The organism is bacterium, assembly GCA_016703265.1.
Classification (GTDB): domain Bacteria; phylum Krumholzibacteriota; class Krumholzibacteriia; order LZORAL124-64-63; family LZORAL124-64-63; genus CAINDZ01.
The window spans coordinates 57,672-115,342 of record JADJCK010000003.1 but is presented as its reverse complement, the minus strand read 5'-3'; the positions used below and the strand labels follow the sequence as shown (position 1 = coordinate 115,342).

At 69.6% G+C, this 57,671-nt stretch carries 36 protein-coding genes and 2 pseudogenes (2 of these 38 cut by a window edge); 15 read left to right on the top strand and 23 right to left on the bottom strand.

Features of this window, described 5'->3' with window-relative positions; genetic code table 11:
* Window positions 1-1,218, bottom strand: partial view of a hypothetical protein gene (locus tag IPG61_04820; protein MBK6733398.1) — the 5' portion only. 354 nt of this gene lie to the left of the window's left edge; the window shows 1,218 of its 1,572 coding nt (coding positions 1-1,218); its start codon is at window positions 1,216-1,218; its stop codon lies off the left edge, out of view.
* Window positions 1,219-1,585: 367 nt separating this feature from the next.
* On the opposite strand from IPG61_04820, the gene IPG61_04815 reads away from it, so the two are divergent.
* From IPG61_04815 to IPG61_04790, 6 genes are all read left to right on the top strand, one after another.
* On the top strand, window positions 1,586-3,694 hold the full coding sequence (locus IPG61_04815) for an alkaline phosphatase family protein (GenBank protein MBK6733397.1): 2,109 nt from the start codon (window positions 1,586-1,588) through the stop codon (window positions 3,692-3,694).
* Window positions 3,691-5,679, top strand: a complete 1,989-nt coding sequence (locus tag IPG61_04810) for an alkaline phosphatase family protein (GenBank protein ID MBK6733396.1) — start codon at window positions 3,691-3,693, stop codon at window positions 5,677-5,679. The genes IPG61_04815 and IPG61_04810 overlap by 4 nt, the downstream gene beginning before the upstream one ends.
* A 37-nt stretch (window positions 5,680-5,716) precedes the next feature.
* Entirely contained in the window at window positions 5,717-5,914 is a 198-nt protein-coding gene (locus IPG61_04805) for a hypothetical protein (protein ID MBK6733395.1), read from the top strand.
* Window positions 5,915-5,928: 14 nt separating this feature from the next.
* Window positions 5,929-6,750 (top strand): hypothetical protein, encoded by an 822-nt coding sequence (locus IPG61_04800; protein MBK6733394.1) that lies wholly within the window; start codon window positions 5,929-5,931, stop codon window positions 6,748-6,750.
* Between the two features lies 1 nt (window position 6,751).
* Complete coding sequence (locus IPG61_04795) at window positions 6,752-8,101, top strand: alkaline phosphatase family protein (protein MBK6733393.1); 1,350 nt, start codon at window positions 6,752-6,754, stop codon at window positions 8,099-8,101.
* A gap of 112 nt (window positions 8,102-8,213) precedes the next feature.
* Window positions 8,214-8,861 carry a hypothetical protein gene (locus tag IPG61_04790; protein ID MBK6733392.1) on the top strand — a complete coding sequence of 216 codons (648 nt, stop codon included), beginning with the start codon at window positions 8,214-8,216 and terminating at the stop codon, window positions 8,859-8,861.
* Between the two features lie 5 nt (window positions 8,862-8,866).
* On the opposite strand, the gene IPG61_04785 is transcribed toward IPG61_04790, so the two are convergent.
* A complete protein-coding gene (locus tag IPG61_04785) occupies window positions 8,867-9,367 on the bottom strand; it encodes an OsmC family peroxiredoxin (GenBank protein MBK6733391.1) in 501 nt (166 codons plus the stop codon).
* Window positions 9,368-9,422: 55 nt separating this feature from the next.
* On the opposite strand from IPG61_04785, the gene IPG61_04780 reads away from it, so the two are divergent.
* On the top strand, window positions 9,423-11,186 hold the full coding sequence (locus IPG61_04780) for a DUF115 domain-containing protein (protein MBK6733390.1): 1,764 nt from the start codon (window positions 9,423-9,425) through the stop codon (window positions 11,184-11,186).
* Window positions 11,187-11,248: 62 nt separating this feature from the next.
* Here the strand turns inward: IPG61_04780 and IPG61_04775 are convergent, their stop codons facing one another.
* The 5 genes from IPG61_04775 to IPG61_04755 form a co-directional block, all read right to left on the bottom strand.
* Window positions 11,249-12,271: a hypothetical protein gene (locus IPG61_04775; protein MBK6733389.1), complete on the bottom strand. Its 1,023-nt coding sequence runs from the start codon at window positions 12,269-12,271 to the stop codon at window positions 11,249-11,251.
* Between the two features lie 12 nt (window positions 12,272-12,283).
* Window positions 12,284-12,448 carry a hypothetical protein gene (locus tag IPG61_04770; protein MBK6733388.1) on the bottom strand — a complete coding sequence of 55 codons (165 nt, stop codon included), beginning with the start codon at window positions 12,446-12,448 and terminating at the stop codon, window positions 12,284-12,286.
* A gap of 106 nt (window positions 12,449-12,554) precedes the next feature.
* Window positions 12,555-13,478, bottom strand: a complete 924-nt coding sequence (locus IPG61_04765; GenBank protein ID MBK6733387.1) for a PD40 domain-containing protein — start codon at window positions 13,476-13,478, stop codon at window positions 12,555-12,557.
* A 73-nt stretch (window positions 13,479-13,551) separates the two neighbouring features.
* Entirely contained in the window at window positions 13,552-15,231 is a 1,680-nt protein-coding gene (locus IPG61_04760) for a serine/threonine-protein kinase (protein ID MBK6733386.1), read from the bottom strand.
* Window positions 15,228-17,918, bottom strand: coding sequence for a protein kinase (locus IPG61_04755; protein MBK6733385.1), 2,691 nt, complete (start codon window positions 17,916-17,918; stop codon window positions 15,228-15,230). The genes IPG61_04760 and IPG61_04755 overlap by 4 nt, the downstream gene beginning before the upstream one ends.
* A gap of 235 nt (window positions 17,919-18,153) precedes the next feature.
* Between IPG61_04755 and IPG61_04750 the strand changes: the two genes are divergently transcribed.
* Window positions 18,154-20,943, top strand: coding sequence for a hypothetical protein (locus tag IPG61_04750; GenBank protein MBK6733384.1), 2,790 nt, complete (start codon window positions 18,154-18,156; stop codon window positions 20,941-20,943).
* A 27-nt stretch (window positions 20,944-20,970) separates the two neighbouring features.
* On the opposite strand, the gene IPG61_04745 is transcribed toward IPG61_04750, so the two are convergent.
* From IPG61_04745 to IPG61_04725, 5 genes and pseudogenes are all read right to left on the bottom strand, one after another.
* Window positions 20,971-21,945 carry a glycosyl hydrolase family 17 gene (locus tag IPG61_04745; protein MBK6733383.1) on the bottom strand — a complete coding sequence of 325 codons (975 nt, stop codon included), beginning with the start codon at window positions 21,943-21,945 and terminating at the stop codon, window positions 20,971-20,973.
* A gap of 4 nt (window positions 21,946-21,949) precedes the next feature.
* Window positions 21,950-23,423: pseudogene (locus IPG61_04740) on the bottom strand (MFS transporter).
* A gap of 36 nt (window positions 23,424-23,459) precedes the next feature.
* On the bottom strand, window positions 23,460-25,076 hold the full coding sequence (locus IPG61_04735; protein MBK6733382.1) for a T9SS type A sorting domain-containing protein: 1,617 nt from the start codon (window positions 25,074-25,076) through the stop codon (window positions 23,460-23,462).
* Window positions 25,076-28,642 carry a hypothetical protein gene (locus IPG61_04730; GenBank protein MBK6733381.1) on the bottom strand — a complete coding sequence of 1,189 codons (3,567 nt, stop codon included), beginning with the start codon at window positions 28,640-28,642 and terminating at the stop codon, window positions 25,076-25,078. Before IPG61_04730 ends, IPG61_04735 begins: the two co-directional genes overlap by 1 nt.
* Window positions 28,643-28,651: 9 nt before the next feature.
* Window positions 28,652-29,626, bottom strand: a complete 975-nt coding sequence (locus tag IPG61_04725) for a hypothetical protein (GenBank protein ID MBK6733380.1) — start codon at window positions 29,624-29,626, stop codon at window positions 28,652-28,654.
* Window positions 29,627-29,747: 121 nt separating this feature from the next.
* On the opposite strand from IPG61_04725, the gene IPG61_04720 reads away from it, so the two are divergent.
* Both IPG61_04720 and IPG61_04715 read left to right on the top strand, forming a co-directional pair.
* Window positions 29,748-31,151 (top strand): beta-glucosidase, encoded by a 1,404-nt coding sequence (locus IPG61_04720; GenBank protein MBK6733379.1) that lies wholly within the window; start codon window positions 29,748-29,750, stop codon window positions 31,149-31,151.
* A gap of 49 nt (window positions 31,152-31,200) precedes the next feature.
* On the top strand, window positions 31,201-34,326 hold the full coding sequence (locus IPG61_04715) for a glycosidase (protein MBK6733378.1): 3,126 nt from the start codon (window positions 31,201-31,203) through the stop codon (window positions 34,324-34,326).
* Window positions 34,327-34,587: 261 nt separating this feature from the next.
* Here the strand turns inward: IPG61_04715 and IPG61_04710 are convergent, their stop codons facing one another.
* The 4 genes from IPG61_04710 to IPG61_04695 form a co-directional block, all read right to left on the bottom strand.
* The gene (locus IPG61_04710; GenBank protein MBK6733377.1) at window positions 34,588-35,481 is read right to left on the bottom strand and encodes a chloride channel protein; all 894 of its coding nucleotides are present in this window, start codon (window positions 35,479-35,481) and stop codon (window positions 34,588-34,590) included.
* A gap of 13 nt (window positions 35,482-35,494) precedes the next feature.
* Window positions 35,495-36,487, bottom strand: coding sequence for a chloride channel protein (locus tag IPG61_04705; GenBank protein MBK6733376.1), 993 nt, complete (start codon window positions 36,485-36,487; stop codon window positions 35,495-35,497).
* A 133-nt stretch (window positions 36,488-36,620) separates the two neighbouring features.
* Window positions 36,621-39,137 carry a T9SS type A sorting domain-containing protein gene (locus IPG61_04700; GenBank protein MBK6733375.1) on the bottom strand — a complete coding sequence of 839 codons (2,517 nt, stop codon included), beginning with the start codon at window positions 39,135-39,137 and terminating at the stop codon, window positions 36,621-36,623.
* Window positions 39,138-39,202: 65 nt separating this feature from the next.
* Complete coding sequence (locus tag IPG61_04695; protein MBK6733374.1) at window positions 39,203-41,410, bottom strand: hypothetical protein; 2,208 nt, start codon at window positions 41,408-41,410, stop codon at window positions 39,203-39,205.
* Between the two features lie 189 nt (window positions 41,411-41,599).
* On the opposite strand from IPG61_04695, the gene IPG61_04690 reads away from it, so the two are divergent.
* Complete coding sequence (locus IPG61_04690) at window positions 41,600-41,830, top strand: hypothetical protein (GenBank protein ID MBK6733373.1); 231 nt, start codon at window positions 41,600-41,602, stop codon at window positions 41,828-41,830.
* A 137-nt stretch (window positions 41,831-41,967) separates the two neighbouring features.
* Here the strand turns inward: IPG61_04690 and IPG61_04685 are convergent, their stop codons facing one another.
* Both IPG61_04685 and IPG61_04680 read right to left on the bottom strand, forming a co-directional pair.
* Window positions 41,968-43,245, bottom strand: a complete 1,278-nt coding sequence (locus tag IPG61_04685) for a T9SS type A sorting domain-containing protein (protein MBK6733372.1) — start codon at window positions 43,243-43,245, stop codon at window positions 41,968-41,970.
* A gap of 406 nt (window positions 43,246-43,651) precedes the next feature.
* Window positions 43,652-44,236 carry a hypothetical protein gene (locus IPG61_04680; GenBank protein ID MBK6733371.1) on the bottom strand — a complete coding sequence of 195 codons (585 nt, stop codon included), beginning with the start codon at window positions 44,234-44,236 and terminating at the stop codon, window positions 43,652-43,654.
* 441 nt (window positions 44,237-44,677) lie between these two features.
* Between IPG61_04680 and IPG61_04675 the strand changes: the two genes are divergently transcribed.
* Complete coding sequence (locus IPG61_04675; GenBank protein MBK6733370.1) at window positions 44,678-47,023, top strand: hypothetical protein; 2,346 nt, start codon at window positions 44,678-44,680, stop codon at window positions 47,021-47,023.
* A 144-nt stretch (window positions 47,024-47,167) separates the two neighbouring features.
* On the opposite strand, the gene IPG61_04670 is transcribed toward IPG61_04675, so the two are convergent.
* From IPG61_04670 to IPG61_04660, 3 genes are read right to left on the bottom strand one after another with little or no spacing between them, the layout of a single operon-like run.
* Window positions 47,168-47,980, bottom strand: coding sequence for a glycoside hydrolase family 16 protein (locus IPG61_04670; GenBank protein ID MBK6733369.1), 813 nt, complete (start codon window positions 47,978-47,980; stop codon window positions 47,168-47,170).
* A complete protein-coding gene (locus IPG61_04665) occupies window positions 47,977-49,248 on the bottom strand; it encodes an ROK family transcriptional regulator (GenBank protein ID MBK6733368.1) in 1,272 nt (423 codons plus the stop codon). Before IPG61_04665 ends, IPG61_04670 begins: the two co-directional genes overlap by 4 nt.
* A 45-nt stretch (window positions 49,249-49,293) precedes the next feature.
* A complete protein-coding gene (locus IPG61_04660) occupies window positions 49,294-50,664 on the bottom strand; it encodes a hypothetical protein (GenBank protein ID MBK6733367.1) in 1,371 nt (456 codons plus the stop codon).
* A 210-nt stretch (window positions 50,665-50,874) separates the two neighbouring features.
* Here IPG61_04660 and IPG61_04655 point away from each other — a divergent pair, with 210 nt between their 5' ends.
* On the top strand, window positions 50,875-51,852 hold the full coding sequence (locus tag IPG61_04655) for a hypothetical protein (GenBank protein ID MBK6733366.1): 978 nt from the start codon (window positions 50,875-50,877) through the stop codon (window positions 51,850-51,852).
* A 22-nt stretch (window positions 51,853-51,874) separates the two neighbouring features.
* Here the strand turns inward: IPG61_04655 and IPG61_04650 are convergent, their stop codons facing one another.
* Window positions 51,875-53,587, bottom strand: coding sequence for an amidohydrolase (locus IPG61_04650; GenBank protein ID MBK6733365.1), 1,713 nt, complete (start codon window positions 53,585-53,587; stop codon window positions 51,875-51,877).
* A 154-nt stretch (window positions 53,588-53,741) separates the two neighbouring features.
* On the opposite strand from IPG61_04650, the gene IPG61_04645 reads away from it, so the two are divergent.
* Entirely contained in the window at window positions 53,742-56,159 is a 2,418-nt protein-coding gene (locus IPG61_04645; GenBank protein ID MBK6733364.1) for a DUF87 domain-containing protein, read from the top strand.
* Between the two features lie 47 nt (window positions 56,160-56,206).
* On the top strand, window positions 56,207-56,929 hold the full coding sequence (locus IPG61_04640; protein MBK6733363.1) for a single-stranded DNA-binding protein: 723 nt from the start codon (window positions 56,207-56,209) through the stop codon (window positions 56,927-56,929).
* A gap of 350 nt (window positions 56,930-57,279) precedes the next feature.
* On the opposite strand, the pseudogene carB reads toward IPG61_04640, so the two are convergent.
* Window positions 57,280-57,671 (bottom strand): annotated as a pseudogene (carB, locus tag IPG61_04635) (carbamoyl-phosphate synthase large subunit) (it continues 2,879 nt past the right edge of the window).

The window sequence follows — 57,671 nt, the reverse complement described above, 5'->3', positions numbered from 1 at the left end:
CGCGGGGTTCTCGGCGCGGGCCGCCCCGAGAATCGCCCCCGCCGCCCGGTCGGCAGTGGCGGTCCCCGCCACCTGCGCGAAAGCGGTCAGCAGTTCGCCCAGTGCCGCCATCTCGTCGGGACGCAACCCCGGGTCGGCGCAGGCCCGGCGGAGGATGTCCAGCAGCGGTTCGTCACGCGGCGCCCGCGGGCCGGTGGCCACCATTGCGAGGCAGATGGCGAGCTGGTCGCGACGCGACTCGCGTCCGGGGTCGGGAACCGACTCCGGGCGGGACGCCAGTTCAACGACGCGCAATGCCAGGTCATTGATACCCAGCTCGAAGTCCTCGTCGATCGCCTCCAGGGATGAACTGGGCGTCGGCTCCACCGATTCGGCGCCGATCTTCCGGCGCAGCTCGTCGAAGATGACCCGCGCGCGCCGGGCATCGCCGCTGACGGTGATGGCCTGACGGGCCAGCTTCATCAGCTCGGTGATGTCGTTCGCGTCGCGATCGCGTTCAAGCAGGCCGCGCAGCTCCCACCGCGCTTCCCAGCTCCGCGCGGCACAAGCCGCGCGCGCCGTTGCCGGCAGCCCGCCCGCGTGGCCCGCGTCGTTGCCCTGCGCCTCGATGGCCTGGCGCAGCAGCGAGGTGAACTCGTGGATGATCGCCAGGGGATCGGCGGCCGGCTCTCCCGCCTCGCTCGCCTGCGACGATTCGCGCCAGGCCTCGAGCACCCCGTCGAAGGCGGCGTTCGACGCGTCTTCACCGACGCCCACGCGGCGGCTCGCCACGCTGACGGTCGGCGGCAGGTTGCTGATGGTCACTTCGCGGAAGGAGTGCGACTGGCTCATCATCAGACGATGGTCATTCAGCGCCGCCAGGGCCTGCCTGAGGTCCGCGGCATTGAGGCGCGCGGAGAACTCGAGGCGCGCGACATTGAGCGCGACCAGCAGCTCGTGCAGCTGGCGCACCACGCGCAGGCGCGGGTCGAGCGTCTGGCCGTCGATCACGAGGCCTGCGGCGGCGATCTCGATCGCCAGCGAGGGGCGCGTGCCGATCGCGGCGACGATGCCGGCGCAGGCCGTCTCGGAAGCCCGGTGGTACTGCTCGTGCTCGAGCGCGTAGTACGTGCCGACGGTGAGCAGCCGGTCGAGCGACTTCACGAACGTGGCGGCATCCGGGCCCAGCGCCTGGCCGGTGGCATCGAAGATCGTTTCGCTGGTGGCGATGCTCTGCATCGGGACCTGTGCCTTCATGGCTGGCGGGCAAGGGAGTCGGCCGGTCCCTCCTCTTGTCGGCCGGAATCGGATACGCTTGATCAGGAAGGGGCGCGGGGCCGGGCTCCCGGTGTGCGGGAAATGTCGTCGCCCCGGAAAAAGTTGTCCCCAGGCGCGATTTTTCTTCGTCGCGATATTCAAAAAAGATTATCATTATCGAACAGATGCGCCGAGTTATCCCCCGGCGGGGGCGGAAGGCGGGAACTGCCGCGCCAGGGCCGGGTTGCCCGGGTTTTCCCCCCGGGTTACCATCTGGAGCCGGGCCCGCCGCCGGTCCGTGTCCGCACAGGTCCTTGCCCATCCCTGTCCCTGAGGATTCCACGAGACGATGCTGCCGCTGACCTTACTCGCCGCGCTGCACCCGGTCCCGGCCTACATCGGGCCGGGCGCCGGCTTTGCGCTCGGCGGTTCGTTCCTGTTCGCGTTGGCGGGCATCCTCCTGGCCCTGCTGGCGCTGCTGCTCTGGCCGGCGCGGCTGGCGATCCGCTCGCTGCGCGGCCGCGGTCGCCGCAAGGGCGCGCAGGCCCGCCGCGTGGTGGTGCTCGGGCTCGATGGACTGGACCCGATCCTTACCCGCCGCTGGCTGGACGAGGGGCAGCTGCCGCATCTCGATGCGCTGCGCCGCGAGGGCGGCTTCCGTCCGTTGGGCACCACCTGGCCGGCGATGTCGCCGGTGGGCTGGTCGACGTTCGCCACGGGTGTCGACGCGTCGGGCCACAACATCTTCGATTTCCTCACGCGCGACCGCCTGACGCACCTGCCGACGTTGTCGTCCACGCGGCTGCGGCGCGCGCCGGCGCGGAAGATCGGACCGTTCAGCCTGCCGGGCGGCGGCCATCCCTTCGAGTCGCTCAAGCGCAGCAAGCCGTTCTGGACCACGTGCGCCGAGGCCGGCGTGGCCACGAGCATCCTGCGCGTGCCGATCACCTTTCCGCCCGATCGCTTCGGCGGCAAGCTGCTGTCGGCGATGTGCGTGCCCGACCTGCGCGGCACCCAGGGCACCTTCACCGAATTCCGTGAGCCGGCGGCGGCCGGCACGGCCGAAGCGACGATGACCACCGGCGGCGTGCGGCTGTTGCTGGAGCGCGATGGCGACGCCTTCACGGGCAGGCTGCCGGGGCCCGATGCCCCGGACGGCTCGGGCCCGCTGACGGTTGCCGTGACGGTCGCGGTGGACAGGGCTGCGTCGCGCGCGCGGTTCACGATGGCCGGCCGCACGTTCACGCTGGGCGCCGACGAGTACTCGGACTGGATCCCGGTCGCCTTCGGCCGCGGGTCGCAGCAGGCGCACGGCATCTGCCGCCTGCGCGTGACGGCGTTCGCGCCGCGGTTCACGTTCTACGTGACGCCGCTGCACATCGACCCCGCAAAGCCGGCCGTGCCCATCAGCAACCCGCCGCACCTGGCGATGGCCCTGGCCAAGCTGCACGGGCCGTTCGCCACGCTCGGGCTGGCCGAGGACACCTGGGCGCTCAACGAGCGTGTCATCGACGAGCAGGCGTTCCTCGAGCAGGCCTACGCCATCCACGAGGAGCGGCGGCGGCAGTTCCTGCACGCGCTCGACCGCACGCCCGAGGGCGTGGTCTCCGTCGTGTTCGACGCCACCGACCGCATCCAGCACATGTTCTTCCGCTACCTGGACCCGGAACACCCGGCGAACCGCGGCAAGGATACCGAGAAGCACAAGGACGCCATCCTCGACCTGTACCGCCGCGCCGACGCGCTGGTGGGCGAGACGCGCGCGAAGCTGCGCAAGGGCGACGTGCTGCTGGTCGCCTCCGACCACGGGTTCAAGCAGTTCCAGCGCGGCGTGAACCTGAATGCCTGGTTCCGCGGGAACGGCTATCTCTACCTGAAGGGCGACCCGGCCGATGGGCCGCTGCCGGCGATTCCCGACGGCCGCCGCTTCGAGGTGGGCGACATCGACTGGCCGCGCACGCGCGCCTATACCAACGGGCTGGCCGGCTTCTACCTCAACGTGAAGGGCCGCGAGCACGACGGTTGCGTGGAGCCCGCCCAGGTGGCGACGCTCAAGCGCGAGATCATCGACCGCCTGCGCGGGCTGCCCGACCCGGGGCGCGGCGGGCAGGAAGCCATCACCGAGCTGTGGGCCGGCGAGGACGTCTACCACGGGCCCTACCGCGAGAACGGCCCCGACGTGATCGTCGGCTACAAGCCGGGCTACCGCGCCGACTGGGACGCGGCGGTGGGCGCGGTGTCGGGCGTGGTCATCTCCGACAACACCCGCAGCTGGTCGGGCGACCATTGCATGGATCCGCGGCAGGTGCCCGGCGTGCTGTTCAGTTCGCTGCCGTTCGCGGCCGGAAAGCCCAACCTGGTGGACCTGGCCCCGACGGTGCTGGACCTGCTGGGGCTGCCGCGCCCTGCGCACATGACCGGGCGCAGCATCTTCAGCGGCGATGGGGAGGCGGCATGAGGCAGTGTTGCAGGCAGGCGATCGTGGTGCTGCTCGCGGTGTCGGCCGTGACTGCGGCCGGACCGGGGTTGCGCAATGCGGAGGCCGCAGCGGAGGCCGGTCCGCGCGTGCTCATCCTCGGGTTCGACGGCATGGATCCGGTGCTGCTGCGCCAGTACCTGGACGAGGGCGCGCTGCCGAACTTCAGCCGCTTCCTGGCGCAGGGCGCCGTCGTGACGCCGTTCGGCACCGCGATCCCGCCGCAGTCGCCGGTGGCCTGGTCGAACTTCATCACCGGGCGTGATCCGGGCGGCCACGGCATCTTCGACTTCATCCACCGCGATCCGCAGACGATGCTGCCGCGCTTCTCGGCCAGCGAAGCGAGTGCGCCCGACAAGTTCTGGAAGCTGGGCAAGTGGAAGATTCCGCGCGGCACCGGCAAGGTGAAGAACCTGCGCCAGGGCACGGCGTTCTGGGAGCTGCTGCCGGGTGCCGACGTGGACGCCACCATCTTCAAGGTGCCGGCGAACTTCCCGCCCGTCGATTGTGAAGTGCGCTCGCTGTCGGGCATGGGGACGCCCGACATCACCGGCAGCTACGGGATCTCGACGCTGATCACCACCGACCCGCCGGTTGAGCGCGACCTGGCGGGAGGACGCGTGGAGTCGGTGTACCTGCAGGACGGACGCTTCACCGCCACGCTGGCCGGGCCCCGCAACACGTGGCGCCAGGGCGACCCCGAGGTGCTGGCGGCCGTCGAGGGCGTGGTGGACCAGGAGCACGGGGCCGTCTGGCTGCGCGCCGGCACGCACGAAGTGGTGCTGAAGGCGGGCGAGTGGAGCGACTGGGTGCCGGTCGACTTCCCGATGGTGCCCCTGCTGAAGTCGGTGCACGGCATCTGTCGCTACTACCTCATCAGCACGTCGCCGCACCTGAAGCTCTACGCCACGCCGGTGCAGCTGGATCCGGAACGCCCGGAGATGCCGATCAGCACGCCCGGCGGCTACAGCCGCGAACTGGCGGAGGAAACGGGCCTTTTCTACACGCAGGGACTGCCCGACGACACCAGCGCCCTGGAGAACGGGTTCTTCGCCGACGCCGACTTCGTGCGCCAGAGCGAACTCGTGATGGCTGAGCACCTGGCGCAGCTGAAGTCCGAACTCGATCGCTTTGCCGGTGTGGAGCGCGGGTTGCTGTACTTCTACTTCAACTCGCCGGACCAGACCTGCCACATGACATGGCGTAACATGGATCCGGGTTCGCCCACGCACGCGCACGCTGACCCGGCGCACGCCGGCCGCATCCGTGATGTCTACCGCGACCTGGACCGCGCGCTGGGCCTGGCGATCGACCGCGCGGGCAGCGATGCGCTGATCATGGTCATGAGCGACCACGGCTTCGCGCCGTGGAACCGCGCCTTCCATGTGAACACCTGGCTGATGAACCACGGCTACCTGGTGCTCGACGAGGGCACCATGCCCACAGAAGTTGACATGCTGCGGCACGTCGACTGGTCGCGCACGCGCGCCTACGCCATCGGGCTGAACGGGTTGTACCTGAACCTGGCCGGACGCGAGCGCGAGGGCATCGTGCAGCCGGGCGCCGAGGCGCAGGGGCTGCTGGCCCGGCTCAAGGCGGAACTGGAAGCGGTGACCGATCCGCTCGACGGCAAGCCCGCGATCAAGTACGCGTACCGCGCCGACGAGGTGTATCACGGCGCGATGCGCGACACCGGGCCGGACATCGTCGTCGGGTACCATCGCGGCTGGCGCGGCAGCAACGAGTCGGCGCTGGGCCGGGTGACCGAGTCGGAGTTCAGCGACAACATGCTCAAGTGGAGCGGCGACCATTGCATGGCCGCCGACGAGGTGCCGGGCGTGCTGCTGGTCAACCGGCCGGTCCGGCGCGCCAATCCGGCGCTGGTGGACATGGCGCCGACCATCCTGACGCTGTTCGGGGTGCCGGTGCCGGCGGACATGGTGGGCGGCGACCTGTTCAGCGAGTGAAACGTGGGGCCCGCGTGCGCGGGCGAAAGGGGCGGCGATGTTCGGCGGACCGTCGATCAAGCTCGAAAAGGACCTCCTGGCGAAGGTGAAGAAGTACGCCGGCATCGCGGGCTACGCGACGCCGGAGGAATTCGTGCGCCACGTGCTGGAACGCGAGATCGCCAAGTTCGAGGAGGGCGGCGACTCGGAGGACGAGATCCGCAAGCGCATGCAGGGGCTGGGGTACATTTCGTGAGCGGTGCCTCCTGAATGAACGTCGTGAACGGCATTGTCGGACGCGTGTTCGACCTCGTGCTGGCGCCCTTTGCCGGGGCGCCCGCCTGGGGCCTGATCGTGGTGTCGGTGCTTTCGGCGGTGTGGGCGCTGCTGCTGTTCCGCGTCGTGACGCCGCAGGCGCGGCTGGCCGCGGCCCGCGACCGGCTGGTCGGCCACATCTTCGAGATGGGCCTGTACCAGGAGCACCTGCGCGTGGTCGGGCGCATCCAGCGCGACCTGGCGCTCGCGAACCTGCGCTATGTGTCCCTGAGCCTGCCGGCCCTCGTCGTGATGCTCCTGCCCATGCTGCTCACCCTGGGACAACTCGAGGCCCGCTATGCGCGGCGACCGCTGCACGTGGGCGAAAGCTCGGTGCTCGCGGTGACGCTGGCGCCTTCCGCAGCGGCGCGGCTCGACGAACTGCAGCTGTCGGCGCCTGCGGGCGTCGTCGTCGAGGCCGGTCCCGTGCGCGATCGGGCCGGCGGCGCCGCGGCCTGGCGCGTGAGGGCCGCCGCGCCGGGGAGACATGAATTGACGGTGACGCTGGGCGGGCAGGCTGTGGCGCAGCGTTCGCTGGCGGCCGGCACCGGCCTGCCGCGCACGGCTGAGACGGCGAGCACGAGCTGGACCCACGCCCTGCTGTATCCCGGCGAGAAGCAGTTGGCGGGCAGCGGCCCCGTGCTGGAGACTCGGCTGCGGTATCCGGCGCGCACCGTGAGCTACCTGGGCGTCGAACTGGACTGGCTCGTCGCTTTCATGCTGGTGTCGCTGGCCGGCGGGCTGGCGCTCAAGAACGTGTTGAAGGTGGAGATCTGAGATGGTGATCGGCGGACGTGGTGCGGGAGCGTGGTGGCTGGCGGCAGCGGTGGTGTTGCTGGCGGGCTGCGGCGGTGAGAAGAGCGGCGCAGACAAGGGCGGCACCGCTGCCAAACCCTCGCCCGGCGGCGGCGCAGAGAAGGATGCGACGCCGAAGCTCCTCGTGATCGGCGTCGACTCGGCCGACTGGCGCCTGCTGGACCCGATGATGGCCGAAGGCCGGTTGCCGCACCTGAAGGCGTTCCGGGCGCAGTCCGCGTCGGGACGCATGCAGTCGTTCTACCCGCTGGAGAAGTCGCCGCTGCTGTGGGCGAGCATCTGCACCGGCGTGATGCCCGCCGTGCACGGTGTCGACAGCTTCGTGAAGGGCTCCGGACAGAAGCCGGTGACCGGCAGCGCCTGGCACGCGCCCGCGCTCTGGGACATCCTCGGCGCCGCCGGCCGGAGCACGTTCGTCAGCGGCATGTGGACCACCTACCCGGCGCGGCCCATCGACGGCGTGATGGTCAGCGACTACCTGCCCTACGGCCGGGATCGCGGCAAGCCGCTGGCGGGCCTGGTCGATCCCGACTCGCTGACCACGGCGGTGCTGGAGTGCCGTGTGGACCCGGCCTCCCTCACGGCGCAGCAACTCGCACGTTTCCTGCCCGCGGGCGCCGATGTGGCTGCGCTGGAATTGGCCCATCCACAGCAGACGCAGAAACTGCGCGAGATCTGGGCCGCCGACCTCGCCTACCTGAACGTGGCTCGCCGCCTGAAGGCCGCGCGCGACTTCGACCTCTTCTTCTTCTACCTGCGCGGCCCGGACATGATCAGCCACGGCTTCTATCACTACATGGCGATCGAGGCCAACGCTTGGCGCGGCGACCAGGCGGAGCTGGCGGCCTTCCGCGAAGTCGTGCGCCGCTACTACGAGTGGAGCGACGAGGCCGTCGGCGAAGTGCTCTCGTGGTTCCCGCCCGATCGCCCGGCCGTCATCGTCTCGGATCACGGGTTCTACGGGCCGCGCCCCGAGGGCAAGGGCACCGTCGAGCATTCGGAGTGGGGCATCTTCATGGTGCGCAGTCCGCTGCACGTGGCCGGGGCGAACTTCGGTCACCTGCAGTTGCTCGACATCTGCCCGACGCTGCTGGCGCTGCTCGACCTTCCGCCCGCCGGCGACATGCCCGGCGTCGTGCTGGCCACAGGCCTGACCGACAAGGGCACCGATCGCGTGGCGCACATCGAGAAGAACCGCGTGGCATCGTACCTGGCGCTGCGGCCGGCGGTCGGGGGTGTTGTGGCGGAAGAGGATAGCGCCGTCGAGGAGGAGATCCGGCGGCAGCTGCGCTCGCTGGGTTACATCAAATAGTACAGGTCACGACCCTGGGATACTCGGCCGGCGACGCGAACTTCGTTGCGCCGGCCGCTTGCTTCTCGGTAAGCTGAGGTGGTGGTCTTACGGGGCAGGAAGGGGAAAAGCCATGTGGAATCGGATCGCGGCCACGTTGTTGTTCGTGGCATTCGCAACGCCGGCCATCGCCGAGTGTGATCCCAACGACCCGGTGACGGGCCTGCCTGATCTCAGTTACAGCGTCGTGGTCTGGAACGCGGCGGCAGGCGGGCCCGCCACGCTGCTCGTGGTGCCCGATGGTTCGGGACCGTCGTTCACGCAGGCGCGACGTCCCGACGGCACGCCGGTCGACGCGACGATCGCGTTGATGTTGTCCGACCCCTGCGGACCGGTCCCGAATTTTTCCCGCAACGACGTCTGGCTGGAGTCCACCGGCGGGAATTTCGTTCCCTGTCTCGGTGGCACGATCGCCGATAACAACTCCGACGCGTCGGGTCTGATGCGCTGGGTGTTGCCGCTGCATGCGGGCGGCAACAGCCCGGGGCCGTGCGTGGTCGTGATCAACGGCGCGCCGTTGTACACCACGACGACGCTGGACCTGCACTTCAACAGTCCAGACCTGAACGGCGACCGTGCGGTGTCTCTCAACGACGTCGCGCTCTTCGCGGCAGGGTACTACGGTGAGTACAGGTTTGCGGCTGATCTTCACGCCGATGGACACATCGACCTGGCCGACATCCCGCTGCTGGCGCGCTCGATGGGCGCACGCTGTCCCTGACCGGGCTACACGACGATTGCCAGTTCCAGCGCGATCTCCAGATTGAGCACCTTCGAGATGGGGCAGCCGGCCTTCGCGGCCGCGGCTGCCTCATCGACCTTGGCGCGGTCGGCGCCGCGCGCGGTGACCGTCGTGGTCAGCACGCTGCGGGTGAGCGCCAGGTTCTCGAACGTCACGGCGCAGGCGGTCTCGATCGAGTCGGGCGTGATGCCGCGCTCACCGAGCTGGGCGCTGAACGCCATGCTGAAGCAGGCGGCGTGGGCGGCGGCGATCAGTTCCTCGGGGTTGGTGCCCGGTTCGTCCTCGAATCGCGTGCGGAAGTCGTACTTCTGGTTCTTGATGGCGCCGCTGCCCACGCTGAAGCGGCCATGGCCGGTCTTCAGGTTGCCGGACCAGGCTGCGTTGGCGGTACGTTTCACGGATGACCCCCCGATTCGAGACGGCGCCGGTATGGCGGTTGCAATGCCCTCGCAGTCACGGTAGCCGAGGCTTCGCGCGGACGCCATGTCGGGGATTCCCCGCCCGGCTGTCCGCGCGCCCCGGCGTGTCCCCGGGAGTGTGATGTCGTTGCTCGGCAAGGAATTGGCTGTGGACGGGCCCGGAGCGGAGGCTGGCGTCGGCTGCGCGCCGGTGGCCGCTCCCGGCGGCCTGCCTGCGTCCGCTGGCGGCCGGGAACTGGCCGCTCGTGAGATCGCGGCCTTCCTGGGCGACCGGCAGCCGGAGCTGGTCTTCTTCTTCGGCTACGGCGACGGGGCCTATGCCGAGGCGCTGCGCGCCCGCACCACCGCGATCATTATCGTCTTCGAGCCGCGGCCGCTGGCCGGCGCGCCGTCGCCTCCGTCGGGCGTGCAGGTGCTCGACTCGCTGGCTGCCCTGATGGCCGCGGCGGCCGGGATGAACGACCTCGCGGCGCGTCAGGTGCTGGCCGGGGCCATTCCCGCCTTGCGCGTTGCCGAGCCGGAGTCGTTCGCACGATTCGCCGCTGCCGTGCGGCAGGCGCTGACCGACGCGCGCATCCGCAGCGCCACGCTCACGCGTTCGGCCGGGACGTGGCTGCGGAACCTTGCCGTGAACTTGCCCCAGGTGGCGGCCATGCCGCCGGTCGACCTGCTGGCCGGCCGGTTCGCCGGGCGCCCCGGCATCGTCGTGGGCGCCGGTCCGTCGCTGGATCTCAATCTGGAAGTACTGCGCGGGCTGCAGGGCCACGTCCTGCTCTGCGCCGCCAGCACGGCGCTGCCGGCGTTGGCGCGGTACGGGATCGTACCCGAGCTCGTGGTCGTGATCGAGGCCAACGACGTGAGCGGCCATTTCGCCGGCGTCCCGCATCTCGATCGCATGACACTGTTGCCGGGGCCGCTCGGGCACCCGGCGCACTTCGCGGTGCCGGCAGGGGCGCGCCTGGCCGTGGCGCTCGGCGGCAGTGTGCCGGGCGACTGGCTGCAGCGCGCCCGTGGTTGCCGCCGACTGGAGAGCGGCGGCAGTGTGGCCTGCGTCGCCTTCTCGGCCCTGCACCTGCTGGGCTGCGATCCGCTCGTGCTGGTGGGGATGGACCTGGCGCTGACCGACGGCCGCACGCATGCCGGCGGCACCGAGCAGGCGACGCGGCGCGTGCGCTACGAGCCCGGGGCCGGGCGCGTGTACCACTGGTTCGAGGACAAGCCGAACGCCGGGCACTGGAGCGCGGTGACCACGCCGGCCTGGGGTGGCGGCGAGGTGCTGACGCGGCCCATCTTCAACTCCTACCGGCTCTGGTTCGAGGGCGCCGCCGAGACCTGGGCCCGCGATCGCGTGCTGGTGAATGCCACCGAGGGCGGCGCGCGCATCCACGGGTTCACCGAGTCGTCGCTGGCCGACTGGAGCACCGCCGCGGCGCCGCCGCCGCTGGCGGCGCGCGAACTCATCGCCCAGGTGCTGGACTCGGCGCCCGCAACGGATCCACAGCCGCTGTGGCGCGAGGTTGCCGCCGAACTGTCGGTGGTGGCGCAGGCCGGCGAGGCCGCCGCGCAGGCGGGACGGTTGGCCGCCCGCGCCTTGAAGGACCTCGAGGCGGGTCGCTTCGGCGGCCTGGACGGGCAGCTGGGCCGCCTGGCCGCGGCAGAGTCGCGGCTGGCCGTGCTGACCCGTTCGACGCGGCTGCTCAATGCCCTGGTCGGCGAGCGCTCGCTGGCCGTTTCCCGCGACGGGGAGATGCCGCCGGCGGCGGACAAGGTGGCGACGACGGCCTGGTCCCTGCGGCAGAGCGGGCGCATCAGCGGGATCGTTGCCGAGGGGGCGCGCGAGCTGGCGGATCTCTACGGGCCGCTGGTCGCAGCCTCCCGGAAATAGAGAGCGCCGGTGCGGGGCACCGGCGCTCTTCCTCGCTCATGGCTCGGCGGAATCGCCTCGCGTCAGCCCTTCTTCTGCGCCAGCGCAGCCTCGAACTTCGCGAGCTGCTCCTTGAAGTAGTCGCGATCCGGCGCCAGCTCGATCGCCTGCTTGATGCGGGCGATGGCTTCCTCGCAATTGCCCCGCTTCAGGCAGACATCGGCTGCGGTATCGAGGTAGTTGGCGCGGTCGGCATCGTTGTCCGACAGCTCCACGGCGCGCATCACCAGCGCCTCGGCCTCTTCCAGGTTGATGCCGTTCTCGCAGCACCACCAGGCGAACTGGTTCAGGCGCTTCGGGTCCTGCTCCCAGTTCTCCGGCAGCATGGCCTTGCGGAGCCCGACGGCCTTGGGGATGTCCTTCTCCACGAGCAGCGCGTGGTCCACCCTCAGGCCGCGGACGGTGCGGGCGGCCGGCGAGTCTTCCGGCAGGCCTTCCGCTTCCGCCAATGCGCGCTCCAGGTAGGGCACGCCGTCGGGTACACGGTCCTGCTTGCGGGCCAGCTGGATGATCATCGAGGCAAGGTCGATGCGGTCCTCGCGCGTGGTGGCCTTGATGGCCAGCACACGGTCGGCTTCGGCCTTTATCTCGTCGAAGGCGAAGCCGCCGTCGTCGGCGCCGTAGAACATGTACATGAAGATGTTGCGCGTGCATTCGTCGGCGCGCGCCGGGTCCAGTTCGCGGGCCTGCTTGAAGTACTTCACGGCGCCGGCCCAGTCGTAGCCGGTGGCGACGTCGTTGGCCAGCGAAAGCGCCAGGTCGGCGGTGGGCTGCTTCGCGAAGGCTTCCTTCTTCGCGACGAGTGTGCGCGTGTCGCGCGTCGCTGCCGCGACGGCTCTGGCGAAGGCCTCGGCGCCGTCGTAGCCGATCCAGCGCTCGACCGGTTCCCCGGCCGCGTTCACGGCGTAGTAGGTGGGATAGCCGCGGACACTGTACTTCTCGGCGATGGCCGGGCCTTCGCCCTTTTCGCAATCGACCTTGAAGAAGACGACGTTGGCGAGGGCGCCCTTGATGATGTCGCTGCTGCTCGCCTCACGGGCGAACACCTTGCAGCTGGGTCACCAATCGGTGTAGAAGTCGATGACGAGGACCTTGTTCTGCTGCTGGGCGAGTGCCAGCGCGTCGGTGAAGGTGGCGGGTCCGCTATCGTCGGCCAGGGCCGAGGCTGCGGCCGCGCCCAGGACCAGCGCCGTCAGGACGCCGGCAAGCACGGGGCTGCGCATGGATGGTCTCCTGTCTCGTTTCCGGCCGCCGGGGGGCGGCCGGGTCTGGGGGCAATTCCCAATCAGGACAATAGGCTATCTACGCAGGACGGGCCAGCAGGTTCCTTCAGCGCGAAAACAGCCCCGTCCAGCCGAGGATCAGCTGCAGCGACGTGCCCGAGGGCGCCGCGATGGAGGTGCTGACCAGGAACCGCTCGCCGTCGTGGGTGTCCATTTCGGTCGTGCCGCCCGGCAGCCGGAACAGCCGGTTCGGCCGTCCGGGCCTGACGTCGTCGCCGGCGAATTCGAGCGGTACGCTGATCAGGACATTCTGATCATCCACATACAGGATCTCGCGGCCGCCCCGGCCCCACAGCGACCTGCCTTCCGTACCCGTGGCCAGGGGCACGCGATGTCCCGGGACCGGGTACGAGTCGATGAAGATGTTGCTCAGTCCGTGGTCGAATACCTCGAACAGGATCCAGCGGCCGTCGGGCGAGAACCTGGCGTAGCGTTCGAAGCTGCGCGTGGTGAGATAGGGCGTCGGCGCGCCGCCGCCGAGGGGTACCGTCCACAGGTCCCAACTGGTCTCGCCGCCGCCGCTGTCGGACCGGCTGATGACCGCGACCAGGAGTGACTGGCCGTCGGGTGCCCAGTCCGCCACTTCCTGGAAAACGGCATCGAGCGTGCGCACGCTATCGACCGCGCCGCTCCCGCCGGCGTTCATCAGGATGATGCCGGAACGTCCCTGGTTCATGGCGTCGAACGCCAGTCGGCGACCGTCGGGCGACCAGGCGGTCGCCAGCGGCCAGGACATGTCGTTGCTCAGCCGCGAAGCGACGTTCCTTTCGAGATCAACCTGCCAGAGTTGGCGGCCGTTGGCCACCGATGCGAGGCGGCCGTCGTGCGAAAGCGAACCGAGGCTCCAATGACCGTCCGGAATGGCCACAACGCCGAGCGAGGCGCCTGCGCGGTCGAGCCACTCCAGCCGCGCGAAGGGAAGGCTGATTGCCGGAAACAGCAGGCGCTGGTCGCGTGAAGCCGTGGCCACCGGTTCGGCCGTAAAATCGGATTGCGGCGGCGCGGCGGCGATCGTGAACTTCCGCCGACCGGCTCCAGTCGCTTCAGGTCGAAGCGCCGGGCCGTCCCCTTGCGGTCCTGACGCACGCGAGATACCCCGGCTCGGCGTAGATGGGCGCGCAATCGCTGCGCATGACCAGCTTCCTGTCGCGGGACGACAGCGATCCGACGTAGATCGGAAAGCCGTCGGGGCCGGCCGGCAGCGCCGCGTACAGGAAATGCTCGCCGTCGGGAAGGAAATGCGGGAATCGATGCGCGGTCTCCCGGAGCGACTCGTCAAGCTCCGTGACCTGGGTGGTCGCGCCGCCTCCGGCCGCGATACTCAGGATCGGACCGGTCGCGTTCGGGGCGAAGACGATGTTGCCGCGGCTGCCCCAGCTGGCGCCGCGTCCCCAGACCGCGTCGCACAATCGCGTGGAAGGACCGCCGCCAGCATCGACGCGGAACAGGCCGTTCACATTCTGGCGGAAGTGCACGAACGCCCGGCTGTCGGGTGACCACGAGGGGAAGAAGCCCTGCTCCGTTTCGGGCAGGTCGCGAAGGGCTGCCGTCTTCAGGTCCCACAGCCACAGGCGCCGTTCGCCGGTGTCGCGTGCGCCCGAGGCAACGACCCAGCGACCATCGGGCGAGATGGCACTGTCCGACCAGAACGAGGTCAGGCGCAGGTTGGGCGGCACCGGCACCTGCACCGAAAGCACGGCCGACGGCTTCGAGCGAAGTTCCCGGACCGAAATGATGATGGCCGCCAGGCCCAGAACACCCGCGAGAAGGGGCAGAGCCAGAAGCAGCAAACGACGGCGGGATCGTGCGTGCGTGCTCCCGGTGATTGCGGGGGCGCCCAGTCGCGAACCGCCCTCGCCGGCCCACTGCAATTGCAGTTTCACATCGTGCGCGCTCTGCACGCGGTCGGCCGGGTCCTTGGCCAGGCAGGCGCTCACCAGGCGGTCGAGCTCCGGCGGGCTCAGGGGTGCATTCTGCGACACCGGCGGCGGCTGGGTGGTCATGATCGCCGAGATGAGCGTGGCCTGGCTGCGTCCCTCGAACGCGCGCTTGCCGGTCGCCATCTCGTACAGCACGCAGCCGAGGGCCCAAAGGTCGCTGCGCGCGTCGGCGTCGACGCCCTCGAGCTGCTCGGGCGACATGTACTGGAAGGTGCCGAGGATGGTGCCTTCGGCCGTCAGTGGTGCCGCCATCGTCGGCGAGTGCGTCATCGTCGCCATGGACGCGCTGCCCGGCGGGCCGGTCAGGCCGGTGGCGCGCGCCAGGCCGAAGTCCATCAGCTTGGCACCGGATTTCGTCAACATCACGTTGCCGGGCTTCAGGTCGCGGTGGATGACGCCGGCGCGGTGGGCGCGGTCCAGCGCATCGGCGATCTGGGCGCCGATCCGCAGCACGTCGGCGACCGGCAGCGCGCCTTTCACCAGGCGCTGCGCCAGCGTCTCGCCATCGACCAGCTCCATCACCAGGTAGTCCGTGTCGCCTTCGCGACCGATGTCGTGCAGCGTGCAGATGTGGTGGTGGTTGAGCGACGAGATCGTCTTCGCCTCGCGCTCGAAGCGGGCGCGTATCTCGGGGTTCGCCGTCAGGTGCTGCGGCAGCACCTTGACCGCGACCTCGCGGCCCAGGCGCGTGTCCTTCGCGCGGTAGACCTCGCCCATGCCGCCGGCGCCGAGAGGGGCGACGATCTCGTAGGGGCCGAGGCGGGTGCCGGGAGTCAATGTCATGGCGCCTCCGTACCCTGCATCCAGTTCAGCACGACCGACAGGGACGGCGGCTCCGCCTGGCCGACCGCGATGGAGGCCAGGAATCGCTGGTGGTCCTCGCTCGGGGCCAGGTAGACGAGCCCCGGCGGGGACTGGAACAGCACGCGCGAAGCGCCCACCTGCAGGTAGTCGCCCATGCGCACGTCGATGGCGCGGACGGTGCCGTCGGGTTCCTGGACGAGGACCTCGCTGCCGTCGGCCGACCAGCTGACCGAACTGGTGGAGCTGAACGGTATGACCCCGTTCGTGGTGAGCTGCTGGCGACCTGCCGCCACGGGAAAGGCCTGGGCGTAGATCTGGTCGCGTCCCGACTCGTCGGAGCGATAGGCGACCCAGCGGCCGTCCGGTGAGATCCAGCCTCCCCCTTCATTGGCGCGCGACCGCGCGACCGGCACGGGCCGGCGCTCGCCCTCGAGCGGGACCATCCAGACGTCCCAGCCTGTCTCCGGGTCGGGTTGCTCGAAAAGGAGGTACTTCCCGTCCGGCGTCCAGTCGTGCACGTTCTTGAAGATGTTGTCCGAGCCGAAGGCCAGCTCCGGTTCCGTTGCCGGGTCCAGCGTCCTGACGAAGACGTCCTGCGGGCCGTTGGTATTGGAGCCGAAGGCGTACTGCCGTCCGTCGGGCGACCAGACGAACGACAGGAGGAAGTTCGACGGCGCCGCAGGCAGGCGGATCGAGGTGCCGCGGGCCAGGTCGAGCAGGAGCATCTCCATTTCCGTCGGCGCAATGCGCCGGCCCACCACGGCGTGCCGTCCGTCCGGTGCAACGGCCATTTCCTCGTAGCGTCCCGCTGCCGCGGGCACGGTGGCCAGACGACGTCCGGAGCGGTCCAGCAGGACGAGCACCGTGTTCGACAGCACGCCGTTCGGATGCGACAGGACGCCGCTGCTGGAGATCGAGAGGGCGCTTGCACCGTCGTAGCCCTTGACGATCGGCGCTTCCCCGACGGTGATCGGCTTGCCGGTCAGCTTCAGGCTCCGCGCGTCGAACGGCTGGGCCAGCAGGCGCCCGTTGCGGGAAAGCAGCAGGTATCCGGGCGGGGCGTAGAGCACCGCACCGTCGGAGTTGGTCAACAGGGTCCGTTCCGTGGAGCCGAGCGAGCCCAGGTGGATCTCATAGCCGTTCTGGCGGACGGGCAGGACCACGAACGTGAAGTGCCGTCCGTCCGGCAGGAACTCCGGGAAACGGAAGGCGGTCTCCTTGCGGGCGGCGTCCGGCTTGAGGATCTCCACAGCCTCGCCGCCGTCGGCGGATACGCGCCAGAGCGCTCCCGCGGCCGACGGAGAAAAGATGATGTCACCTCCCGGGCCCCAGCAGGCTCCGCGTGGGTCGGGCACGGCGCAGATCACTTCGGGCGAACCGCCAGCGATTGCCACCTTCTTCATCCGGCCGTCGCTGAAGAAGCCGAGCCGGCGGCTGTCCGGTGACCAGAACGGGATGAGTGCGTTCTCGGTGCCGGCCAGCGGCCGCGCAGTCAGACCCGCCAGTTCGCGCAGCCACAGGCTCGAGCGTCCGCTTGAATCCGCCGCGGTAAAGACCAGCCAGCGCCCGTCCGGTGAAATCGCCGAGGCGTTGGCGCTGTCACTGAGGAGCAGTCCTGCCGGCGCCGTCACGGCGAAGCGCATCGGCGGCGCCGGAAGTTCCTTTCCGCCGAACCGTGGAACCACGAACGCCGCCAGCGCCGCCAGCACGGCGATCCCGGCCACCAGCCAGGGCCAGCGGCTGGATCCATGTCGTGTTTCCGGAGCTCCCGTGGCACCTGCCGCAGTGATGTCCTGGCTACCGGTCGCCAGCCACTTCAACTCCCGACCCAGGTCGCCCGCGTTCTGCCACCGTTCGTCAGGATCCTTCGCCAGGCACTGCCGGACGATGCGTTCGAGGGTCGGCGGCGTCAGCGGCGCCAGCGACGGTAACGGGGGCGGCGTCGACGACATGATCGCGGTGATCAGGCTCGCCTGGCTGGCGCCCTCGAACGGACGCTTGCCGGTCGCCATCTCATAGAGGACGCAGCCGAGCGACCAGAGGTCGGCGCGGGCGTCGGTCTCCTTGCCCTCCAGTTGCTCGGGCGCCATGTAGGCGAGCGTGCCGATGATCATCCCGTTGGTCGTCAGGGGCGAGGTCATCGTCGGCATGTTCGTCAGGGTGCCGGCGCTGCCGGCGGCATCGGCCGGCCGTGACGCCGCCGCCAGTCCGAAATCCAGCAGCTTGGCGCCGGTCTTCGTCAGCATGACGTTGCCCGGCTTGAGGTCGCGGTGCACCACGCCGGCCCGGTGGGCCCGGTTTAGGGCGTCGGCGACCTGGCCGCCGATGCGCAGCACGTCGGCAAGCGGCAGGGCACCGCGCGTCAGGCGCTCGGCCAGGGTTTCGCCGTCGACCAGCTCCATGACCAGGTAGTCGGTGTCGCCTTCGCGCCCGACGTCGTGCAGCGTGCAGATGTGGGGGTGGTTGAGCGAGGAGACGGCGCGGGCCTCGCGCTCGAAGCGCGCGCGCACCTCGGCGCTGGCCGACAGGTGCGAGGGCAGCACCTTGACCGCGACGTCGCGGCCCAGGCGCGTGTCCTTCGCGCGGTAGACCTCGCCCATGCCGCCGGCGCCGAGGGGGGCGACGATCTCGTAGGGGCCAAGGCGGGTGCCGGCGGCGAGCGCCATCGTGTCCTCCAGGAACCGGGGAAGGTGCCGGGGGCGGCCGGCGGCGATCGAAACATGATAAAATTATTCCGAATTCATTACAACCATATAACGATATTGAGACTCGATTCGGGTAAGCAGCCGCTTGACACTCCCTGCCCGCGCCGCGATGCTCGGCCCGCGGTCCTGATCCCACGATGAGTGAACACGCCCCGGCCCTGCAGGGCACGGCCGGGTAACGGTGATATCGAGCGCCATGCGAATTCCTGCCACCTGCCTGGTCGTCGCCATCCTGGCTGCGCTTCCGGCGCCGGCGCTGACGGCGGACGCCGCGCTTCGGCGACTGCCGATCCCCGTCGATGCCATCCGGGCCGAAGACGGTCGCTGCTTCATCGCTGTCCTCGATTTCGGCGAACAGGGCGACAACGACCCCGCAAACAGTTCCGGCCTGGTACTCCTGGAAGACGGTGTGCCGCTCGGGCCGGCCCATTCACCGCACGCGGACATCAGGGCGGTGGGCGCAGGGCGTTACTCGCACTGGACGCGGACCTTGCTCTACTTCTCTTCCTCCGACGGCAGCGATCCGCGCACCAACGAACGCCTGTACGAGGTGGCCTCGACCAACCCGCTCAGCCTGCTGCCGGGCCTGCCGGAGATCCCGTCGGTATCGCGCGAACATGTGCAAGTGGTCACGGAACCGGGCCAGGCCTGGGTCGTGCCGATGGCCGGCACGCTCGACATGGAGAACACCCGCATTGTCTCGACGTCCACCTGCCGCGTCGGGTTCCAGCCGAACGTCGAGCTCGTGATCGCCAATACGGGCGACACGCCCGTGGTCAACCCGCGCCTCGTCGTCAACGGGCGCGGCGACTGGCACGATTTCGCGGGCCTGCTCGCCGAATGGACGCGCGGAGCCCGTGACGACCGCGAGAAGGCCATGCTCCTCTGGGAGAACATGCGCCGGCACACGTACCACCTCGAGCCCCTGTTCGACCACGACATCCAGCACGACCCGGTTCGCCTGTTCAACATTTTCGGTTTCAGCCTCTGTGACGACGCCGGGGCGGCGGCCAATGCGCTGTTCCTGGGCGCCGGCCTGGACGGTTCCGCCTGCCGCGCGATGGACGGCCACGTGCAGGCCGAGGCGATGGTGGACAGGCGCCTGCAGTTCCTCGACGTCGACATGGACTGCTTCTACCTGGATCGCGAGAACGAGCGCCCGGTCGGCGGCGATGAACTGGCGCGCGACCACGATCTCGTCCGTCGCGAGCTCAACTACGGCCCGGTGGCGGGCAGCTACCGGCCAAGCGACGAGCTCGCGGCGCTGTTCGGAGCCGATGACACGCGGTTCACGAGCGATGTCCGCGGGCACACGATGGACTACACGCTGCGGCCCGGCGAGCGCGTCGTCTTCCGCTGGGACCACATCGGCAAGTACGCGGCCCAGGACAGCGCGCACGCCCACCGGCCTCCGTATTTCGGGAACTCGCGCTTCGAGTATTCGCCGCGGCTGCGCGCGGCGGCGCTGGCGGCCGACGCGATCTCGTCCGGCGGCTGGCAGGACGATCCCGACGGCCCGGGATTGCGCGCCGTGGCTGCGGGTGCGCACGTCGAGTACGGCGTGGCGGTGCCGTGGCTCGTCTGCGGCGGGACACTGACGCTGAGGGTCGAGCGCGGCGACGTGGCGGCGCGATGCGCCGTGGAAATCGCGACCGGCGGGGCCTCGGATGTCGCCTGGCGAACGGTCTGGGAGAGCGAAGGGCCCGGCACGGTGCACGCCGTTGTTCCCCTGGACGCATCGCTGGCCGTGCGCTCCGACCCGCCGGAGTTCGGTTACCGGGTGCGCGTGTCGGTTTCCCGGCCGGGACCGGTGATCGAGGAGCTGGCGCTCGTCACCGACGTCATGGCCGCGCCGCTGTCGTTGCCGAGGCTGCAGGTGGGCGACAACAACGTGGTGTGGACCGACGAATCACCCGGCCCGCGGCACGTCACCGTCACGCAGCGCTGGCGCGAGACCGACGCCGTGCCCCTGCTGCCGCCGCCGCCGGCGCCGCTGTTGCCGCAGCCCGGCACAGCCGTGGCCGCCGACCGTATCGAGTACGCCTGGCCCGAGGTGCCCGGCGCCCGCCGCTACCGCCTGCAGGTGAGCCTGCGCCCGGACTTCGCCTGGCCGTACCGGCCGGGCCTTGACGTCGCCATCCCGACACCGGCGTGGACCGTGCCGTTCGACGGCATCTACAGCCCGGGCGTCACCTACTACTGGCGCGTGCGCTGCATGGGCGAGCGCGGCGCCTGGGGAGCGTGGAGCGATACCTGGACCTTCACGTGGGACGGCCCGCGGGTGCCGGTCGACGTTCGCGCGGCCGCGAAGGACGGGCGGGTGACCCTTCACTGGAAGCCGAATCCGCGCGGACCGCGTCCGGTGGCCTACGAGGTGTATGGCAGTGGGATCCGAGGTTTCACCATCTCGCGCGAGGAACAGGCCGAGTACGGGCTCGGCCCGCTGCCGCCCAACCTGCTGGCCCGTACGAGCGGAACTTCGCTCGAGGTTGTCGCGCCCGAGTTCGTGGGCGCCGCCGCGAGCGAGGTGTTCTATCGCGTTGTGGCGGTCGATGCCGCCGGCACGCGCAGCGGACCGTCGGACTACGCTGAATTGCCCCACCCGTACTTCTTCAGTGTCCCGGTGACGACGGCCGCGACCGGCGAGCGCTACGAGTACCGCCTGCGCAGCCTGGCCTCGATGGGGGACCTGCAGTTCCGCACGCTGCCCGACGGCAGCCAGGATCGCTCGTTCTCGGCCGGCGACCACCAGCGCTTCCGGCTCGTCTCGGCGCCGGCGTGGCTGGCCGTGGACGAGGAGAGCGGGCTCGTCTCCGGGACACCGCCGGCTGCCGGCCGGTATCACGTGGAGGCCGAGGCCTTCAATCGCTTCGGTGGCCGGGCGCGTCATGAATGGGTGATCGAGGTTGCGCCGGGTGCGGGGACTCCCGTCACCGGCACGGACGCGGCTGCGGCAGGCATGGACGGCCGGCCGGTCCGGCAGTAGACCCGCCGCGGGCGCAGGTTCCGTCGTTCAATCGGCAGGAGCCAGCGCCGCCTTCGGCGTTCGGTCGGCCCGCCACAATCCCCAGTGCTTCTCGACCTCGTCGGGGTGGGCGCCGCCCTTCCAGTTCTCGTCGAACGCCTCGAAGAAGAATACGGTGACCCGTGCTTCGGCGGCCCAGGCGCGCACCTCGTCGTGGAAGAGCTTCTGTTCCGCTTCGCCCAGCCGCCCCTTCATCAGGGTGGCCTGATCGCCCTCGGTGTGGCGCTGCGTGGCCCAGCCCGTCTCGCCGATGACGACGGTGCGGTCGGGGTGCAGCGCGGCGACTTCGTCCAGCTGTGCGCGCAACCAGGGCAAAGCCTCGTCCAGTTGCCGCCCGTTCCACAGCGGGTGCGCGTGCAGGGTGATGAAGTCGACCTCGGCGGCCACGGCCGCGCTTTCGGGCTTGTTCCAGAAGTTGAAATCGTCGGCGGTGGTCACCGGCACCTGCACCCGGTCGCGCGTTTCCCGCAGCGCCGCGAGCAGCACTTCGGGCGCGCAGCGGTGCGCCGACCACGAGACCTGCGTTTCGTTGCCGACGCAGACGGCCGCGACGAGTTCGGGATAGGCGGCGGCCAGGCGCGCCGCCGCCTCGATCTCGGCGCGATTGCCGGCGGTGTCGGCCGGCGAGACCCAGGCGCCCAGCATCACCTTCAGGTCCAGGCTGTCGGCGCGGATGATCGCGAGCATGGTCTCGGCCGGGCCGCGCGACCCGTAGACGCGCACCAGCTTCCAGTGCGCAGCCAGCAGGTGCAGGTCCTCGCGGAGCTCGGCCGCCGACGGCGCCGGGCCGTCCGGCCGCTGGCCGTCACGATGCGGACCGTAGCAGACGGCGTGTACGGGCAGGTCGGCGCCGCCGCGGGCTGCCGGCAGCAGCCCCGGGGCGGCCAGGGTCACGGTCGCGGCGAGCGTTGCCGCAAGCAACGCGAACGCGCAGGCGGAGAGCAGGCCCACACGAGGACGCATCGGATCAACCTCCGGTAACCTCGCCGGCCCGGCCGCGGCGCCGCTCCAGCTCGCTGCGCACTTCGTAGGCGCGCGCCTCGGTGATCGGGAAGGTGGCCACCGCCCAGATGGCCAGCGCCGAACAGAGGACGGGCACGCCGGCATCGAACAGCCGCAGCAGGGTGATTGTGTGCGCGGACTGGTTGCCGCCCAGGGCCACGTTGAAGCCGGACGCATTGAGCATGTAGCCGCCGCCGGCCAGCGCCGCCGACATCCCCAGCTTGACCATGAACCAGAAGATGGAGCCGAACATGCCCTCGCGCCGCTGGTGCGTCTGGAGTTCGTCGGCATCGACCACGTCGGCGATCATCGAAGGCACCAGCGTGAACAGCCCGCCCAGGCTGAAGGCCAGCAGCGGGGCCGGCAGCACCACCAGCCAGGGAATCTCCGGGTTGTAGCAGACCCACTTGAGCGCGTAGCCGACCATCGCCACGCTGGTCGAGACGAAGAACGCCTGTCGCTTGCCGATGCGCGTGCCGAGCCAGGCGACGAAGGCCACCACGGCGAAGTTGGCGAAGCCGCCGATCGTGCCCGCGAGCCCCGGCCCAGCGCGCGCCCAGCTCCTGGTCGCCGCCGCAGACGTAGTAGATGATCACATAGCTCTGGAACGACGCGATCAGCATGAAGCCGTTGAAGAGCAGGAACGTGGCGGCGCTCAGTTTCAGGAACGGGCCCGACGACATCGTGATTCGGAACCCGCGCAGGAATTCGACGACGTTGCGGCGGAGCGCGCCGCCCTTTTCGGCCGGTTCGCGGCGCTCGGAGGCCTCGGCCGCAGCGACTCCCGCCATCCGTTCGCGCAGGACGATTGCCGGCAGGATGCCCAGCCCCGCCACGACCACAGCCAGGACGATAGCGAGCCCCGCCGCGCCGGCGATCTGGTCCCGGAAGAACCCCTTGTAGGTCATGATCCACAGGAACCAGGGCGAGACCATGAAGGCCGTCTGCCCGATGAAGTTCTGCGTGCCCATCAGGCGCGTGCGCTCATGGTAGTCGGGCGTCAGTTCGTAGCCGAGGGCCACCCAGGGCGTGGCGAACATCGTGTACGCCGCGTAGAACAGGATCGAGCCGACCAGAAAGTACCAGAAGTAGAACATCTCGCTGTGCCCGCGCGGCAGCTGCCACAACAGGGCGAACAGGACCGCCGTCAGCAGGGCGCCGACGAAGATGTACGGACGCCGCCGGCCCCAGCGCGAGCGCGTGCCGTCGCTGATGAAGCCCATGATCGGGTCGGTCAGCGCGTCGGTGAAGCGGGGGATGGCGCCCAGCAGGCCGACCAGGGCCGGGTTCATCCCGAAACCGAGGTTCAGCACGATCATCATGCCGCCGCTGGCGGCGCCCAGCAGGTTGTTGACGAAGGCCCCCGTGCCGTAGGCGACACGCTGGCCGATGCTGATGCGGTCCTCGGGGGCCGTGGTGGTGTGCGGAGCGGCGTTCATGCAGTCCTCCGGCTGGAGTTCCGTTGCGGCGAGGTCCTACCGGACCAGCGTTGCCTCGATGGTCTCGGCGAAATCACGGCCGCGCAGCTGCATCAGGTAGACGCCCGATGCTGCGGCCAGGCCCCGCTCGTCGCAGCCGTCCCACTCCGCCACGTGCTCGCCGGCCGGCAGGGAGCCGCTGACCAGCGTGCGCAGGCGGCGGCCCGAGAGGTCGTAGACGTCGAGCGTCACCTCGCCCGGGCGCGACAGGGAGAAGCGCAACGTGGTGCGCGGGTTGAACGGGTTCGGCGTGGCGCCGTACAGGCGGCCGGCCGGTGCCGCCGGCAGGCCCGGGGCCACCACGTCGTCCACGCCGGCGACGGCGCCCTCGGGATAGAAGCGGAAGCTGCTGAAGACGACTTCCTGCGGGGCGGTCGGCGTGCCGTCGAGCTTCCAGAGGTTCAGGTGCAGGCGCGGCGCCTCGGGCCGCGGGACGTGCGGGCCGGAGTAGGTCCACGAGTTCACCAGGGTGGCCGGCGATTCGTCGCCGGGGCCGCCGCGCCAGACGCGGTACTCGACCTTGTTCCTCGACCAGCGCATGGCGTGGCTGACGGTCTCGCCGTCGGCGAACGCGACGGGAAAGCGCGTGATGTTGCCCGGGTAGTCGTAGGGCTGGGCCACGAACTGGGCGATGTCCTGCGCGGGGTTGCCCCAGCGGCTGTACTCGATGTCGACCTCGTTGAAGGCGTTCCACCACAGGTAGCCGTCGCTCCAGCAGGGGCCGTACTCCCAGAGGAACATGCCCAGGATGACCTGCGGGTCGAGAACATCCAGGCGGCCGACCGTCGTCAGGATGTAGTCGCCGTAGCCGAGCGCGTCCTGCGTGGCCACCTCGGTGGCGTTCCAGGTGGCGCCGAACTGCTTCATCGTCAGGTGCAGGTTGCCGGAGGCGTCGACCCAGACGCGATTGGGCTGGTTGCTGAAGTAGTTCGTGCCGGGGCCGTACCAGCCGGGGCCCTTGACGCGCCACGTGCGGCCACTGAACGAGAGCGTGGTGCCGCCGGGGAAATCGTTCCATTGCTGCTGGGCGAGCGTCGGCGGCGTGGTGCTGCCGAACGTGACCTGGTCGAAATAGGCGTCGGGCGTGGCGCTGCCGGGGGCCTGCAGCAGGCCCACCACCAGGCGCGCCTTGACCGTGCCCGCGGGCGCGGCGGAACTCACCAGCGAGAACGGCACCCACGTGTCGACGGGCGTTGCGGCCGTGGCGACGTTGAATGTGTCGTAGCTGATCAGGACGTCGGCGGCGTCGCGCCATTCCACATTCACCAGCGCCACGTTCTGTCCGGTGAGCGGCTTGAAGACGGGGTGCCGCACGTGGCCGGTGATTTCCCACGTCTCGCCGGGCGCGCAGTCCTGGGCCTGCCAGAAGCCGGAGAGGTCCCAGCCGCCCAGATTGGCGCCGATCAGGCGCGCGGCGCGCTGGCCGTGGTCGGCGATGGTGGTGGAGCCGGTGCGGCCGAACTGGTTCCAGCCGCCGAAGACGGCGCCGCCGGAACCGAGGATCTCGAAGCTGGGATTGGCCACGATGCACTGCGCCGCCACGGGGGCGGCGCCGAACAGGCCGGACAGTGCGGCAGTCGCCGCGCAGGCGGCGAGGAAGCGACGGGATGTCATCAACGGCTCCGGTCCCGGTGCGAGGGGCCGGCGGCCCGGGGCGGACGCCCGGTTGCGGCCAGCAGCGTGTGCTCGGGAATGCCGACCTCAAGATGACTCAGGCGGCCGCTTCTGGCCAGCAGTTCGGCGCCGACTGCCGCCGGCAGCGTGTCGCCGGCCACGATCTCGTCGGAGCCGTCGGCGTTCACGACACGGATGCTGGCCGCGCCTTCCTCGCGCCGGTAGATCACCGGCACCTGGCAGCAGGTGAAGGCCAGGCTGCCGGGCGCCAGGGGCAGCGCGAACTCGTCACCGTCCACGTCGAAGCAGCGGAAGACCGCCGGTGTTTCCAGGAACTCGTCGGCGCGCAGCAACAGCGGATGGAAGCGCACGAGGCCGTCCTCGATCCTGACACCCAGTTCGCCCATGCGGGTGAGGATCTCCTCCTTCACCTGCCCGGTCATGCCCGGCTGGCGCGCGCCGCCGTCGGGAGGCGTGTGCGAATAGGGATCGGCGGGGAAGGCGCCGTACTCGCTCACGCTCTTCTCGAAGCCCAGACCCGCGCGGATGCGGAAGTACATCGCCGCCAGGTCGGCCTGGATGGCGGGTCTCACACCCTGGCGCTCGGCGCGCAGGATCACTTCCTGTGTCGCCACCAGCAGCTTGGCCACCATGTGCCAGTAGATGCAGCCCAGGCCCTCGTAGCCGTACATGGCGCCCGAGCGGCCGGTGTAGGCCTTGTGGCGGAACACCGACTCGAACAGCTCGTGGACGGCGGCGCGGTCGGCGGCGACGGCCGCGGACCAGCGACGCTGGCCGGCCAGCGCGTCCAGCGTTGCGTCCACGTCGCGGGCATTGCCCAGGCAGCCGCAGAAGCGCAGGACGCCATCGGCATCGCGGTCGAGCAGCAACGTGTCGCCGGCCGCCAGCAGGTCGCGCACCAGGCCGATGCCCATGGCCTGGGCCTCAGGCACGGCGTTGCGCGCGAGATAGCCGGGCAGTTCCCGCGCGGGATAGAGCAGGAAGCTGTGCTGGTCGGCGCGGTAGAGCGTACTGTCGAACAGGCGATCGAGGATGCCGAGGCTCTCGGACGGGTCCAGCACGCCGGCGCTGAGCACGGCAACCTGGCCCTCGAGCATTTCCGGCAGGCGCCCGATGCGCGCACTGTCGCCGTCGAGATCGAGCAGGTTGTAGGCGTGGTAGAGGCCGTCGTCGCGCCGGTTGGCGGCGATGCCGTGGTCCACGTGGCGCAGCGCCGTGCGGCACATGGCCGCGAGGTGGGCCACAGGCACCTCGGTGGTGCCCGAGAAGCCGCCGGCGTAGACGGCCGCGCGGTAGGCGCCGAACGCCGTGCCCAGGCGGTCGAGCAGGCGCCGACGGTCAACGTCGGCCATCGGGGTCGCGGCCAGCGCTTCGAGTTCCTCGACAAGGATGCCGTCGACGCCGCGGAACCATTCCGCGACCTCGGTCGACAGCGGCAATACGGCGCAGTCGCTGCGCTCGAACAGGCCGCCCAGGAAGGCCAGGTAGCGGCGCAGGTAGCACAACGTGACCATCGAGACGGCGCCGCCGCCGAGGGCGTTGTTGGCGTCGTTCCACTCGGGGCGCTGCGTGTTCATCCAGATGCCGGCTTCCGGCACCAGGTTCGACAGCTTGGAGAGCACCGGCACCAGCAGCTTCTCGGCCAGGTTGGCGTGGTACACGCCGCCGTTGCCGTCGGTCAGCAGCTTGCCGTCGGTGCCTTTGGCCGCCACGCGGGCGGCGATGCGCTGGTCCAGTTCGTTGTCGAAGACGATGGTGTCGCGCGGGTCGGCCACGATCTCGGCGTACGGACGCAGCCGGTACGGCACCTCGGCATAGCTGAAGACGGCTTCGCCCAGCATGCCCGTGAGCGTGCCCGGGTCCACGCGGTCGAGCGCCTCGAGCAGCTTCAGCAGGTAGACCAGCTGGTGGTCGCCCCAGTAGCCGATGTTGCTCCAGGGATCGTCGGGAGCGGCCGTTTCCCAGTCCACCCCGTCGCGCGTGATGCGGTAGGGGTTGAAGCCGTCCACCGTCGAGGCGTTGACGAACTTGGCGACCAGGCCCGGCAGGAAGCCGGGGAACGAGGCGGACAGCGCCTCCCAGTTCTGGAAGATGTCGCGCCAGTTGCCTTCGTAGTTCAGTTCGCGCTCGCCGCCGGCGCCGCGCGTACGGATCGAGAAGCGGTTCCAGGGGCGGCTCGGGTCGCCGTGGCGCCGCCCGAAGTAGAGCGGCAGGTACTCGTGGCAGAGACGGACGAAGTCGGCGTCGCCGGTGGCCAATGCGGCCTTGCGCAGTTCGGGTGCCGTGAGAGTCGTCGGCAGGGCCACGAGCAGTTCGCGGTGGCGTGCGGCCACGGCCGCCTGGCGCACGTCGAGGAAGCGGACGAAGTCGTCGACGGGCACCTCGTGGCTCCGCCAGAACACGCCGCCGCGCATGTTGTTGAACAGTACGTTGGCGAAGTGGTGCGTCCACGCCTCGCGGCGCGCGGTCAGCTGGATGCCGTCGGCGCTGCCCACGTTGCGGCGCAGGTTCTCGCGCCCCGCGGCGATGGCCGCTTCCAGCGTGTCGCCAAGTTCGGATGCGCCAAGTTCGGATGCGCCTTCGGGCGCGCGCCGCAGCCGGTCGCGCAGCGCCGCCACCTGCACGTGGTCGCGACCGGTGTCGCCGACCAGCCGCCAGGTTTGCGCCGTGCCGGACGCCAGCTCGGCGTCGAAGCTGACCAGGTAGTTGCCGCGCGCGCCGCACAGGACCGCGTCCTGGGCCGGCAGGCGGCCCTGGCGGAAGGCGGTGACGGCGGCGGCCGACAGGTGCACGCGGAACGATTCCGGGCCGCAGCACCAGACGGTATTGGCCCGCAGCGATTCCAGCGCCTCGGCGCGATCGGTGATGCCGGCGGTGAGGCAGAAGATGCCCAGCCCGGTGCCGGCGTCGACCTCGCTGCGCTTGTAGGCGTCGACGAGATTGCTCGAGCGCTGGTGCAGCGCGAGCGGCGCCCCGTGGGGCAGCACGTTGCGCAGGCCGTCCAGCACGGTCACGCGCGCGGCGGTGGAACCCAGGTTCTCGAGAACGGCTGTGCGCACCCAGCCGAAGTCGTCGGCGGCGGCCCAGCTGTAGCGGAAGCTGAGTTCGAGGTCGTGGTCGATCTCAGTGAACGTCAGGCGGCTGCCGACGGCGTTCTTGGTGAGGAAGCGCTCGACGGCCGGGTCGTCGTCTCCGCCGGCGGCGAACGGTTCCCACAGGAGCGGCTCGGCCCCGGGCTGCTCGATGCGAATGAGCGTGACCGGGCCGGTGTGGTGGTGTGCGTCGTGCAGCTGGTCGACCGTCAGGTAGGGGAACAGCGCGCCGTCGGCATCGATGCGCCCGGCGGTGAGCCCGCCGCCCGAAGTGACGAACATCCACAGGTCGGTATCACTGGCCAGCGTCATCAGGAACGCGGGCAGGTGGTGGTACCCCGCGATGCGGGTGCTTTCCTCGCCGTCGAGGACGACGAATGAGCCGGTGAGGGCCCCGATCTGCGGGGCCCTCGTTCCGGCTTTGGCGGGGTTCGGCGCCAGTCTGCCCTTCATTCCAGTAGCCTACTTCACCAGCACCATGCTGCGGGCGATGCGGGCGGTGTCGGTGGTCAGTACGTAGCGGTACTGGCCGGCCGGCACCGGCGTGCCGTCGTCGGCACGGCCGTCCCACATCACGAAGTGCTCGCCCGCGTCCAGCGCGCCCTGGCGCAGCACGGTCAGGCGACGGCCGGCCAGGTCGAACACGGCGACCTCGACATTCGACGCGCGCTCGAGCGCGAATTCGATGCGCGTGGCCGGGTTGAACGGGTTCGGGAAGTTCTGGCGCAGCTCGGCGCCCTGCGCCACCGAGGCGGTGGGCACGCCCGAGGTGTTGTCGAGGTGAAGGTCGACATTGTCGTAGAACATCGCCGACGGCTCGTAGAAGGTGGCGGTGTTCAGGAAGCCGATCTGGAAGATCTGGCCGACCAGGCTCGGGGTGATGACGAGCGACAGCGAGTAGTTCATCCAGGTGTCGGGGCTCGTCGTCAGGTCGACCGAGACGAAGTTGGTCAGCGCGTAGCCGGCCGCCGGGTTCAGCGTCTTGATGAACGCCTTGGCGGTGGAGTCGCCGGCCAGGTTGCCGCGCTTGGCGTCGAAGGCGAAGACCCAGGTGCTGCCGACGTCGCCGGCCACCACGAACTGCTCGCGGTAGACGTTCGACTCGATCAGGTTGCCGACGGCGTGGTCGATGTTGTTGTAGTCGCTGTAGACCGACAGCTGCTGGGCGCCCTGGTCGATGCCGCCCTGGTTCAGGTCGATGGCGCTGAAGGCGCCGCTGCCGTTGGGCGCGGGGAACGGGCCGTAGCCGTAGAGATAGACGTTCAGCGGGCTGAACACGTTGCCATACACCAGCCAGCCGTTGTCGGACAGGGCGGTGGCACTGACCTGGTTCAGCGACTCGAAATTCTGGCTGTAGGGGACCAGCGCAAGGCCGGCGGTGGGCAGCAAACCGATCAGCGCGGCGATCGCGGTGACCATCAGGACGGGACGACGCATGGTGTGACCTCTCTTCCGGTAGTTGGCAGCGCCTGGGCGGACAGAACCCTTGACAGGACCGCAAAGATCATACACTATGTTCGGCGTCCGAACAAAGGTTATTTTTGCGGATCGGACGGTCATGAACCAGACCCCATTCCCCGCCGGTTTCGTGTGGGGGGTCGCCACCAGCGCCCAGCAGACCGAAGGCGGCCGGTACGAGGGCGGCCGCGGTGAGTCGATCTGGGACCGGTTCGCCGCCCAGCCTGGACGGATTGCCGACGGCTCGACGCCCGACGTGACCTGCGACCATTTCCATCGCTGGCGCGAGGATATCGCGCTCATGCGCGGCCTGGGGCTGACCGGGTACCGGTTTTCCATCGCCTGGCCCCGGATTTTCCCCGCCGGGCGCGGGCCGCTGAACCTGGCCGGGCTCGATTTCTACGACGCCCTGGTCGACGGGATGCTCGAGGCGGGCCTCGAGCCCTTTCCGACTCTATATCATTGGGACCTGCCGCAGGCCCTTGGCGATGCCGGCGGCTGGGCCGAACGCGACACGGCGCGGGCCTTTGCCGACTATGCGGCGGTCGTGACCGCGCGGCTGGGCGACCGCGTGCGCCGCTGGACCACGCACAACGAGCCGTGGTGCGCGGCGGTACTCGGTTACGAGGAAGGGCACCATGCGCCGGGCCTGTGCGAGCCGGCCACCGGCCTGCGGGCCGCCCACCACCTGCTGCTGTCGCACGGCTGGGCCACGGCGGCCATCCGGGCCGAGGTTCCGAACGCCGAAGTCGGCATCGTCCTCATCCACAGCCCGGCCTACCCGGCCAGCGGGAGCCCGGCCGACGTGGACGCCGCCCGCTGGTTCGACGGCTTCTTCAACCGCTGGTACCTGGACCCGCTGTTCCGGGGCGCGTACCCGGCCGACGCCGTGGCCGATCGCGTGGCCCGCGGGCAACTGCCGGCCGGCGGGTTGCCGTTCGTGGAGCCGGGCGACCTGGAAGCCATCAGCGCGCCGCTCGATTTCCTGGGCGTGAACTACTACAGCCGCGCCATCATGCAGGCCGGTCCCGACGGCAAGCCCGTCTCGCTGCCGCCGGCGCCCGGCGTCGCCGCCACCGACATGGGCTGGGAAGTGTACGGCGACGGCCTGCGGGTGACGCTGGGCCGCATCTGGCGCGACTACGCGCCGAAGCGGATCTACATCACCGAGAACGGCGCCGCGTACGAGGACCCGCAGGGTCCGGACGGGCGCATCCGCGACGTGCGCCGTATCGACTACCTGCGCAGCCACCTGCTGGCGGCGCGGGCCGCCATCGACGAGGGCGTGCCCTTGCAGGGGTACTTCCTGTGGTCGCTGCTGGACAATTTCGAGTGGGGTTACGGTTTCCGGAAGAAGTTCGGTTTGTTTGCGGTCGACCCGCTGGATGGTCGACGCGTGCCGAAGGACAGCGCAGACTGGTATCGCGAGGTCGTGGCGGCCAACGCCGTTCACGATGCCCAGAAGGCCACCAGCCGAGGAGATTCCCGTGCATTCGATGACTGACCGGTCCGTCCGCCGCCTGGCCGTCCTGGCGGGGATCCTCATGCTGGCCATGGCCGGCATCGCCGCCGCCGCGGCCGCCCCGACCGCTCCGCTGCCGAAACTGGAAGTGATGACCGACGCCGGCGGCTCGCGCCTGCAGGTCGACGGCCACGACTTCATGGTGTTGGGCATGAACTGGGACTACGTGCCCATCGGCCAGAACTACAACTACAGCCTGTGGGTGCAGCCGGACAACGTGATCGCCGACGTGCTGGCGCGCGAAATGCCGCTGCTGCAGGCGATGGGCGTCAACACGATCCGCCAGTATGTGGGCGTGCCGCCGCGCTGGGTGCAGCACATCTACGAGAAGTACGGCATCTTCACCGTGCTCAACCACACGGTGGGCCGCTACGGCCTGACCATCGACGGCGCCTGGCTCCCGAACACCGACTACAGCGACCCGCGCGTGCGCTCGATGCTGAAGAGCGATCTGGCTGCCCTGGTGGAGGAGTACAAGAACACGCCGGGCGTGCTGATGTGGCTGCTGGGCAACGAGAACAACTACGGCCTGACCTGGAAGTCGGCCGAGACCGAGGCGCTGCCCGAGGGCGAGCGCCACGCCGCCCGCGCCGAGTACCTCTACTCGCTGTTCGGCGAGATCATCCGCGACATCAAGCAGCGCGACCCGAAGCACCTGGTGGCGATCGCCAACGGCGACCTGCAGTACATCGACCTGATCGCAAAGCACTGCCGTGAGATGGACGTCATGGGCTCGAACGTGTACCGCGGCATCTCGGCGCGCGACTTCTTCCAGGTCGTGAAAGACAAGCTGGGCGTGCCGGTGATCTTCACCGAGTTCGGCTCGGACGCCTTCAATGCGCGCACCAACCGCGAGGACCAGGCCATGCAGGCCCGCTACCTGCTGGGCCAGTGGCAGGAGATCTACGAGCAGTCGGCCGGCAAGGGCAGGGTGGGCAACGCCGCCGGCGGCCTGACCTTCCAGTGGAGCGACGGCTGGTGGAAGTTCATGCAGGAAAGCCGGCTGAACATCCACGACACGAACGCCTCGTGGCCCAACGGCGGCTACGCCGAGGACTTCCGCGACGGCGAGAACAACATGAACGAGGAGTGGTGGGGCATCACCGCCAAGGGGCAGCCCGACGCCAACGGCCTCTATGACATCTACCCTCGCGCGGCCTACTACGCGTTGCGCGACGCCTACATGCTGGATCCGTACGGCAAGGACACCGACGTGGCGGCCATCCGCCGGCACTTCGCGGGGATCCATGCCGGGGCTTCGGTGCTCGAGGCGCGTGGCGACGCGGCCGCCCTGCGCACCGACGCCCTGAGCAAGGTGCGCCTGGCCGGCCTGCGCATGGAGTTCGAGACCTACGCCACGGGCGCGAAGAACACGTCGACGCCGGAGAACGACCAGCCGGGCAGCTCGTATCCGGCCTTCCAGGGCTTCGACCACATGCAGTCGTTCTACACCGACTTCGAGGCCATGCCCTCGGACAACATCACCGGGCGGCTGTCGCTGAACATCCTGGGCCACGTGCCCCTGAATCCCATCGACGAGATTTTCTACGAGAACCGCGGCCGGCCGCAGCAGGTGCAGAATGCCGACGGCACGTCGTTCCGGATGGACTCGAACGAGCGCGTGAAGGTGTACCAGTCGTCCATCAGCTGGGATGACCGCTGGTTCATGCTCGACGGCTTCTACCGCACCGGTCACCTGCACTGGCAGTACGAGGGCGACTTCTTCGGCCTGTACCGCGACGCCTACTACGGCGAGAACATCGACATCTACAACGGCGAGGCGCCGGTCGGCTTCGAGATCACCGGCAAGCGCCAGCTGACCGGCCTGAAGGTGGCCTTCGGACCGCAGCTGTGGTGGGGCGCGAACCCGGCCATCCTGGTCAAGTACCAGCGTGCGTTCGCGGGCGCGCAGTGGACCGCGGTGTTCCACGAGGACTTCGCGCAGCAGAACCAGGTCGTCAGCTCGTCGGCCATCCCCGTGCGCACGACCCGCAAGGCGTCACTGCAGATGGTTCGCCGCGTGGGACCGTTCAACCTCGAGGCCGGTGCCCTGTGGTCGGGCCGGCCGCGCGTGGGCGACACGTTCCAGATCGTGGATGAGGATCTCGTGGATGCCCAGGTCGTCCTCGACCCGACGGATGTGCGCCAGGACACGGTGAAGCACGAGGATACCTTCGGCTTCAAGGGCAAGCTCACCTGGCAGCAGGGCCGCTGGAACTGGTACGGCCAGGGCGGCTGGATGGGCCTGGTTGCCGACGGCGGCCCGACGGCGATCCCGACCTTCACCGGCTGGGAGCTGAAGGACAGCGGCTCGGGCAACCAGGTCAATGCGCTGACCGGCGCGGCCTACACGATGGGCAACTGGCAGATCGGCCCGAACCTGCTCTGGCAGAAGCCGATCGTCGGCCCCATGCCCAACGGCGAGTACCTGGCCGGCACCGCCGGTCGCGTGCGCAACGTGATCGACGACCCGTTCGCCGTGCGCGGCAACCGCGAGACGACCGCCGGCGAGCTCATGCTGACCTACGACCCGACGCCCGCCACCTGGATGTGGGCCTGGGACAGCGACCAGCGCGAGGACGCGGACCTGGCGGCGAGCATCGGCCTTTCGGTGCGCCGCCACCACACCTCGGCCGACGGCGCCCTGTTCGTGGCGGCCGACGGCCAGGTCTACGGCTTCGCGGGCGCCTCGCCGGAGCGCGACCTGTGGGAGCTGAAGTGCCGCGTCGTCAACCGCGTGAGCGACTCGGCCCGCGCCGTCAGCCACGTCTACGTGGGCAACGCCGAGCCGAACGGCGACGACACGCGCCTGCTGCACCGCTTCGGTGCCGACACGCGCATCACCTGGCCCGCGATCGTGATGGCGGGCTACGTGAAGGTGAACGACTTCGGCCCCTACGACTACCACCGCGACTTCAACCTGACCTACCCGCTGCAGCTGATGGCCGACATCTCGACCACGCTGGGCTCGCCCCGCTGGTTCGACCTGCCGCAGACCCGCCTTGGCGTGCGCGCCATGTACCGCACGCTGGACCGCTATTCGGTGCGCTACGCGCCGGAGGGCGCGGCGGTGCCGCTGCCGAACGAGCAGTATCCGGAAGGGCTGGAGAAGGGCAACGAGTGGGAGATCAGGACGTACCTGCACCTGGCGATCTAGCAGCAAATCGAGTGTGGGCCCCCGTGCGAGCGGGGGCCTTTTTTTTCCAAGCTGGGCAGATCCATTACTGCGGCCCGCGTTCCTGGAGGCGTCTTCGGCGCTCGAGTATCGACTCGTATATCGAGGTGCCAGGCGTTCCGCCCGCTGCGCTATCCAATCCGCAGTGCATCTCATCAGATGCTCGTCGTCGACTCCGTCCCATCGCCAGAGTACAGGGTGTGGGCAACACCGCCGGGGTGCCCGTCCCAATGCCGAAGCGGATCAGACCACGGTCCCCTGGACCCGACGGAGATAGGCGGTGGAAATATCGACGCGGCGCACCACACCGAGCACGCGCGATCCGGGGTCATCACTGACGACGGTCAGGGCCATGCGATCACTTTCGGCGAACGCTTCCAGTGCCCGGTCGAGGGGATCGCCTGCCCGCAGGACCGGCAGGTTCGTGTTCATGAGGTCGGCGACCACGACCAGTTCGCCCAGTCCGGGCAGCCGCGAAGCGATATGGATCTCCTCGAGACTCACCATCCCCAGGTACCGGTCCTCGGCATCGGCCACCGGGAGGCCGAAGTGTTCAGCGCCCGACAGGCGATCGAGCGTGGCACCCAATCGGTCCCCGGGGCGCAGCGGGCGCACGTCCCGACCGCCCACGAGGAACTCCCCGACGCGCAGGCCGGCGAGGACCTCGCGCACGTAGTCGCCCTGGTGGGCTGGAGACATCGAGCGGCTGATCAGCTGCGAGTGGTACAGCGACTGCTCGTCGGAAAGCAGGAACGTGATGACGCAGACCCACAATGTCGGCAGGAGCAGGTGGTAGTCGCCGGTCATTTCACTGACGATGATCAGCGTGGAAACGGGCGTCTTGGCCGCGGCGGCGAAGAACCCGGCCATGCCGACGATGACGAATGCGGCCGGGTGCGGCGCCAGGGCCGGCCAGTAGTGGTACATGACCAGGCCCAGGGCGCCACCGCCACAGCCGCCGATCACCATCGAGGGGCCGAAGACCCCGCCTGACCCGCCGCTCCCGATCGTGAGGCTTGTCGTCAGGATCTTGCCGAGCGCAATCGTGAGCAGAACCAGTGCGAGGTGCAGGTCGGCGCCGCCCGGCGTTGCCATCGACAAGGCGCCCTGCAGCGCACCGTAGCCGAAGGAAAGCACGGCCAGTACCTGTTCATCCCCTGCCGAAGACGAAATACAGGATGAGACCGAGCGCCCCGGTGGCAAAGGCCCCGATTGCCGGCTTGAAGACGCGCGGCAGCGGCAGGCTCCGGAAGGCGTGGGACAGTCCGTAGAAACTGCGCGTGTACATCATGGCCAGGACTACCATGAAGAGCGCGAGCAGCAGGTACGCGACGAGCTGCCGCGGATCCCCGAAGGTCAGCGATGCGAGGATCTCCGGCGAGAGCGAGAAGAGCGGGGTCCAGCCGAAGACGATGCCGAACGTGCAATAGGCGGCCGTGCTGGCGAGCGCGGCCGGGACGATCACGTCCGATTCGAAATCCGCCGAGTTGTAGAGGATCTCGGCGGCGAACAGCGCGCCGGCCAGGGGCGCGCGGAAGATGGCGGCCACGCCGGCTCCGACACCGGCAGCCATCAGGATCCGGCGCTCGGTCGGATTCAACCGGAACAGGCCGCCGATGAGCGAGCCGAAGCCGGCGCCGATCTGGGCGATCGGGCCTTCGCGACCGCCGGAACCGCCCGTGCCGATCGTCAGGGCGCTGGCGACCAGCTTCACCAGGGGAACGCGCGGCCGGATGTAGCCCTGTCGATGATGAAAAGCGGCGATGGCGGCATCGGTGCCGTGCCCTTCGGCTTCCGGCGCCAGCTTGAAGACGAGGAATCCGCTGAGCAACCCGCCCAGCGTGGGGATCAGGAGCAGCAGCCAGGGCCTGAAGCGCGTCGACGTCGGTTCCCAGAACGGGGGCTCACCACCCGAATGCAGCGGGTGATAGCCCAGCACCTGATCGAGTGCCCCGTGAACAACGACCTGGCAGGCGCCGTAGAACACGATGGCGCCCAGCCCTGCCACCACGCCGACCACCAGCGCGAGCCCCAGCAGTCGCGCCTGCGGCCGAAGCCGACGCCGGCCCAGCTCCCAGAACTCCGGGAGCCAGCGAAGCGGATGTGAGGGGACCGGTGGTCCCGCTGCAGAAGAGTCGTTCATGAACCTGTCCGCGAAAGGATGCCGGAGCCGCGAGCGCCTTCATCGGCGGCGCGTCTGCGGGCCTGGCCGCACATGTCCTTCGGCAAGGTGGCACCTCGCGGCGGGAGCGTCAATTGCCCGACTGCCGCCCCCGTTACCTGATCACCGTTATCCGTCGACTCACCATGCCAGCAGCGGTCTCCAGGCGGGCAAAATAGACACCCGAAGCCAGATGGCGCGTCTCGCAGGTCACGGCATGGTCACCCGCCGCCACCGGGCCGTCCAGAAGGGTGTCGACAACCCGGCCGCGCACATCGAACACCCGCAGCCGCGCCGGGCCGTCGTGCTCGATCCGGAATGCGAGGCGCGTTTGCAGATCCGCCGGATTGGGCTGGGCGGCACGCATCTGCACGGCGGCAACCGCCTGAGGCTGCGGTGCCGCGGAAATGCCCATGGGGATGGGACGTGTCCAGATACCTCGGCCATAGGTTCCCGCCGCCACCATCAAGCGGTCACTCGACGGACCGTCGGATCGACGCAGGTCGACCAGCGCCATCTCGGTAATGATTGCCGCCTCGGGCAGGCCCAGATTCCAGCGTTGCCACGACATGCCGCCGTCTTCACTGGCATAGGCGCCGAATTCAGTACCCACATAGAGCCGTTGCGGATCATCAGGGTGGGCCACCAGGTCGGCCAGGGGCACATCGGGCAGGTTGCCGGTGATGTTGGTCCAGTTCTGTCCGTTGTCGTCGCTGCGATAGACCTTCGAGCCGGGAGTGCCCATGCCGTTCATGAGGGCGAAGCAGCGGCGTGGATCGGTGGGATGAGGTGCCACCTTGCGCACCAGCACGCCCGGCACCAGGCCGGCATCGCGTTCGGACCAGGTTGTGCCGTCGAAGACACGGAGGCGTCGCCCCGTGGTGGGTGAATCGAGGCAGGCGTAGATCGCGGACGCGGCACCGTCATGGACGCCCACGGTGAGCTCGCGCACGCCGGCCGGGAACGGCGCGGCATTGGCGGCAGTCCAGAGATCGCCCAGGTTGGTCGACGCGTACACCTGGGCGCCATTGTTGGTGTATAGCGTGGGCGGCTGGGCCTGGTCGCTGCGGATGCGGGTGTACCACTGCGTCGATGGGGGCAGGCCGGCGTTGATGTCGGCCCACGCCGTCCCGCCGGTCAGTGAGCGGCCGCAGCGGAAGAGCAACGAGCCACCCCACAACCCGCTGGTGGCCCACATGCGGTCGTTGTCGTGGTCATCGATGGTGAAGCCGCCGCCGTCACCGCCCCAGCGCACGAACCACTGTATTCCGCCGTCGACAGTCAGCGAGACGGCGTTGTCCTGCGAACCGCCGCCCATGACCAGCGGGAATTCGTTGCCCACATCGATATTGACGTACTGCGTGATGGGCAGGCGGTTGAACGACGTGAAATAGGTGAGGCCGCCGTTCGTGGAATGGCTGTAGCCGCCGTCGGTGGCCACGTAGAGGTTGGCGCCGTCAGCAGTCCACTCGATGGCATGCACATCGGCGTGGACATGGGCCGTGGCTGTGGTGGTCCAGTTCAGGCCGCCATCGCTGCTGCGCTGAAGGCCGCCGCCGCCGGCCAGCACAAGGTCCGGATCGGTGGGCGAGACGCCGATGGCGTTGTTGTACCAGCCCTGGCCCCAGAAGTAGTCGTCGGGCGGCGAAACGTCGATCCAGTTGAGGCCGCCGTCATCGGTCCGGAAGATACCGAGCAGGTTGTTGTCCAGCCCGGCGAAGGCCACGTAGAGACGGTTGGGATCGGCCGCCGAAATGGTCACCGCGCCACGGCCGTTGCCGCTGGTGGGCAGGCCCGCGCCCTGGACCTGCGTCCAGGTGATGCCGCCGTTGTTGCTGCGGAACAGGCCGTGGTCCTGCACCGGCGTCCACATGACCGAGGGATTGGCTGGGTGGATCGCCAGGTCGGTGGGCCAGTGCGGCAGTGCGGTGCGGCTCCAGGTGAGACCCGCGTTGGTGGAGCGGTAGATGCCCAGGTCGAAGGCGCCCACAACGGTCTGGCCGTCGGGAAGGAAGCGCACCCGGAAACAGGTGGCCGGACTCGCGGGCAACGGCCGGTTCTGCCAGGTGAGGCCGCCATCAGTGGAGCGCCACAGTCCGGTGCCCGCGCGGATGTGGGGCTCGCCCGTGCCGACGAGGATCAGGTCAGGGTTGGTCGGGCTGGTGTCGAGGGAGCCGATCCACCGCGTGTTCAGGGCGTCGGTCAGCGGCGTCCAGGTGATGCCGTCCAGTCGCCAGATGCCGCCGCTGGCCGCCGCCACGCGCCGGATCCCGGTGCTGTCGAGATCAACATCGAGCACACGCCCGCAGCTGCGGGCTGCGCTGGCGCCGAACATCCCGAAGGGACCGCGGCAGGTCCAGGGATCATCCTCCAGCGCGGACGCTTTTTCAGGGACAGCCTTCACTTCTTCCCAGATGCGATCCTGGAGGTCGCGGCCCAGATCGCCCGGAAAAGGGCGATGCCAGTCGTCGAAGAAATGCCGGATCAGTTCCGGGCCGCGCGCAGGCTTCTCGTCGCGCACGAGTCGGGTGGGCGCATCAGGTGCAGGCGGCGCAGGCGCCGGTTGTGTCGCCAGGAAGACGGCTCCCGCAAGGAGAGCAGCCAGGCTGGTCAGTGCGGGCAAGCGTCGCATGGTGTTTCCCCTGCGCCAAAGTCGTTACCTGTGGACCTGGTCGTGGCAGTCGAGAGCCTCACCTCTCATTTCAACAGCGTGAGCTTCACCGTCACCGGCGCGCCGCTTGGCGGCAGCAACCGCGCCAGGTAGACGCCGGCCGCCATGAGGTGCCCGCCGTCGTCGCGCCCGTCCCAGCGCGCGGCGTGGTCGCCGGCCGTCAACGCGTGGTCCACCAGCGTGCGCACCACGCGCCCGCGCGCATCGTACACGCGCAGGCGCACCGTTCCGGCCGATTCGGTGCGGAAGCGCAGGACCAGCGCCGGATTGAACGGATTCGGCGAGGCCGTCAGCATCGCGCGGGCCTGCGGCGCCGCGCCGTCGTCGTCCGTCGGCACCGGCGACAGCGCGGCATCGCTGGCCACGAGGATGCGGTTGCGGCTGGAACCGAAGACCCAGCCGCCGTCGACCGGCACCGCGGCCGTCACCCGGTCGCCCATGCCCGGGAACGGGCCGCTGAACGGCGGCGTGACCGGCGTCCAGGTCGCGCCGGCGTCGGTCGTGTGCAGCAACGGGCCGCTCGAACGCTGGACGGCGACACCCTCCGTGGCGTTGCGCACCAGGATCTCCAGCGGAAAGGCGTCAGCGACCGGCGACCACGTCTGGCCGCCGTCATCCGTGCGGCGCAGCCCGGGATCGGGACTGCCCTGCGAGACGATGCCGTGCTGCGCGTCGAACCAGGCCATGGCGCGGATGGGCGCCGTGAGTCCGGTTGCGGCCATCTGCTGCCAGGTGACGCCGCCGTCGAGCGTGCGGTAGAGCCTGGGCGCGTTGGCCGAGGTGCCGCCGCCCGCGAACCCGGTGGTCGCGGTGGGGAAGTCGATGCTCCAGAGCATCACCGAGCCGAAGGGGATGCCGTTCGTGACCGGCGTCCAACTCTGGCCGCCGTCACTGCTGCCGAGGATGCCGCCGCCGGAAACGCCGGTCCGGAATGCCGCCACGAACCAGCGATCGCTCGCGGGCAATGCGAACTGGATGAGCCGGTAGGTAGCCGGCAGCGTACCGCCGACCTGCCACGTCTGGCCGCCGTCGCTGGTGATGCGGGTCGTGTCGTCGCGGCCGACCACGCCGTGCAGGTCGTCGAAGAACGCGCCGTCGATCACCCAGTACAGCCCCGGCGTCTGCGCCGGCACCTGCCAGGTGTAGCCGCCGTCGTCGCTGCGGAGCCAGGCCGGAATCTCACCCCTCGTGGGCTGGTTCGCCGCGAAGAGCGTGCCGTCGGGACGGCGGAAGAGGATGTCGATGACGCCGCCCACCGCCGCGCCGCCCGAGTTCACCACGGCGTTGTCGACCGTGAGGACCAGGTCGTCCGACCAGAAGAGATCACCCGCGTCGGAGCCGTAGATGATGCGCCCGCCGGGCGCCTGCGCAATGCAGGGGAAGCCGGTGACGCCGCCCAGTTGCCGCAGCGTCCAGTCCGCGCCGGCATTGACGGTCTCCCACACCTCGCCGCCCTCGCCGTGGCAGGCCAGCAGCCAGTGCTGCGCGTCGATCACGAGCGTGCGGTACCGGTAGAGGGGATTGTTGAACGACTGCTGCTCGGTCCACGATGCGCCGCCATCGGCCGTCACCCACACGGAAAAATCCTCGTGCACATAGCCGTGCAGCGCGTCGGTGAAGTACACCTCGTTGAAGCCGAAGGACTGAGCCGGCACGAACTGTGTCCAGCTTGCGCCGCCGTCAGTGGTCCGGTGCTGCGCGTCCTTGCCCACGACATAGCCCTCGAGTGCCGTGAGCCACACATGATGGCGGATGACGCCCACGCCCGGCCCGGTCGTCGCCCAGGAAAGCCCGTCATCAGCGGACAGCAGCACGACGCCGCCGGCGCCGGCCGCCGAGATGGCGCCGCCCGGCACTACACACAGGTCGCGCAGGTCGCTCGCCGCCGGATGCGCGGGCGTGTCCCACGTGAGCCCGCCGTCGGTGCTGCGGAACAGCCCCGCACCCGTCCCGCAGGCGATGAGCGTGCCGGAGTCGGTCACCAGCACATCGTACAACTCCGGCGCGACCTGCAGCGGCCCCTGCAACTGTGCCCAACTCTCGCCACTGTCGACCGTGTGCAGCACGAAGCCGCCGCCGCCAACGGCCCAACCTTCCTGCGCACTGGCGAACGCGATCCCGAACACCGGATTGCCCTGCGGCTGCGGATGCCCCCAGGCGTAGGTGAAGTCGGTGGCGCGTGAGGCGGTGGCGAGCAGGCAGCACGCGGTGAAGGCGAGGGCCAGGGTGCGCATGTTCGTGGGCCTCCGGGAGGGCGGGGACAAAACGGGATGTATATGGTCCGAGTTTACCTGAAGGAGACGAGTTTGACAATCGTGCGAGTGCTCGCGGTATGCGATGAGAATGGACGCTGGATCGCTTGCCGTCTTGCAAGGAACCTCGGCAACGCACCTCGGATCGAGAACCGGCTTCGGAGCGCGGCCATGACGTTCGCCGACCATCAGGTCTCACGTGTTCGTGATAGTTGCGCCGGCGCAACAGCGCGCCGGCCTCACCGCCTCCGTCCGGCGATCGAGCGCATCCTCGCTCACATCGGCGAAGCCACGCGGCCACCTGCAGTGCTGCCGGCACGATCGCCGTCACAGCTCGCGTTCGGGTTCGACCAGGCGATCGCGACCACGGACTGGCCGGCGATGGACCAGTCGGCGGGGTAACAGGCGGACGGTTGGGAGTGATCCCCTCACAGGCGAACGAGTGGTGGTTTGTTTCGACTATCCCCTGAAACAGGTGGCAATATGGAGCCGCCGCGCCTGCATGGGCGCGGCGGCTCCAGCGTTCCCCCACCGGCCGGTCACTTGACGAGGGTGACCTTCTGCGTCTGCGTCGCGGACGAACTCTCGATGCGCCCGAAATAGACGCCCGACGGCAGGCGTCCGCCGTCGTCGGCGCGACCGTCCCACGCCACCTCGTGGGAGCCCTCATCCTGGCTCGCGGACACGAGCGTTCGGACCAGGTTTCCGTCGATGTCGTAGACGCCGACGCGGACCGCGCCGGCCGCCGGTAGCGTGTACGAGAACGTGGTGCGGGGGTTGAACGGGTTGGGGAAGCTGCGCAGTCCCAGGCGCGACGCCAGCTCGCCGGGGGCGGCCGAGACGGCGGCCGCGGCGAGCTCGTTGAACTCGGGAGCGAAAATGCTCACGTCGAACGCCGAGGTGTGCCGATTCACAATGAACGCCTGCGACGTGACGTTGCCGGCATCACCGCTCACGACACACACGGCCGACACCGCCGCCGAGATGACGGCACCGCCGGGCAGGACGCCGCCGAGCATCATCGCGCCCTTCGGCGCGGCCTGGCTCAGCTGCGTGACGCACGGGTTGCAGACCGGCGTGCCGGTCGCGTCGGCCAGCAACTGGCCTGTCGCGTCGTCGAAGAGGTATGTCTCGACGGTGGCGCCGGGACCGCCCGGCTCGCCGGCAAGTCCCGCCGCGTACGTGAAGAACATGGTGGTGTCGAAGCTGAACGGCGTGTCCGCCGTCGCGCCAGGTGTCGCCAGCATGTGCCCTACGCTGAAGACGCGGCCGCACGGCAACGACGCGCCGGACTTCGCGCCCGGGGCCCTGACCTCTTCGGGGGTGAAGCCGAAGACGGACAGGTCGAAGGCGTTCGTGTGGGCGTTCACGACGTAGCCCTGGATGCTGACGTTTTCCACGTCGTCGCCGTTGACCGAGACGATGGCGAAGCCGCTGAGCACGTTCGGCATGCCACCTGCGGCGTCGGCGGCCGTTTCGAGGCTGAACGAGGCAGACCGGTCCGCGGCGCCGACGGTGACCGTGCAGGGGGCGCAGATGTCGGTCCCGGTCAGGCTCGTCAGGGGATGGCCCTCGTCATCGTACAGGTAGATGTCCACCTGCTGGTCGGACAGCCCGCCGCCCGTGCAGGCCACGTCGCCCGAGTAGGTGATGAACATGGTGGTGTCGAAGGTCCAGGGCGTGTTCGAGACACGGCCCTTGGTGTCGAAAACGTGCGGAAAGGCGTGGGTGCGCGCCGAGGCGGAGCCGGCCGTCAACAGGGCGACCGCCACAGCCAGAAGAATGACGCGGCGCGAGTCAGGGGTCGTGTGGGGCATGGTCCGGACTCCTTGGATCAGGGATGCGACCGCAGGATGAACGGACCCGTGATCCTAGCAGAACCGGAACCAAAAAGATACTAAGTCAATCCTGTATGCCGTGACGGCGATCTCGGCCATGGACGCGGAAGTCGAAGATCTATGTCCAATATTCGTCAATCAAGGCGCGGCCCAATGCCTTCCAGGCATCTACTCCATTGAAAGCACATAGACAAGGATCAGCGGCAATACGCTTCGTGACGCTACGGTCCACGTTATCACCCGGCGCCTCGCATGAGCGCTGTCGGCGTTGCGTCTGGTGAGGCGACCAGATCTACCCGGCGACGAGATAGAGGTGCGGCGCAAGTCTCGCGCGCTTGTGAGACTTGCGCCGGCGCATTCTTCTGTGCCCATGTCCGACAGCGTATCAGCGATAGAGTCCCTTCACTGCGCCAAAGCTCGTGACCTCGTCACTCACCGTGCACGACGTGTTGATGCACGCGACAGGAATGTCCACCGAGCCCGAGAACACGCCGCAGCGCCGCAGCACGCCGCCGCCGGTCACGACCGGCAGGCCGCCCGTCAGCGAGGGAATCGTCGCCGGCCCGACGAGGAAGTGCACCGGCGCGGTTGTCATCACCATGAACTGCCAGTGCACCAGTTGAATCCCGGCGGGTCGGATCGGGTACGGGACCGCCGCGCCCACCATGTAGCCGTTCGCGGAAGCATCCACGTCCAGCGCGCCCGGCCCCAGGTCCGCGGACAGGAAGAGCAACGGGCCGCCGATGGGCGTCACCGTGCATTCGAAGCCGTCGACCCCGCTCACCGGGTTGGCCAGGATCAGGTACCCGTCGAACGCCGTGAACGGTGCCACATGGGTCTCGACCCACAGGGCGTCCGCGGTGAAATAGACGCCGAAACTGTCCGCACTGGGGTCGAAGCTGCCATGCGCCGTTCCGCACACCAGACCGATCGACAGGAGGGCCGACAACAGCAATACCGTTCGCTTCATGATGTCTCCCTTGCTGGATGCGGCCCCCGGGTCCGGCCCCGACGCGGCGATGCCGCCGCGCGGCCGGGCCATTGGCCGGCGATTGCCTGAGCATACCACACTTCAACATCGCGGGGCGAGCCGGCCGTGGGCAGCGGGCATGGCGGCCGGCGGATATATGCCGAGCGCAATCGTCCTGAATGCGCAGCATTCCGTGCGCGCACGAGCATTGACGCACGGCGTTGCCGATGCTTGAATCGCGGCATCATTGCGGGAGCTTCTCCCGCCTCATGGATCTCAGACATGGCGCACCCCGACGCCGACGAGGAGGTGATGGCCGTCGAACATGATCCACCCAGGCAACGGCACAATGTGGCGACGGCGACCCGGGGCCATGCCCGTGGGCGGGCATCCGCACCGGCTTCCGGCGATCACGAATTTCGCAGCACGAGGAGTATCAGTATGAGATGCGCAAGATTCCTGGTTCTCGGCCTCATTCTGGCCATGACGCCGCTGACCGCGATGGGCGGGCTCGACTACAAGACCGACAGTTTCGGACTCTACTTCGATGACACCGGCAACGCCAATTGCGCCCCCGTGGGCATGTTCGTGCCGACCAACGTCTACCTGCTGCTCATGAACCCTGCCGGGCCGACCAACGGCTTCGAATGCACGCTCACGCCGACCGGCGTGCCGTACTTCATCCTGTCCACGAACCTGGGGCCCAATGCGCTGGACGTGGACGGTTCGGCCAATGGTTTCGCCGTCGGCGCGGCGTCGAACTATCCCCAGGTCGGTGGGGCCATCGTCCTGGCCACGTTGCAGGTCATGCTCCAGGGTGACGGCGCACTGGAGTTCCGCATCAGCCAGGCCACCGCCCCGTCGATGACCGGCGACCTGCCGATCGTGACCGGGGACGGCGTGCTGCGCCGGGGCCAGGTCGCCAGTTGTGATGTCGGCGTGCCGGTCGCGGTCATGAACGGCAATTGTCCGGACGTGTCGGGCGATTGCGGCGAAACCGGGGGCATCCCGGTCGACATGTCCGTCGCGGTGACGGCCTCGGCGACGGGCGCCCAGGACTACGCGATAACCGCCGCGACGACGGGCGCGGCAACCAATGGCTACGACGCCGGCATCGACATCCCGAAGCCCACGCCGCCGCCCGGCAACTATGTTTCGGCGAGCTTCGAGCACGCCGACTGGCCCCTCGGGCCCCGCTTCGGCAGGGACTACCGGGCGTCCTACGACGTGATCTACAGCAACGACACCTGGCCCCTGCTGGTGGAGACGGACCTGGATGGAGAGGTGACATTGACGTTCGCGCCGAACTTCAATGCCGCCAGCGGCATCAAGCTCCACCTGAAGGACCTCCAGACGGGCCAGTACCACAACCTCTTCCCCGACCTGACCTACGTGTTCAGCAATGACGGGCTGCCCAACACGTACCGCTTCGCGCTGCTGGTCGGCGCGGCGCCCGCCCCTCCGGCGTTGAGCCCGGCCAGTCGCGCCATCCCGGCCGGCTGGTCGATGATCGGCCTGCCGCTGACGCCCACGGCCGACGCCACGGTGGGGAGCGTGATCCTCGACCCGGCACCGGGATACGCCTATGCGTACGACTACTCCCGCACCAGCGGCTACCGGAACCTCGCCGCCGGCGCCGAAGTCGTTCCCGGGACGGGCTACTGGCTGGCCAGCGACACGGACTTCAACTGGACTATGACCGGCGAGCGCGACATTGACGGCGTCATCGTGCCGCTGGCCAACGGATGGAACCTGGTCGGCAACGCCATCTGGTTCCCCGGGCCGTTCGAGAGCCTTCGCGTCAAGCAGGACGGGGCGACGTACGAGTGGCTGACTGCCGCCCAGATGGGCCTGGTGTCACTGGACGTCCAGTCGTTCGATCCGGCCACCGGCGCCTACGCCGACGCTCTCGCTCTGCAGCCCTGGCACGGCTACTGGATCCATGCGCTGCAGGACGGACTCTCGCTGGAGTTCTACTACGGCAATTTCGTGGAGATGCCGAAGCGGCTTACCGCGCGCAAGAACGTGCCGGACCCCGGCGACGGATCCTGGCGCGCCGATCTCTCGCTGCGGGATTCGGCCGGTGCAGAGCGCACCATCACGTTCGGTCGGCAGGCAGGCGCGACTTCCGGCTTCGATGCCGTATACGACCGTCCCTTGCCGCCGCAATCGCCTGCAGGCGGGCCGCGCCTGATGTTCCACCGTCCGGACTGGCGCCTGCAGGGCGGCAGCGCGATCTCGCGCGACCTGGCCGGCCTCGACGAGGGAACTGTCTCCTGGCCGGTCGTCGTGACATCCCCGAATCCCGGCGCGGCGATGCTGACCTGGGATCCCTCTGCATGGCCGGCCGGAACCGATTTCCAGCTCTACCTGCCGAGCGAGAACCGGGTCGTGGTCATGTCCATGCGCAAGACGACGGAGTACGCCCTGATGCTTGGTGCGCGGGCGGTGCAACTCATCGTCCGCACGCCGGACCTCACTTCCGGGGTCGACAGGACCGATGGCGCCACCTACGCAGTCCGGGCGGCGCCGAATCCCTTCAATCCGCGGACGACGATCGCGTTCGACCTGTCGAAAGCCGGCTTCGCCGAACTGCGGATCTACTCGGTGCGAGGCGAGCTGGTCGCCGTGCTCGGCGGCCGTGCCTGTGAGGCGGGCCGACACGAGGAGGCCTGGCTGGGCACGGACCGCCTGGGGCGTGCGGTTCCGAGCGGATCGTACTTTGCGCGGCTCCATGTCGATGGACAGCCGCGTGGCGGAGTCACGAAGCTGAGCCTGGTCCGCTAGGCCCAGGCTCCTGCCGATGGATCGGCGCGCCGCCTGCCTTTTCAGGGTGGGCGGCGCCGCTGCACCTGCGGAATGGTACGATAGTCTGCACATCGAAGCGCGAATCATGACAAAACAACAATGACCAACAGGCCAACACCGCGCCTACGGCATCTCCCCGTAAACCCGCACATAATCCACCAGCATCACCTGCGGAAACACCGTGGAGGCGTCCGGCGAACCGACCCAGCGCCCACCCACAGCCACGTTCAGGATGATGAAGTGCGGGTGGTTGAACACCCACGCCGTGCCGCCCGGCAGGTCGGCCGGGGTGGCGCGGTGGTAGACGTAGCCGTCGACGCTCCAGGTGATCGACGTCTCGTCCCAGTCGATGGCGAACACGTGGAAGCCCAGGTTGAAGCCGCCCTGCGCCAGCGTGTGGGTCTGCGTGATGGCGCCGTTGCCGGAGTAGCCCGGCCCGTGGATGGAGCCGACCAGCGTGCGCGGGTTCTGGCCGCGGTATTCCATCACGTCGATCTCGCCGCACTGCGGCCAGCCCACCTGGTCGATGTCGTTGCCCAGGAGCCAGAACGCCGGCCAGATGCCCTGCCCGATGGGCAGCTTGATCCGCGCCTCGAAGCGGCCGCGCGCCTGTTCGAACAGGCCCTTCGTCTTGATGCGCGCCGAGGTGTACGGCTGGTTCTGGTATTCCTCTTCGCGCGCCGTGATGGCCAGGTTGCCCAGGCCGTCGAGGCTGCAGTTCTCGGCGCGGTTCGTGTCGTACTCGAGCTGGAGGTTGCCCCAGTCGGTGCCGAGGTCGAAACGCCACTTGTTGGCGTCGGGCAGCTGGCCCGCCGGTCCGTCGAATTCGTCCTGCCAGATGAGTCCGTACACGGGCGGCTCCGTTTCCTCTCCACAGCCGGGGGCGGCGGCCAGCGCGACCAGCGTCGCGACGATCAATCCATGTGTGCGGCTCATGATACCACCGCATCGTGCGCAGGCGCAAAACCGCCCGGCACGCGGGGGAACAGGCGCGAGTCGGCCAGCGCCGCCTTCAGCACCAGCGTCGAGGCGCCGACCGCAATGCCCAGGTCGCCCAGGTCGCCGCTGCGGATCTCGGCCGCGGCCACCGAGCTGACCAGCGTTCGGCTCTTGACCGTCTCGCGCAGCGGGTCGAGCAGCAGGTCGCCCAGGCGTGCCAGCACGCCGCCGACAATGACCAGCGAAGGGTTCATGATGTTCAGCAGGCCGGCCACGGCGCGGCCCAGGTGGGCCGCCGCTTCCTGGGTCACCTGCAGGGCCAGCGGGTCGCCTTTCATGGCTGCGTCCTCGAGATCGATGATGGTGATGGTGCGTCCGGCCAGCGGGCTCTCCGGGAACGAAGGCGCCAGCTCGGCGGCGCGGGCCACCAGGGCCGGCGCGCCGATCAGCGTGACCAGGCAGCCACGCAGGCCGCAGATGCAGGGCTTGCCCTGGGGATCGATGGACAGGTGGCCGATCTCGCCCGCCACGCCGGTGGCGCCGCGGTAGATCTCGCCGCCGATGACGTGGCCCGAGCCGATGCCCATGGCCACCTTGATGTAGGCCAGGTCGTCCACGCCGCGACCGGCGCCCCACCAGTGCTCGGCCAGCGCGCCCAGGTTGGCGTCGTTGTCGACCATCAGCGGCACGTCGTACCGGCGGGCCAGGTCGTTCAGGCCGAGCACGCCGTTCCAGTCGGGCATGACGAGCGTCGACAGGCGATCGGGGTGCGACGGGTCCACGGGGCACGGCGCCGCCACGCCGATGCCGACCAGCGGGCGCCCACCCGCGGCCGGCGAGGCCAGGCAGACGCGGCACAGCTCGGTGATCAGCTTCCGCGTGCCGGCCGGGTCGGTGCGCACGGCGTGGTCGCGGGATTCCCAGGTGAGCACGCGGCCCCGCAGGTCGGTCAGGGCGACCACCACATGGGTGGCGCCCATCTCGACGCCGAGGATCACGCAGGCATCGTCCTGGAATTCGAGCACGATGGGACGGCGGCCGCCGCGCGAGGGGCCTTCACCCACCTCGGTGACGATGCCCATGGGCAGGATCTCGTTGACGATCTCCGAGACGGTGGAGCGCGAGAGCCCGCCCACGCCGGCGATCTCGGCGCGCGAGATGCGCTTCTTCTGCCAGATCAGGCGCAGCACCGCATCGGCCAACGGACGCGGACGGTCCGGGTCCGTGCGCCGCAGGCCCTTCCAGCTGAGGTTTTCATTGTACATCCGGCCGCTTCCTGGTTGGTCCCCCGGTCCGGGGGGACAGGGAGCCTAGCGGTGCCAGTAGATATTGTCCACCAGCACCAGCGGCGCGTCGCTCGGGCTCAGCACGAGCTGGCCGATGTTGTCCACCGGCACGGTGAACCCGAAGTTGGCCATCGGGATCTCCAGCGACGACCAGCCGCCCGACGTGAACGAGGGCACGGAGGCCGCATCGAACGTCAGTTCGGGCTGCTGGAGGGCGACCGTCCCGGTCGGGCCCATGGCCACCAGCTTCACCTTGAAGATCGTGCCCACCGGCGCGTAGACGTCCAGGTGCAGGTGCGTCATCCCCGTGATGTCGATCTTCTGCGTGGCGAAGTCGATGCCCACGAAGTTGAGCGCCGTGTACATGATGTTGGCGTTGCCGCCGATCAGGTAGGTCTCGTTCTGGGTCGTCGAGCCGCCCCAGTGCGGGTTGAAGCTCGTGACCGGCCGGTTGACGTACGAATCGCTGTACAGCGCGATCACGTCGCCCGCCGGCACCGTCGGCACGGGCGCGGCGGCCGTGGGCGCCGTGAAGCTGGTGATGATGACGCGGCCCTGCACATCAAGCGTATCGAGCTTGGCGGTGATCGTGTCGATGCCGGCGCCGACGACGCGGATGCGGTTCCCCTCGACCCGCGCAACGGTCGGGTTGGACGAGAAGAAGTCGAAATAGCCGGGCATGTGGTTCACGATGACGTTGGCGCCGTCGATGCTGAACGTCGTCGTCGTGCCCTCGATCGTCGCCGTGGAACCGATCAGGTACTGCTTGTTCACCGAGGGCATGTTCGCGCGGATGCGCTCCACGTTCAGCAGGTTCGCATACTGGATGTCGTCGAACCACAGCGTATGGCCGGTGGGATTCTGGACCTCGAAGCCCTCGGCGAACGTGAACATGCCGCGCTCGGCCACGATCTTGCGCGGCGAGGGGATGGGCACCACCACGAACGTCCAGCTGGGATTCAGCGCGATGTTCGCGCGCCCCGCCGAGTACACCGAGGTGCCGGTGTTGTCGTTGCCGAAGCCGACCTCGTTCAGCGTCGAGACCACGCTCGAGCGCGCATAGAACGTCAGCGCGTTGAAGTCGGCGAAGTCGCGCGCGTTGACCGTGGTCAGCACGCCGCCGGCATAGCCGCCGAGCACCGAGTTCTGTCCGGGCACCACGACCTTCAGCGACTTCAGGCTGTCGTGCGCGTACAGCGAATCCAGGCTCGTCGCGGCCAGGTATGTGCCGGAGAACGCCTGGAAGTAGACGTCGTCACCGTAGTCCTCATCGAAGACCAGCGGTTCGATGCGGGCGCGGGCCACGTCCAGCCCCGCGACGTCGCGACTGCCGCAGCCGGCCAGTGCGGTGAGGGCCACGAGCAGGAACAGCGCAAAGAACCGAGTCGTGTTCACGGGGGAACCTCCGCGAGGGCAGGTGCGCGGCGCGCGCCGACTTTGTTCGGCGAACGGCTTTGTACGGCAACCGATCAAAGTATGGGGGCGGTTGGCGGGGGTGTCAAGAGCCGAGTCCGGGAAACTCGCGGCGGGAAAAATCGGGTCGGCGCCCCTGGATGCCCGGGAACCCAAGGCCGCCGCCTGCGTCTTCTGGCCCAAAGGAGGACCATGCGCATCGCCATTCGTCTCCTGGCGGGTTTCCTGGCCGTTGCGGCGCTCGCCGCCGCCGCCCTGGTCGGGCCCTATGCTCTCCGGGTCGAGCGCCTGCGCGCGGACCCGACGCTCGGCTGGCACGCCGACGGCTACTATTACGTCTCGCCGAAGGCCCGGCGCCTTGCCCGGGACGGGCACGTCGTGACCGTTCTCGTGCAGCCCAACAACTCGGGCACCAGCTCCGACGATCCGGAGGTCCACCGCAAGGACGCCTGGTGGACGGGTCTCGAGCGCCGACGCGTGGCCGATGAACTGGGTGTCGTCCTGCTGGTGCCGGCCTTCGTGCGTCCCGGCGAGGACTGGATCATCTACACCCACGCCCTTGATCGCGACGCGCTGACGACCCGCCGGACCGACCTGCAGCGCATCGACCTGCAGCTCATCGCGATGATCGACCGCACCCGCGAACTGCTCGGGCACGACGGCATTGCAACGGACACGCGTGTGTTGATCCAGGGCTTCTCCGCCAGCGGGATGTTTGCGAACCGGTTCACCGCCCTGCATCCGGACCGCGTCAAGGCGGCGACCATCGGTTCACCGGGCGGCTTCCCCATCCTGCCGGTGGCCAGCCACGCGGGGGAGACCCTCGCCTATCCCGCGGGCGTGGCCGACCTCACCGCATTGACGGGCACGCCGTTCGCTTCCGAGGCCTTCAACGCCGTGCCCCAACTCATCTACATGGGCAGCCTCGACGACAACGATTCGCTGGACTTCGGCGACGGCTGGGACCGGGAACACGCGGCCGTTGTCGACCGGCTCTTCGGCCCCGACCCGCTCGCGCGCTGGGACCGCGTGCGCGATGTCTACCGCGAAGCCGGCAGCAGCGCCGAGTTCCTGCTCGTCGAAGGCGTTGCCCACGACCGCAGGAAGCTGCAGCGCCACGCCACTGCCTTCTTCCGCCGGGTCCTCGGGCAGGAGGCCCTGCAGAGGTAGCCCGCGGCGAAGGCGGCCGAGGTCACTTCAAGGCTGATGCCGCGCGTCCGTTCACGAACGTCGCGGTGACCTTCATCCGCAGCAGGTCCTTCGGCGCGCAGGCCACCGGATCGCCGTCCAGCACCACCAGGTCGGCCCGGAACCCCGGCGCGATCACGCCCAGCTCCTTGTCCTGGAACGCGGCCCAGGCCCCGCCCGCCGTGTACAGCCACAGCGCGGTCCAGCCGTCGACCGCCTCCTCGGGGCGCCAGCCGCCGATGGGCGTGCCGTCGGGATGCTGGCGTGTACGCGCGGCGTACAAACCTTCGAGGGGCTCGACCTTCTCGACCGGGAAGTCGGTCCCGTAGCACAGGCGCGCGCCCGACTTCAGCAGCGACTGCCAGGCATAGGCCCCGGCCAGGCGCTCTTCACCGAGCCGCTCGTCGGCCCAGTCCATGTCCGAGGTGCAGTGCACCGGCTGCATGGCGGCGATCACGCCCAGCTTCCCGAAACGCGGGATGTCGGCGGGGTCGAGGATCTGCGCGTGCTCCACGCGCCAGCGCGCGTCGCGCGGCTTGAGCTCGCGCAGCACCTCTTCGTAGAGGTCGAGCACCAGGCGGTTGCCCGCGTCGCCGATCGCATGTGTGCAGATCTGGAAGCCGGCGCCGCCCAGCGAGCGCATCACCCCGCGCATCTGGTCGGCCGTGGTGACGGCCAGGCCGCGGTGGCCGGGCTGGTCGCTGTAGTCCTTCAGCAGCAGCGCACCGCGGCTGCCGAGCGCGCCGTCGGCATAGAGCTTCACGGCGCGCAGCGTGAGCAGGCCGTCGGGGCTCGTATAGGGGCCGGCCTTCAGCGCGCCGGCCAGTGTGGCCGGATCGTCGTCGTACATGCCGTACACGCGCACGCCGAGCGAGCCGTCGGCCGCCATCTCGCGCATGACCTGCGCACGATCCCACGAGATGCCCGCGTCGTGCACGCCCGTCACGCCCAGTTGCAGGCAATGTTCGGCCGCCAGGCGCAGGCGGCGCCGCACCTCGGTCTGGTCCGGCGCGGGGATCGCGGCCGTGACCAGGGAAACGGCATTGTCGATGAGCACGCCCGTCGGCTCGCCCTGCCCGTCGCGCAGGATGGAGCCGCCGGCCGGGTCGGGCGTGGCCGCCGTAACGCCGGCCAGCGCCAGCGCCGCGGTGCTCGCCCAGGCGGCGTGGCCATCGACCCGTCGCAGCAGCACCGGCCGCTTGCCGGCCACGCGGTCCAGCATGTCGCGGTGCGGATACTCCTTCACGGGCCAGTCGTTCTGGTCCCAGCCGCGGCCCTCGAGCCAGCCGCTGCCGGGCGTCGCGGCGACGGCATGCGCCACGCGGGCGACAGCTTCCCCGGCCGAGGCGGTGTCGCGCAGGTCGACCTCGGCCAGCGCCTTGCCCAGGCCGTAGAGGTGCGCGTGGCTGTCGATGAAACCGGGGATGATGGTGCCGCCCCCCACATCGATGATGCTGGCGCCCGGTCCGGCCAGCGCCAGCACCGCGGCATCGTCGCCCACCTGGAGGATGCGGCCGCCGGCCACGGCCACGGCCGTGGGCGCGGGGGTGGGCTCGGGGTCGGTCATGGTCAGGACGCGGCCCCCGTGCAGGATCAGGTCGGCCTGCACGGCAGGGGCGGGAGTGTCGTTCATGGGAACCTCGGCGGCGGTCACGCTGCCAGTGATCAGCATGGCCACGATCAAAGCGGCCGGTTTGGGCATGCAGGCGCGGAACATCGGGCGTCCTTTCGGGTCCGGTCGTGGCCCCTCTCCAGCAGCCCCAGTCTAGCTGGCCGCGCGCCCTGTCTCGCCTGCGCTTCACGCGGGGGCCGCGGCATTGTACATTGGCCGCTCACTTCGCGGACACCGGACGGCAGGGGGACGACCAGCCATGCAGCCGATCGAACAGACGGGATCCTTCTACCTGGGGCGGCGCTACGACGCCGCGGCCGGGCAGGTCACGGGCGACCTGGTGATGTACGACGCGCGCGACCTGACCACGCACGCGGTCATCGTCGGCATGACGGGCTCGGGCAAGACGGGCCTGGGCATCTCGCTGCTGGAAGAGGCGGCGATCGACGGCGTGCCGGCCATCATCATCGATCCCAAGGGCGACATCGCCAACCTGGCGCTGACGTTCCCCGGCCTGGCCGCCGCCGATTTCGCGCCGTGGCTGGATCCGGAAGAGGCACGGCGGCAGGGGCTCGAGCCCGCCGCCCACGCCGAGGCCGTGGCCGCGCGCTGGAAGCAGGGCCTGGGCGAGTGGGACCAGGACGGCGCGCGCATCGCCCGCCTGAAGGCGGCCTGCGCCTTCACCGTGTTCACGCCCGGCTCCACGGCAGGTGAACCGGTCTCGATCCTCGCCTCGCTGCAGGCGCCGGCGGGCGGTTTCGCCGCGCAGGAAGAAGCGCTGCGCGACCGCATCCGCGGCACGGTGGGAGCCATCCTCGGGCTGGCCGGCGTCGACGGCGATCCCGTGCGCAGCCCCGCGCACATCTTCCTGGCCACGGTGATCGAGCACTATTGGCGCCTGCCGCAGGACGTGCAGCTGGCCGACCTGATCCGCGCGCTGCAGGAGCCGCCCGTGCGCACGTTCGGCGTCTTCGACGTCGACACCTTCTTTCCCGCGGCCGAGCGCCGCGACCTGGCATTGGCCCTGAACGGGCTGATGGCCGCGCCCGGCTTCGCGGCCTGGCTGCAGGGCACGCCGCTCGATATCGACGTGCTGCTCGGCTCGGGCGACGGCCGGCCGCGCCACGCGATCATGAGCATCGCCCACCTGGACGACGCGCAGCGCATGTTCTTCGTGACGCTGCTGCTGGAATCGCTGCTGGCCTGGTCGCGGCGGCAGTCGGGCACCTCGAGCCTTCGCGCCATGCTCTACATGGACGAGCTGTTCGGGTTCATGCCTCCGACAGCCAACCCGCCCTCGAAGACGCCGCTGCTGACGCTGCTCAAGCAGGCGCGCGCCTCGGGCCTGGGCGTGGTGCTGGCCACGCAGAACCCGGTCGACCTCGACTATAAGGGCCTGGCCAACGCGGGCACCTGGTTCATCGGCAAGCTGCAGACCGAGCGCGACAAGGAACGCATGCTCGAAGGCCTGGCCGCCGCGGCCGGCGCCGCCGACCCGGCCACGCTGGCGTCGCTGATCGGCGGGCTGAAGTCGCGCGTGTTCCTGCTGCACAACGTGCACGAAAGCGCGCCCGCGCTGCTGCACACGCGCTGGACCATGAGCTACCTGGGCGGGCCGCTCACGCGGGAGCAGATCCGCAGGCTGGGTGCGGGCGCTGCCGTTGCGCCGGCGCAAGTGGGTGGCGCAGCCGTGACCGCCGGCACGCCGACCGCAGCAGTTGCGCCAGCGCAAGTCGGCGGCACCGCGCCCCCGGCCGCACCCGGTGATCCATCGCTGGTCGCCCCGGCCCTGGCCGCGTCCGTGCCGCAGGCCTTCCTCCCGCCAGCCGGCGGCGCGCCCGTCTACGAGCCGCTTCTGGCCGGCCTGGCCACCATCGCCTTCGTCGACGCGAAGCGCGGCCTGGCCAGCGAGCGGCAGGTGGCCCTGGGCCTGCCGGCGGGCGCGGCCACGCTGGTGGCCGACTGGACGAAGGCCGCGGCCCTGGCGGCGACGCCCGACGGTCTGGCGGCGCAGCCGGCGCCCGGCGCGCGCTTCCTGCCGCTGCCGCGCGGCTGGGAAGCGGCCGCCTTCCACAAGGCGGCGGCCAAGGCGCTGACCGACCACCTCTACCAGCGCGAGCGTCTCGAGGTGTTCGAGCTGCCGCTGCTCAAGCTGGTCGGCGAGCCGGGCGAGACGCGTGACGCGTTCCTGAACCGCGCCCGCCTGGCTGTGCGCGAGAAGCGCGACGCCGAGGTCGACAAGCTCGATCGCGCGATGCAGGTGAAGCTCACGCGGCTCGAGACGAAGCAGCAGGCCGAGCAGCGCGATCTGGCCGAGGACCAGGCCGAGCTGGCGGCGCGCAAGCAGGAGGAGATGCTCTCGGCCGGCGAGAGCCTGCTCGGCATGTTCGGCGTGCTGGGCCGCAAGCGCGGTCCGGGGCTGGCCACCGCCGCGCGCAAGCGGCGGATGACCGCGCGCGCCGGCGAGAGCATCGCCGAATCGCAGGCACAGCTCGCGGCCGTCTCGGCCGAGCTGGAGCAGTTGCGCGCGCAGCTGGCGGCCGACGTCGCGGCCATCAACGTGAAATGGGAGCAGGCGCTCGGCGGCGTCACCACGCGCGAGGTGGCGCCGCGACGCACCGACATCCGCCTGTCCTTCTGCGGCCTGCTCTGGCGGCCGGCCGGCGGTGCGCCGTGAGCGCTGCCGCGCGCAGGAAGGACGGCGGCGGCGATTGCGCCGGCCCGGTGCTCGCGGCGACGCGCGCCCTCAGTGAAGCGGTCGATCGTTGCCGCTTTCCCGAGCCCGTGGCCCACGTCTACAACCCGCTGGACTACGCCTGGCCGCTGCACGAGCAGTACGTGCGCCGCTGGGGCGCCACGCCGCGCCGCGTGCTGCTGCTGGGCATGAACCCGGGCCCGTGGGGCATGGCCCAGACCGGCGTGCCGTTCGGCGAGGTGGCCGCGGTGCGCGACATCCTCGGGCTCGACGGTGCGGTAGGACGCCCGTCGCCCGAACACCCGAAGCGCCCCGTGCAGGGCCTGGCCTGCGCGCGGTCGGAAGTGAGCGGCCGGCGCCTGTGGGGCTTCTTTGCCGCGCACTGCGGCGGCGCCGAGGGCTTCTTCGACGAGCACTTCGTGCTGAACTACTGTCCGCTCGTGTTCATGGAAGCGTCGGCGCGCAACCTGACCCCCGACAAGCTGCCGGCCGCCGCGGCCGCGCCGCTCTTCAAGGCCTGCGACACCTGGCTGCGACAGGTGGTGGCGATTTACGAACCCCAGTGGGTCGTGGGCGTGGGCGGGTTCGCGCGGAAGAAGCTCGACGCGCTGTTTGCCGACCCGAGCACCGAAGGAGGGGGTGCGCCGCGCCGCGGCACGCTGCTGCACCCGAGCCCGGCAAGCCCTGCGGCGAACCGCGGCTGGGAGGCTGCGGCCCTTTCGCAGCTGCGCGAGCAGGGCATCTGGGCCTGATCGGATTGGGCCGAAATCCCGTCAACCTGTTGAATGACATCGTGTTTCAAAAAACCCGTAATGTAGCTATGATCTGTCCACTTTTCACGGTAACCTGTTTCATGGATTTACCCAAAAAAAAGCTGCCGGTTGCGCCGCTGGTCGGCGCTTAAGACCGCAAAAGGCCGAACCGCGGAACGCGTGGGGGCTGGAGGGACCAGGGACGCTGCAGGAACCTGCATTTCCGAGGCGTTCGCTTGATTGTGCGCGACGATGGGACCCGGTCGGGCCGACTCTGCGTGTTGGGCGAGCATGCACGTCGGTTCCGGCCGGGTCTTTTCGTGCCCTCTTGTCAGGCCGTCCTGTGACGCTCAGGCCTTCGCCCGCAACGCCTGCAGCGGCGTGACCCCGCCGAGGCCGGCCCGCAGCGCGCGGATGCCGTCGACCGCCGCGCGGCCGCCCGACAGCGTCGTGATGCACGGGATGTCGCGTGCGCGCGCCTCGCGCCGGATCGCGCTCTCGTCGTAGCGGCTCTTCTTCCCCAGCGGCGTGTTGATCACCATCTGGACCTGTCCGCCCCGGATCAGCTCGCCGATGTGCGGCGTGCCCTCGCCCACCTTGGGGACACTCGCGGCCGCCAGCCCGTTGCCGACCAGGAAGCGCGCGGTGCCGCCGGTGGCCAGCAATTCGTAGCCGAGCGCGGCCAGGTCGCGGGCGATGGGCAGTACCTCGTCCTTGTCGAAGTCGTTCACGCTGATGAAGA

Coding starts and splice junctions, on each gene's coding strand:
- IPG61_04715 (MBK6733378.1), top strand. CDS start 31,201: ATGGCCGGCATCGCCGCCGCCGCGGCCGCCCCGACCGCTCCGCTGCCG.
- IPG61_04725 (MBK6733380.1), bottom strand. CDS start 29,626: ATGCGTCGTCCCGTCCTGATGGTCACCGCGATCGCCGCGCTGATCGGT.
- IPG61_04690 (MBK6733373.1), top strand. CDS start 41,600: ATGACGTTCGCCGACCATCAGGTCTCACGTGTTCGTGATAGTTGCGCC.
- IPG61_04735 (MBK6733382.1), bottom strand. CDS start 25,076: ATGACATCCCGTCGCTTCCTCGCCGCCTGCGCGGCGACTGCCGCACTG.
- IPG61_04695 (MBK6733374.1), bottom strand. CDS start 41,410: ATGCGCACCCTGGCCCTCGCCTTCACCGCGTGCTGCCTGCTCGCCACC.
- IPG61_04780 (MBK6733390.1), top strand. CDS start 9,423: ATGTCGTTGCTCGGCAAGGAATTGGCTGTGGACGGGCCCGGAGCGGAG.
- IPG61_04815 (MBK6733397.1), top strand. CDS start 1,586: ATGCTGCCGCTGACCTTACTCGCCGCGCTGCACCCGGTCCCGGCCTAC.
- IPG61_04755 (MBK6733385.1), bottom strand. CDS start 17,918: ATGGCGCTCGCCGCCGGCACCCGCCTTGGCCCCTACGAGATCGTCGCC.
- IPG61_04665 (MBK6733368.1), bottom strand. CDS start 49,248: ATGTACAATGAAAACCTCAGCTGGAAGGGCCTGCGGCGCACGGACCCG.
- IPG61_04670 (MBK6733369.1), bottom strand. CDS start 47,980: ATGAGCCGCACACATGGATTGATCGTCGCGACGCTGGTCGCGCTGGCC.
- IPG61_04650 (MBK6733365.1), bottom strand. CDS start 53,587: ATGTTCCGCGCCTGCATGCCCAAACCGGCCGCTTTGATCGTGGCCATG.
- IPG61_04800 (MBK6733394.1), top strand. CDS start 5,929: ATGAACGTCGTGAACGGCATTGTCGGACGCGTGTTCGACCTCGTGCTG.
- IPG61_04645 (MBK6733364.1), top strand. CDS start 53,742: ATGCAGCCGATCGAACAGACGGGATCCTTCTACCTGGGGCGGCGCTAC.
- IPG61_04805 (MBK6733395.1), top strand. CDS start 5,717: ATGTTCGGCGGACCGTCGATCAAGCTCGAAAAGGACCTCCTGGCGAAG.
- IPG61_04810 (MBK6733396.1), top strand. CDS start 3,691: ATGAGGCAGTGTTGCAGGCAGGCGATCGTGGTGCTGCTCGCGGTGTCG.
- IPG61_04730 (MBK6733381.1), bottom strand. CDS start 28,642: ATGAAGGGCAGACTGGCGCCGAACCCCGCCAAAGCCGGAACGAGGGCC.
- IPG61_04750 (MBK6733384.1), top strand. CDS start 18,154: ATGCGAATTCCTGCCACCTGCCTGGTCGTCGCCATCCTGGCTGCGCTT.
- IPG61_04685 (MBK6733372.1), bottom strand. CDS start 43,245: ATGCCCCACACGACCCCTGACTCGCGCCGCGTCATTCTTCTGGCTGTG.
- IPG61_04745 (MBK6733383.1), bottom strand. CDS start 21,945: ATGCGTCCTCGTGTGGGCCTGCTCTCCGCCTGCGCGTTCGCGTTGCTT.
- IPG61_04720 (MBK6733379.1), top strand. CDS start 29,748: ATGAACCAGACCCCATTCCCCGCCGGTTTCGTGTGGGGGGTCGCCACC.
- IPG61_04795 (MBK6733393.1), top strand. CDS start 6,752: ATGGTGATCGGCGGACGTGGTGCGGGAGCGTGGTGGCTGGCGGCAGCG.
- IPG61_04675 (MBK6733370.1), top strand. CDS start 44,678: ATGAGATGCGCAAGATTCCTGGTTCTCGGCCTCATTCTGGCCATGACG.
- IPG61_04770 (MBK6733388.1), bottom strand. CDS start 12,448: ATGCGCAGCCCCGTGCTTGCCGGCGTCCTGACGGCGCTGGTCCTGGGC.
- IPG61_04790 (MBK6733392.1), top strand. CDS start 8,214: ATGTGGAATCGGATCGCGGCCACGTTGTTGTTCGTGGCATTCGCAACG.
- IPG61_04655 (MBK6733366.1), top strand. CDS start 50,875: ATGCGCATCGCCATTCGTCTCCTGGCGGGTTTCCTGGCCGTTGCGGCG.
- IPG61_04785 (MBK6733391.1), bottom strand. CDS start 9,367: ATGGCGTCCGCGCGAAGCCTCGGCTACCGTGACTGCGAGGGCATTGCA.
- IPG61_04680 (MBK6733371.1), bottom strand. CDS start 44,236: ATGAAGCGAACGGTATTGCTGTTGTCGGCCCTCCTGTCGATCGGTCTG.
- IPG61_04700 (MBK6733375.1), bottom strand. CDS start 39,137: ATGCGACGCTTGCCCGCACTGACCAGCCTGGCTGCTCTCCTTGCGGGA.
- IPG61_04760 (MBK6733386.1), bottom strand. CDS start 15,231: ATGACATTGACTCCCGGCACCCGCCTCGGCCCCTACGAGATCGTCGCC.
- IPG61_04705 (MBK6733376.1), bottom strand. CDS start 36,487: ATGAACGACTCTTCTGCAGCGGGACCACCGGTCCCCTCACATCCGCTT.